General features: G+C 66.5%; 53 protein-coding genes and 3 tRNA genes (2 of these 56 running past the window's edge). 23 read left to right on the forward strand and 33 right to left on the reverse strand.

What is annotated here, in order from left to right:
• On the forward strand, positions 1-532 hold the 3' portion of the coding sequence (locus tag C662_RS09950; protein WP_002928195.1) for a sigma-70 family RNA polymerase sigma factor. 80 nt of this gene lie to the left of the window's left edge; the window shows 532 of its 612 coding nt (coding positions 81-612); its start codon lies off the left edge, out of view; the stop codon is at positions 530-532.
• A complete protein-coding gene (locus C662_RS09955; RefSeq protein WP_002928203.1) occupies positions 529-726 on the forward strand; it encodes a zf-HC2 domain-containing protein in 198 nt (65 codons plus the stop codon). Before C662_RS09950 ends, C662_RS09955 begins: the two co-directional genes overlap by 4 nt.
• Here C662_RS09955 and C662_RS09960 read toward each other — a convergent pair.
• The 8 genes from C662_RS09960 to C662_RS09995 form a co-directional block, all read right to left on the reverse strand.
• Entirely contained in the window at positions 723-1,850 is a 1,128-nt protein-coding gene (locus tag C662_RS09960) for an FAD-dependent oxidoreductase (protein ID WP_002928207.1), read from the reverse strand. The two genes, C662_RS09955 and C662_RS09960, sit on opposite strands and share 4 nt — an antisense overlap.
• The gene (locus C662_RS09965) at positions 1,847-2,503 is read right to left on the reverse strand and encodes a TIGR04282 family arsenosugar biosynthesis glycosyltransferase (RefSeq protein WP_002928211.1); all 657 of its coding nucleotides are present in this window, start codon (positions 2,501-2,503) and stop codon (positions 1,847-1,849) included. The genes C662_RS09960 and C662_RS09965 overlap by 4 nt, the downstream gene beginning before the upstream one ends.
• Positions 2,500-3,201, reverse strand: coding sequence for a TIGR04283 family arsenosugar biosynthesis glycosyltransferase (locus C662_RS09970; RefSeq protein ID WP_232433252.1), 702 nt, complete (start codon positions 3,199-3,201; stop codon positions 2,500-2,502). The genes C662_RS09965 and C662_RS09970 overlap by 4 nt, the downstream gene beginning before the upstream one ends.
• Before the next feature lie 45 nt (positions 3,202-3,246).
• The gene (locus C662_RS09975) at positions 3,247-4,017 is read right to left on the reverse strand and encodes a DUF3047 domain-containing protein (protein ID WP_002928221.1); all 771 of its coding nucleotides are present in this window, start codon (positions 4,015-4,017) and stop codon (positions 3,247-3,249) included.
• A 97-nt stretch (positions 4,018-4,114) separates the two neighbouring features.
• Positions 4,115-6,259: an FAD-dependent oxidoreductase gene (locus tag C662_RS09980; protein WP_002928222.1), complete on the reverse strand. Its 2,145-nt coding sequence runs from the start codon at positions 6,257-6,259 to the stop codon at positions 4,115-4,117.
• Between the two features lie 20 nt (positions 6,260-6,279).
• A complete protein-coding gene (gene arsS / locus C662_RS09985; RefSeq protein ID WP_002928225.1) occupies positions 6,280-7,242 on the reverse strand; it encodes an arsenosugar biosynthesis radical SAM (seleno)protein ArsS in 963 nt (320 codons plus the stop codon).
• 153 nt (positions 7,243-7,395) lie between these two features.
• On the reverse strand, positions 7,396-8,274 hold the full coding sequence (locus tag C662_RS09990) for a universal stress protein (RefSeq protein WP_002928228.1): 879 nt from the start codon (positions 8,272-8,274) through the stop codon (positions 7,396-7,398).
• A 10-nt stretch (positions 8,275-8,284) separates the two neighbouring features.
• The gene (locus C662_RS09995) at positions 8,285-9,760 is read right to left on the reverse strand and encodes a SulP family inorganic anion transporter (protein ID WP_002928236.1); all 1,476 of its coding nucleotides are present in this window, start codon (positions 9,758-9,760) and stop codon (positions 8,285-8,287) included.
• A 512-nt stretch (positions 9,761-10,272) separates the two neighbouring features.
• On the opposite strand from C662_RS09995, the gene C662_RS10000 reads away from it, so the two are divergent.
• A complete protein-coding gene (locus C662_RS10000; RefSeq protein ID WP_002928248.1) occupies positions 10,273-11,628 on the forward strand; it encodes a permease in 1,356 nt (451 codons plus the stop codon).
• Positions 11,629-11,646: 18 nt separating this feature from the next.
• On the opposite strand, the gene C662_RS10005 is transcribed toward C662_RS10000, so the two are convergent.
• Both C662_RS10005 and C662_RS10010 read right to left on the reverse strand, forming a co-directional pair.
• A complete protein-coding gene (locus tag C662_RS10005) occupies positions 11,647-11,877 on the reverse strand; it encodes a thioredoxin family protein (RefSeq protein WP_002928250.1) in 231 nt (76 codons plus the stop codon).
• The gene (locus C662_RS10010) at positions 11,874-13,217 is read right to left on the reverse strand and encodes a hypothetical protein (protein WP_002928251.1); all 1,344 of its coding nucleotides are present in this window, start codon (positions 13,215-13,217) and stop codon (positions 11,874-11,876) included. The genes C662_RS10005 and C662_RS10010 overlap by 4 nt, the downstream gene beginning before the upstream one ends.
• Before the next feature lie 243 nt (positions 13,218-13,460).
• On the opposite strand from C662_RS10010, the gene C662_RS10015 reads away from it, so the two are divergent.
• From C662_RS10015 to C662_RS10060, 10 genes are all read left to right on the forward strand, one after another.
• Positions 13,461-14,504 carry an ArsJ-associated glyceraldehyde-3-phosphate dehydrogenase gene (locus tag C662_RS10015; protein ID WP_002928253.1) on the forward strand — a complete coding sequence of 348 codons (1,044 nt, stop codon included), beginning with the start codon at positions 13,461-13,463 and terminating at the stop codon, positions 14,502-14,504.
• A 5-nt stretch (positions 14,505-14,509) separates the two neighbouring features.
• Complete coding sequence (gene arsJ / locus C662_RS10020; RefSeq protein WP_002928255.1) at positions 14,510-15,769, forward strand: organoarsenical effux MFS transporter ArsJ; 1,260 nt, start codon at positions 14,510-14,512, stop codon at positions 15,767-15,769.
• A 22-nt stretch (positions 15,770-15,791) separates the two neighbouring features.
• The gene (locus C662_RS10025) at positions 15,792-16,124 is read left to right on the forward strand and encodes an ArsR/SmtB family transcription factor (protein ID WP_002928258.1); all 333 of its coding nucleotides are present in this window, start codon (positions 15,792-15,794) and stop codon (positions 16,122-16,124) included.
• A 164-nt stretch (positions 16,125-16,288) separates the two neighbouring features.
• A complete protein-coding gene (arsB, locus tag C662_RS10030) occupies positions 16,289-17,347 on the forward strand; it encodes an ACR3 family arsenite efflux transporter (RefSeq protein ID WP_002928262.1) in 1,059 nt (352 codons plus the stop codon).
• Complete coding sequence (arsC, locus tag C662_RS10035; protein ID WP_002928263.1) at positions 17,347-17,769, forward strand: arsenate reductase (glutaredoxin); 423 nt, start codon at positions 17,347-17,349, stop codon at positions 17,767-17,769. The genes arsB and arsC overlap by 1 nt, the downstream gene beginning before the upstream one ends.
• Complete coding sequence (gene arsH, locus C662_RS10040) at positions 17,747-18,499, forward strand: arsenical resistance protein ArsH (protein ID WP_002928264.1); 753 nt, start codon at positions 17,747-17,749, stop codon at positions 18,497-18,499. The genes arsC and arsH overlap by 23 nt, the downstream gene beginning before the upstream one ends.
• A 115-nt stretch (positions 18,500-18,614) precedes the next feature.
• On the forward strand, positions 18,615-19,931 hold the full coding sequence (locus C662_RS10045; protein ID WP_002928265.1) for an enoyl ACP reductase FabMG family protein: 1,317 nt from the start codon (positions 18,615-18,617) through the stop codon (positions 19,929-19,931).
• On the forward strand, positions 19,931-20,152 hold the full coding sequence (locus C662_RS10050) for a VF530 family DNA-binding protein (protein WP_002928273.1): 222 nt from the start codon (positions 19,931-19,933) through the stop codon (positions 20,150-20,152). The genes C662_RS10045 and C662_RS10050 overlap by 1 nt, the downstream gene beginning before the upstream one ends.
• A 153-nt stretch (positions 20,153-20,305) precedes the next feature.
• Complete coding sequence (locus C662_RS10055) at positions 20,306-21,718, forward strand: YdgA family protein (RefSeq protein ID WP_002928274.1); 1,413 nt, start codon at positions 20,306-20,308, stop codon at positions 21,716-21,718.
• 107 nt (positions 21,719-21,825) lie between these two features.
• Positions 21,826-23,247, forward strand: coding sequence for a hypothetical protein (locus tag C662_RS10060; protein WP_232433253.1), 1,422 nt, complete (start codon positions 21,826-21,828; stop codon positions 23,245-23,247).
• A 91-nt stretch (positions 23,248-23,338) separates the two neighbouring features.
• Here the strand turns inward: C662_RS10060 and C662_RS10065 are convergent, their stop codons facing one another.
• The 7 genes from C662_RS10065 to C662_RS10095 all read right to left on the reverse strand — a co-directional run bounded on the left by C662_RS10065 (position 23,339) and on the right by C662_RS10095 (position 27,642).
• On the reverse strand, positions 23,339-25,015 hold the full coding sequence (locus C662_RS10065; RefSeq protein WP_002928276.1) for a sensor domain-containing diguanylate cyclase: 1,677 nt from the start codon (positions 25,013-25,015) through the stop codon (positions 23,339-23,341).
• Between the two features lie 331 nt (positions 25,016-25,346).
• Positions 25,347-25,422, reverse strand: a tRNA-His gene (locus tag C662_RS10070).
• A gap of 43 nt (positions 25,423-25,465) precedes the next feature.
• Positions 25,466-25,542 (reverse strand) — tRNA-Arg (locus C662_RS10075).
• Between the two features lie 27 nt (positions 25,543-25,569).
• Positions 25,570-25,646: transfer RNA gene (locus C662_RS10080), tRNA-Pro, on the reverse strand.
• 57 nt (positions 25,647-25,703) lie between these two features.
• Positions 25,704-26,975 carry a hypothetical protein gene (locus tag C662_RS10085; protein ID WP_002928278.1) on the reverse strand — a complete coding sequence of 424 codons (1,272 nt, stop codon included), beginning with the start codon at positions 26,973-26,975 and terminating at the stop codon, positions 25,704-25,706.
• Positions 26,972-27,190, reverse strand: a complete 219-nt coding sequence (locus tag C662_RS10090) for a DUF2249 domain-containing protein (protein WP_002928280.1) — start codon at positions 27,188-27,190, stop codon at positions 26,972-26,974. The genes C662_RS10085 and C662_RS10090 overlap by 4 nt, the downstream gene beginning before the upstream one ends.
• Positions 27,187-27,642, reverse strand: a complete 456-nt coding sequence (locus tag C662_RS10095) for a hemerythrin domain-containing protein (RefSeq protein ID WP_002928281.1) — start codon at positions 27,640-27,642, stop codon at positions 27,187-27,189. Before C662_RS10095 ends, C662_RS10090 begins: the two co-directional genes overlap by 4 nt.
• A gap of 172 nt (positions 27,643-27,814) precedes the next feature.
• Between C662_RS10095 and C662_RS10100 the strand changes: the two genes are divergently transcribed.
• The gene (locus C662_RS10100; RefSeq protein ID WP_232433254.1) at positions 27,815-29,035 is read left to right on the forward strand and encodes an MFS transporter; all 1,221 of its coding nucleotides are present in this window, start codon (positions 27,815-27,817) and stop codon (positions 29,033-29,035) included.
• 15 nt (positions 29,036-29,050) lie between these two features.
• On the opposite strand, the gene C662_RS10105 is transcribed toward C662_RS10100, so the two are convergent.
• The gene (locus C662_RS10105) at positions 29,051-30,289 is read right to left on the reverse strand and encodes an NAD(P)/FAD-dependent oxidoreductase (RefSeq protein ID WP_002928284.1); all 1,239 of its coding nucleotides are present in this window, start codon (positions 30,287-30,289) and stop codon (positions 29,051-29,053) included.
• A gap of 149 nt (positions 30,290-30,438) precedes the next feature.
• Here C662_RS10105 and C662_RS10110 point away from each other — a divergent pair, with 149 nt between their 5' ends.
• The 3 genes from C662_RS10110 to C662_RS10120 all read left to right on the forward strand — a co-directional run bounded on the left by C662_RS10110 (position 30,439) and on the right by C662_RS10120 (position 35,832).
• A complete protein-coding gene (locus C662_RS10110; RefSeq protein WP_002928288.1) occupies positions 30,439-32,742 on the forward strand; it encodes a DUF748 domain-containing protein in 2,304 nt (767 codons plus the stop codon).
• A gap of 75 nt (positions 32,743-32,817) precedes the next feature.
• Positions 32,818-34,197 (forward strand): IS1380 family transposase, encoded by a 1,380-nt coding sequence (locus C662_RS10115; protein ID WP_002924814.1) that lies wholly within the window; start codon positions 32,818-32,820, stop codon positions 34,195-34,197.
• A gap of 261 nt (positions 34,198-34,458) precedes the next feature.
• On the forward strand, positions 34,459-35,832 hold the full coding sequence (locus C662_RS10120; RefSeq protein WP_002928292.1) for a DUF748 domain-containing protein: 1,374 nt from the start codon (positions 34,459-34,461) through the stop codon (positions 35,830-35,832).
• 20 nt (positions 35,833-35,852) lie between these two features.
• On the opposite strand, the gene C662_RS10125 is transcribed toward C662_RS10120, so the two are convergent.
• The 8 genes from C662_RS10125 to C662_RS10160 all read right to left on the reverse strand — a co-directional run bounded on the left by C662_RS10125 (position 35,853) and on the right by C662_RS10160 (position 43,068).
• Positions 35,853-36,362, reverse strand: a complete 510-nt coding sequence (locus C662_RS10125; RefSeq protein ID WP_002928295.1) for a DUF3617 domain-containing protein — start codon at positions 36,360-36,362, stop codon at positions 35,853-35,855.
• A gap of 154 nt (positions 36,363-36,516) precedes the next feature.
• Positions 36,517-37,086: a putative Fe-S cluster assembly protein SufT gene (gene sufT / locus C662_RS10130; protein ID WP_002928297.1), complete on the reverse strand. Its 570-nt coding sequence runs from the start codon at positions 37,084-37,086 to the stop codon at positions 36,517-36,519.
• A 40-nt stretch (positions 37,087-37,126) separates the two neighbouring features.
• The gene (sufU, locus tag C662_RS10135; RefSeq protein ID WP_002928300.1) at positions 37,127-37,591 is read right to left on the reverse strand and encodes a Fe-S cluster assembly sulfur transfer protein SufU; all 465 of its coding nucleotides are present in this window, start codon (positions 37,589-37,591) and stop codon (positions 37,127-37,129) included.
• Entirely contained in the window at positions 37,591-38,850 is a 1,260-nt protein-coding gene (locus C662_RS10140) for a cysteine desulfurase (protein ID WP_051018560.1), read from the reverse strand. Before C662_RS10140 ends, sufU begins: the two co-directional genes overlap by 1 nt.
• 2 nt (positions 38,851-38,852) lie before the next feature.
• Entirely contained in the window at positions 38,853-40,163 is a 1,311-nt protein-coding gene (gene sufD / locus C662_RS10145) for a Fe-S cluster assembly protein SufD (RefSeq protein WP_002928305.1), read from the reverse strand.
• On the reverse strand, positions 40,160-40,939 hold the full coding sequence (gene sufC, locus C662_RS10150; protein ID WP_002928306.1) for a Fe-S cluster assembly ATPase SufC: 780 nt from the start codon (positions 40,937-40,939) through the stop codon (positions 40,160-40,162). The genes sufD and sufC overlap by 4 nt, the downstream gene beginning before the upstream one ends.
• A 195-nt stretch (positions 40,940-41,134) precedes the next feature.
• Positions 41,135-42,589, reverse strand: a complete 1,455-nt coding sequence (gene sufB / locus C662_RS10155; RefSeq protein WP_002928307.1) for a Fe-S cluster assembly protein SufB — start codon at positions 42,587-42,589, stop codon at positions 41,135-41,137.
• Positions 42,586-43,068, reverse strand: a complete 483-nt coding sequence (locus C662_RS10160; protein WP_002928308.1) for an SUF system Fe-S cluster assembly regulator — start codon at positions 43,066-43,068, stop codon at positions 42,586-42,588. Before C662_RS10160 ends, sufB begins: the two co-directional genes overlap by 4 nt.
• Before the next feature lie 125 nt (positions 43,069-43,193).
• Between C662_RS10160 and C662_RS10165 the strand changes: the two genes are divergently transcribed.
• Positions 43,194-43,730: a sterol desaturase family protein gene (locus tag C662_RS10165; protein WP_002928309.1), complete on the forward strand. Its 537-nt coding sequence runs from the start codon at positions 43,194-43,196 to the stop codon at positions 43,728-43,730.
• Between the two features lie 38 nt (positions 43,731-43,768).
• Here the strand turns inward: C662_RS10165 and gstA are convergent, their stop codons facing one another.
• Positions 43,769-44,374, reverse strand: coding sequence for a glutathione transferase GstA (gene gstA, locus C662_RS10170; protein WP_002928310.1), 606 nt, complete (start codon positions 44,372-44,374; stop codon positions 43,769-43,771).
• 225 nt (positions 44,375-44,599) lie between these two features.
• On the opposite strand from gstA, the gene C662_RS10175 reads away from it, so the two are divergent.
• Complete coding sequence (locus C662_RS10175) at positions 44,600-46,042, forward strand: MATE family efflux transporter (RefSeq protein ID WP_002928312.1); 1,443 nt, start codon at positions 44,600-44,602, stop codon at positions 46,040-46,042.
• A 214-nt stretch (positions 46,043-46,256) separates the two neighbouring features.
• Positions 46,257-46,664 carry a GNAT family N-acetyltransferase gene (locus tag C662_RS10180; protein ID WP_002928315.1) on the forward strand — a complete coding sequence of 136 codons (408 nt, stop codon included), beginning with the start codon at positions 46,257-46,259 and terminating at the stop codon, positions 46,662-46,664.
• Positions 46,665-46,739: 75 nt separating this feature from the next.
• Here C662_RS10180 and dtd read toward each other — a convergent pair whose 3' ends face one another.
• The 3 genes from dtd to C662_RS10195 all read right to left on the reverse strand — a co-directional run bounded on the left by dtd (position 46,740) and on the right by C662_RS10195 (position 50,584).
• Positions 46,740-47,189, reverse strand: a complete 450-nt coding sequence (gene dtd / locus C662_RS10185) for a D-aminoacyl-tRNA deacylase (protein ID WP_002928317.1) — start codon at positions 47,187-47,189, stop codon at positions 46,740-46,742.
• 77 nt (positions 47,190-47,266) lie between these two features.
• Positions 47,267-48,922 carry a methyl-accepting chemotaxis protein gene (locus C662_RS10190; protein WP_002928321.1) on the reverse strand — a complete coding sequence of 552 codons (1,656 nt, stop codon included), beginning with the start codon at positions 48,920-48,922 and terminating at the stop codon, positions 47,267-47,269.
• A gap of 390 nt (positions 48,923-49,312) precedes the next feature.
• Positions 49,313-50,584, reverse strand: a complete 1,272-nt coding sequence (locus tag C662_RS10195; RefSeq protein WP_002928323.1) for a bifunctional O-acetylhomoserine aminocarboxypropyltransferase/cysteine synthase — start codon at positions 50,582-50,584, stop codon at positions 49,313-49,315.
• Between the two features lie 172 nt (positions 50,585-50,756).
• Between C662_RS10195 and C662_RS10200 the strand changes: the two genes are divergently transcribed.
• Positions 50,757-51,947 carry a class I SAM-dependent rRNA methyltransferase gene (locus tag C662_RS10200; protein WP_002928329.1) on the forward strand — a complete coding sequence of 397 codons (1,191 nt, stop codon included), beginning with the start codon at positions 50,757-50,759 and terminating at the stop codon, positions 51,945-51,947.
• A 138-nt stretch (positions 51,948-52,085) separates the two neighbouring features.
• Entirely contained in the window at positions 52,086-52,574 is a 489-nt protein-coding gene (locus C662_RS10205; RefSeq protein WP_002928332.1) for a hypothetical protein, read from the forward strand.
• A 14-nt stretch (positions 52,575-52,588) separates the two neighbouring features.
• On the opposite strand, the gene C662_RS10210 is transcribed toward C662_RS10205, so the two are convergent.
• Positions 52,589-53,236 (reverse strand): pyridoxamine 5'-phosphate oxidase family protein, encoded by a 648-nt coding sequence (locus C662_RS10210; protein WP_002928334.1) that lies wholly within the window; start codon positions 53,234-53,236, stop codon positions 52,589-52,591.
• Between the two features lie 93 nt (positions 53,237-53,329).
• On the opposite strand from C662_RS10210, the gene pdxR reads away from it, so the two are divergent.
• Positions 53,330-54,817 (forward strand): MocR-like pyridoxine biosynthesis transcription factor PdxR, encoded by a 1,488-nt coding sequence (gene pdxR, locus C662_RS10215; RefSeq protein ID WP_002928337.1) that lies wholly within the window; start codon positions 53,330-53,332, stop codon positions 54,815-54,817.
• Positions 54,818-54,851: 34 nt separating this feature from the next.
• Here the strand turns inward: pdxR and C662_RS10220 are convergent, their stop codons facing one another.
• Both C662_RS10220 and C662_RS10225 read right to left on the reverse strand, forming a co-directional pair.
• Entirely contained in the window at positions 54,852-55,949 is a 1,098-nt protein-coding gene (locus C662_RS10220) for an NADH:flavin oxidoreductase/NADH oxidase (protein WP_002928339.1), read from the reverse strand.
• Positions 55,950-56,003: 54 nt separating this feature from the next.
• Positions 56,004-56,157, reverse strand: partial view of an iron-containing alcohol dehydrogenase gene (locus C662_RS10225; protein WP_002928340.1) — the 3' portion only. It continues 1,004 nt past the right edge of the window; 154 of the gene's 1,158 nt are visible here — the last part of the coding sequence; its start codon lies beyond the right edge, outside the window; its stop codon occupies positions 56,004-56,006.

Raw genomic sequence — 56,157 nt, forward strand, 5'->3', positions numbered from 1 at the left:
CTTCGCACGCATGCAACTGCGCGACAGCGGCGCGGCCGAGGACATGGTGCAGGAGGCGCTGATGGCGGCGATGACCGGCGCCAAGCGCTTCGCCGGGCGGTCGGCCTTCAAGACCTGGATGTTCGCGATCCTGCGCAACAAGATCGTCGATCACATCCGCGCGTCGGCGCGCGAGATCAGCCGAAGCGACCTCGCTGCGCGCGCAGAGGTCGATGCCGGCCTGGAGGACTTCGACGCGCTGTTCGAGCAGCGCGGCCACTGGAACCCCGATGACCGGCCATCGACCTGGTCGGACCCGGAAGCCTCTTTCGAACAGGAGGCGTTCTGGACGGTTTTCGACGTCTGCATGAACAACCTGCCCGAGCACATCGCTCGCGTCTACACGATGCGTGAGCTTCTGGAACTCGAGACCACGGAGATCTGTGCGGAGCTCGGCATCACCAGCAACAACTGCTTCGTGATCCTGCACCGCGCGCGGCTGGGCCTGAGGGAGTGTCTGGAGAATCGCTGGTTCCAGGGAGAGCGTAGATGAAGATGATGACTTGCAAGGACGCGACCCGGCTCATGTCCGAACGCTACGAGCGCACGCTCGACCTGCGCGAGCGCCTGGCGCTGAAGATGCACACCGCGATGTGCAAGGGTTGCTCGAACTATGGCCGCCACCTGGACGTGCTGCGCAAGGCCACGGCCCGCTTGCGCGAGGGCAACACGGGCGGTGAGCCTTAAGTGGGCTGCCCGCGCTGGGACGCGGGCTGATACTGGCGCATGAAACGCCGGTCGATCCAGTCCTTCCATCGCCACGCCAGACGCCCGCTTGCCGCCACCTGCCCCCAGGAGACGATCGCCTCGCGTGGACCGGTGGCCAGCAGGTAGAGGCTGCGGCGTTGCGGTCGATAGGCCTCGATGGGGCGCCCTTCCAGGGCACGCCGCAGGTTCCCGCTCAACACCGGGCCCGCACGCACCGCATAGACGCCCGACTTGGCGTGCGGTGCGTCGATGCGCGAAGCGGCGTCGCCCGCGGCGAACACATTCGCATGCGATACGCTCTGCTGCCCTTGACCCACTGCGATGAAGCCATCCGGCGCGAGCGCCAGCCCCGATTGGGCGAGCCAGCCGGGTGGGCCCACGCCGCTTGCCGCGATCACCCACGCTGCGGCAAGCGGCGTTCCCGCCTCGGTCTCCAGTGCGGATGTGCCGGCACGCACCCGCTGTTCGACGAGTTCGACGCCCTGGCGTGCCAGCGCTGCGCGCGCGCGCTTGACGACCCCGGGCGCGTGCCCCGGCAACAAGCCACCCCCGCATGCAAGTGTCACCCGCTGCACTGCGGCGCCGGTCTCGCGACGCAGTCGGTACGCGACTGCCAACGCGAGTTCGACGCCCGCCGCGCCGCCACCGATTACGGCCACCCGCGCCTGCGCGTCGTCAAGCAGCGTTGCCAGCGCCCGCTCCCATCGCGTCACGAAGGACTCGAGCGGGCGTACCGGCAGCAGCCCAGGGTGGTCCGATAGGCCTTCATCCATGGCGAGGCCGGCACCGGTGTCCAGCGACAGCACGTCAAAGTCGATGCGGCCGCCTTTTGCCAGCGTGACATGGCCCCGCTCCGCATCGACTGCGCACACGGCATCCTGGACGACGCGCACACCCGCGGCAGCCGCCAGCGGCAGGACGGGGGCGACGCAGTCCTCGAGGCGGTAGTGCCCGGCGATCCAGCCCGGCACCATGCCGGAATAGATCTGGCGCGGGTAGGGCGTGACGAGGACGACCTCCACGCCCGGCCAGCGCGCCGCGCCGAGCGTGCGCAGCACGTGCAGGTGGGCGTGCCCGGCGCCGGCGAGGACGAGGCGCTTCATGCCTGCTCCGGCGTGGCGACCAGCGCGCGTAGCGCCGGCATGCCTGCGGTCAGACGCTCGAAGTCGGCCGGGCGGTCGACATCCCACAGGGGCGCGGTTTCGTGCCAGTCGAGACCGAGGGTTTGCAGGCGCAGGCGCGTCTGCGCCATGACGCGATCCGTGCTCCAGTCGATGGCCTCGAACAGGCGCGGATCTGCACGACGCAGCGCGACCAGCACATAGCCGCCATCCTCCGCGGGGACAAGCACCGCGTCGTGGCGGCCGAGGGTGTCGGCCACCTGCCGGATCAAGCCGGGCGTCAGCGCCGGGCAGTCGGTGCCGATGATCAGCGTGCCCGCCGGCGTGCGCGCTGCAGCAACTGCGGCATGCATACGGGCGCCAAGATCGCCCTGTGGCTGGGGCAGCAGGCGGACATCGCCGAAGGCCCGGCAGCGCTGGAAGTCGGGGTGGGTTTCGTCGGGCGCACACCACAGGCTGACCGGCCCGATGTCGGCGTTCACCGCGGTGGCCACCGTGCGCTGCAGCAGCCAGCCTTGCAGCGCCGCCGCGCCGGCCGCGCCGAGGTGCGGAATCAAGCGGGTCTTGCACAGGCCGGGCAGCGGCGCCTTGGCCAGGATTGCCAGTTCCATGCGCGTCGAGGCGTCGTCGTTCATCGCGGGGTGTATCCGTAGGCGCGCGCAAGCGTATCCGGCGAGGCACCGAGCCAGAAGCGCAGGCGCAGCCACCACATGGTCAGCACCGTGCGCACCAGCCCATGACGCGCCCAGCGCCGGCCGGACGTCTCCACCCGCTGGCGCAGGCAGGCCGGACGCGAGATTGCACGCAGGCGCTGCGAGAGCACGATGTCCTCCATCAGCGCGATCTCGGGAAAGCCACCCGCCGCCGCGAAGGCCGCGCGTGTGCAGAACATGGCCTGGTCTCCGGTCGCGATGCCGGTGACGCGCGAGCGCAGGTTCATCGCCCAGGCGACCACCGCAATCCCCGCGGGGCCGTCCACGATGCGAACGTCGAAGCGCCCCCACACGGCACCGCTGGCCAGCCCTTGGCTTGCAGCCGATATCGCAGCGCGCGGCAGGGTGGTGTCGGCATGAAGAAAGAGCAGCACCCCGCCACGCGCGCAGGCCGCACCGGCGTTCATCTGCCGCCCGCGTCCACGGCCCGTGCTCACGACCCGGTCCGCGAGGGGGCCGGCCCGTTCGACGGTGTCATCCCGGCTGCCACCGTCGACCACGATGAGTTCGACCCCCTGCCTGCGCAGCGCCTGCAGCGACTGCAGGCGCGCGACGATGCCGGCGGCCTCATCGAGCACCGGCATCACGATCGACACGTCGTTCTCAGCGCCATCGTGCACGGACCTTGGCGTCCGTTCCGGCGCCTGCATCGGATCACTCAACTTTCAGCCTCCATCCACGGCCCCAGGCTGCGGGGTGTCACAGTCGCCTGCATCGGCGACGAAGCGGAACTGCGCAAAGCCGGCACGCGCCACGCTCGCGGTGTTGTCCGTATCGGAAGCCAGCGCCAGGCCGCTGAGCTTCGCCGGCAGGTCGCCGAACGCGCGCCGGAAGTCCTCGGCGACATTGCGCCGCTCCAGCACCCAGCGCCCGGCATCCTCCGCGCCCGATCGCAGCACGAGCATGCGTGCGCGATCGGTGTAGGCATTGTCGCGCAGCGTGCCGATCGGGTGGCGGTTGTCCCACACGTAATTGAGCGCGGCGTCGGGTACCTGGTTGCCGTAGATCGAGCGCGCAAGGGCCAGCTTGGTGCGGGTGCCGAAGCCGAGCGCCTCGGGTGCCACGTCGAAGCTCAGATACACGCGCGCCGCGTAATCGTCACCCGCCTTGCGCGTCATGTCGGCGTTTGCCACTGGGGCATCGACCCGCCACAGCCAGCACAGGTGCGGCGTTGCCGCGAGGTCCACCTCGAGCGGGCGGCCGAGCAGCGCCATGCTGCGCTCGGCCAGCGCCTCGACGGCAGGCACGCCGTCCCACTCGCGCAGCGTGTAGCGAGTGGGCGGGATGCGCTCGTCGAGCTGCTGGATGCGCCAGGGCTCGGGCAGCGGTCCTGCGCCGTCAAAGCGTCCTACCCAGACGGTGGCGGACAGCGTGCCAGGGGCGACCAGCATGAGCAGCAGGCCTGCGGCCCATGAGACGTGACGGTGCCGATTCATTCGATGGCCTCGAGTTGGGTCTTCATGCCTCGGGTGTTCAAGAGCGGGGTGTTGATGCGCCTGTGTTCGGCGTTGCACCGCATCCGGGTGTCGACACCTATCCGCGGCGCCAGGTGTGGAAGCGCTCCACCCACTGCAGCAGGCGCTCGGGGGCGTGAGCCCGCTTCCAGGTGCCGGCCACGTACTTGTTGGCTTCGGCCAGGGTCGGATAGATGTGGATGGTGCCGAGGATGCGGTTGAGCCCGATGCCCTGCTTCATTGCCAGCACATACTCGGCGATGAGGTCGCCCGCGTGCTCGCCGACGATGGTCACGCCCAGGATGCGGTCCTTGCCGGGCACCGTCAGCACCTTGATGAAACCGTGTGCCTCGCTGTCGGCGATGGCACGATCGAGGTCGTCGATGCCGAAGGTGCTGAGTTCGAAGGCGATGCCCTGTTCGCGTGCTTCCTGCTCGTTGAGTCCGACGCGGGCAACCTCGGGCTCGATGAAGGTGGCCCAGGGTATGACGCGGTAGTCCGCCCTGAAGGTCTTGATCGGGTCGAACAGCGCGTTGACCGCGGCGTACCAGGCCTGATGCGCGGCGGTGTGGGTGAACTGGTAAGGCCCGGCCACGTCGCCCGCGGCGTAGATGCTCGGGTAGTTGGTCTGCAGCAGCGCGTTCGTCTCGATCGTGCGGCCACAGCGCACGCCGAGTTCCTCCAGCCCGTAGCCCCGCAGGTTGGCGCTGCGCCCGAGCGCGATCAGCACGGTGTCGAAGGGGATGCGCACCTCCTTGCCCGCATGCTCGGCGATCAGGATCTTCTGTTCGCCGTCCGTGATGAAGGCCTTGGCCTGGTGCTCGAGGCGCAGGTCGATGCCCTCGGCGCGAAAGCGCTGCATCACCAGTTCTGAGACGTCGGCGTCCTCGCGCGGCAGCAGGCGCGGCCCGCGTTCGACCTGGATGACCTGGGCGCCGAAGCGGACGAAGGCCTGCGCCAGTTCCGAGCCGATCGGCCCGCCGCCCAGCACCAGCAGTCGGCGTGGCAACTTGCGCAGCGACCAGACCGTGTCGGAGGTGAGGTAGTCCATATCCTCGATACCGGGCAGCTCGGGCACCGTCGGGCGGGCGCCTGTGGCGATGACGATGGCGCGTGTGGTAAGGCGTCGGCGCTCGCCGTCGGCGGTATCGATCTCGACTTCCCACGGCGACACGATGCGCGCAGCGCCCTGCACCACGTCGACCCCCAGCCCGGTGTAGCGCTCGGCCGAGTCGTGCGGCTCGACCTGGGCAATGATGCGCTGCACGCGTTCCATCACCTCGGCGAAGTCGAAGCGTGCATCGGCGGCGGCGATGCCGAACTCGGGCGCGCGCGCGACGTGCGAAAGGAACTTCGCCGAGCGGATCAGCGCCTTCGACGGCACGCAGCCGGTGTTGAGGCAGTCGCCGCCAAGCTTGTGGCGCTCGACCAGCGTGACCTTGGCCCTGACCGCCGCGGCGATGTAGGACGTGACCAGGCCCGCGCTGCCACCGCCGATCACCACCAGGTTGCGGTCGAAGCGCGTCGGCCGCGGCCAGCGCGCATTGACCCGGTTGCGGCGGATGCGCTCCACCACGCGCCGCGCAATCAGCGGGAACACGCCCAGGATGGCGAACGAGCCGATCAGGGCGGGCGACAGGATGCCGCCCAGGCTGTCGATGCGTGCGAGCTGGGTGCCGGCATTCACATACACCACGGTGCCCGCGAACATGCCGAGCTGGCTGACCCAGAAGAAGGTCCAGGTGCGCATCGCCGTCAGGCCCAGCAGCAGGTTGACCAGAAAGAAGGGAAACACCGGCACCAGGCGCAGCGTGAACAGGTAGAACGCACCTTCACGCTTGATGCCCTCGTCGATGGCCGCCAGGCGCTGGCCGAAGCGCTGCCCGACCCAGTCGCGCAGCAGGAAGCGCGCGATCACGAAGGCGGCAGTGGCGCCCAGGGTGGACGCGAAGGAGACGATCACCGTCCCCCACAGCAGCCCGAACACGGCGCCGCCGGCCAGCGTCAGCAAGGCCGCCCCGGGCACCGACAAGGCGGTGACGACCACGTAGATGACGAAATACACGGCGATGCTCAGCACCGGATTGTGGTCGCGATAGTCCGCAATGGCGGCCTGCTGCGCCTTGAGCGTGTGCAGGTTGAGGTACTGGCCAAGATCGAACAGGAAGAAGCTGCCGATCGCGGCGGCGAGGATCACGAGGACGGCGAGTTTGCGAGGATTCATCTGGATGTCTGCCAATGCGCTCAATGCTCGAGCGCGCCGCCACAACTGCTGCCCTGGCCGGCGGTACAGCCATAGCAATGCTCGCCAACCCGGATTGTGCCGTCCTCCATGTCATTGCCCAGAAGATCGGACAGATGCGTGGCCTGTGACCGGGCCCCGAGCGGCAGCCCCAGCATCTGATTGAAGTCACAGTCATGAACCTGCCCCTGCCAACTCACTGATACCAGCGCCCGACACATCACCCCGACCAGGTTTTCTGGCCGGTGGGCACCCTTGAGCAGGGCCATGTAGCCGTCGAACTGCCCGCGTGAGATCAGCTGGCTGCCGAAGCGCTGGATCGGCATGTTGGCGAGCGCGAACAACTGGTTGAACACGATGCCGTAGCGTGCCGCCAGCTCGCGCTTGTACGCCTGCTCCAGCCCGTGCTGCTCGGGCGGGAGGCTGGGGCCGAGCGGGTTGTAGACCAGGTTCAGCACGAGCCCGGAGCCGGGCTGGCCGTAGCCGAGCGCGTTGAGCGTGCGCAATCCGTCGATGCTCTGCCGGAACACCCCTTCGCCGCGCTGGGCGTCTACGTTGTCCTCGAGGTAGCACGGCAGCGAGGCGACGACATCGACGCGCTGCGCGGCGAGGAAATCGGCCAGCCATTCGTAGCCCGGCTCGCCCAGGATGGTGAGGTTGCAGCGGTCGATGACATTCAGCCCCATCGCCCGTGCTTCGGCCACGAGCCGGCGGAAGTTGGGGTTCATCTCCGGCGCGCCGCCGGTGAGGTCCAGGGTGCGCACCCGGTGACGGCGCGCCACCTCGAGCAGCAGCGCCATCGTGTCCCAGCTCATTTCTTCCGTGCGGCGCGGGCTGGCGGCCACGTGGCAGTGCAGGCAGGCCTGGTTGCAGCGGTAGCCGAGGTTGGCCTGCAGTACCTCGAGACGGCCGCGCGTGAGCGCGGGGAAGTCGGTCTTGACCAGCAGGGGGAAGGTGTCGCGCATTGGAGTGCTCCGGGTCGGTTTTTACCTTGGTCGGAGGCGCGCGCGAATCCTTACAGGAAATTTCACGAAACGACCGAAGCAAGGGCCGACGGCCGGAGCGGGCCGCGGCTCATGATCCGCTGCGGCCCTGTCCGGCTCGAAGGCCTGCCCAATTTAGCGCAACAGCAGGGTCGGGATGGTGGCGGCGCGCAGCAGGTCGGTGGTCTTGCTCCCGAACAGCAGCGCGCGCAGTGGCGAATGGGCGTAGGCGCCCATGAGCAGCATGTCGATGTCGCGCGCCCTGATCTCGCGTGCAATCACCGCTTCGGGGTCGCCCGACAGGATGTCGGCCACGACCTCGAAGCCCGCGGCGGTGAGCGTATCCTTTGCCCAGGCGACCTGCTTCGGTGCGTCTGCGCTGTCCTTGCCAGCCATCACGATGTGGATTGGCAGGCCCTTGAACAGCGGGCTGCCGGCGATCATGTCCACGCCCTTGCGCGTTACCGCGCTGCCGTCGTAGGCGAGCATCACGCGTTCGGGCTCCTTGAAGCCCTCGGTGACGGTGAGGATGGGCTTGTGGATGGCGCGCACCACACGCTCGACATTACGGCCGAGCGTGTTCGATCCTTCCGGCCGCGTTTTTGCGGCCGAGGCACCGCGCCGACCGAAGACGAAGAGGCGTACGTTGTCCTCCTGTTCGGCCAGGGTGTCGTCGAGCGCGCCGTGGCGCTGGCGCATGTCGGCCGAGGGGGCGCCTGCAGCCAGTGCGCGTTCGCGCAGATGGTTGAGGAAGATGCGCCCCTGCTCGCGCTTGCTGCGGGCGAGGGCGGCGTCCTTGTCGCTGAGGCTGTGCAGCAGATGTTCCTGCGCGTTGAAGCCGATGGCACCGCTGTGGTCGTCGCCCGAGCCTTGCTCGAGGTGGCGGTCGATCACGTGCAGGAGCTCGAGCGGTGCGTCCATGCGGCGCGCGGCCCAGGCTGCGTAGTCGGCGACGGTGTCTGCAAAGTGCGACTGGTCCACGCAGGCCAGCACTTTCCTGTCTTGCTTGTTCATGCTGTTCTCCTCAGTGGCCGGTAAGCAGGTCGGCGCCGTCGCTCTTGTCGTGCGCGCCGAACTTGTCGACCAGCGTCGCGCTCGCTTCGTTGAGGCCGACGATCTCGACATCCGTGCCTTCGCGGCGGAACTTCACGACCACCTTATCCAGTGCGCTGACCGCAGTGATGTCCCAGAAGTGGGCGCGCGAGACGTCGATCACCACCTTGTCGATCACTTCGCGGAAGTCGAAGCTGGCGATGAAGGCGTCGGCCGAGGCGAAGAACACCTGCCCGGTGACGGTGTAGCGGCGCTGACGCCCTTCGTCCTCGGCAATCGAGCGCACCCTCAGGATGCGCCCCACCTTGTGCGCGAAGAAAAAGCCCGAGGCCAGTACGCCGACCAGCACGCCCTGGGCCAGATCGTGGGTGGCGACAGTGACCGCCACCGTGGCCATCATCACGATGCTGGAGCTGGGCGGGTGTTCGCGCAGCTTGCGGATCGAGTTCCAGTCGAAGGTGCCGATCGACACCATGATCATCACCGCCACCAGCGCCGCCATCGGAATCTGCGCCACCCAGTCGCCCACCAGCATCAGCAATGCGAGCAGGAACAGGCCTGCCGACAGCGTCGACAGCCGGCCGCGGCCGCCGGACTTCACGTTGATCACCGACTGGCCGATCATCGCGCAGCCGGCCATGCCACCGATGAAGCCGCTGGCGATGTTGGCCACGCCTTGGCCGACGCATTCGCGGTTCTTGTTGCTGGTGGTGTCGGTGAGATCGTCGACGATGGTCGCGGTCATCAGCGACTCGAGCAAGCCCACCACCATCAGCGTCAGCGAGTAGGGGAAGATGATCGCCAGCGTCTCCAGGTTGAGCGGCACGTCCGGGAGCAGGAACATCGGCAGGCTGTCGGGCAGCTCGCCCATGTCGCCCACGGTGCGGATGTCGAGGTCGAGCACGATGGCCACCGCGGTCAGCGCCACGATAGTGACCAGCGGCGAGGGGATTGCCTTGGTGACATACGGGAACAGGTAGATGATGCCCAGGCCGGCGGCCGTCATCGCGTACACGTGCCAGGTGACGTTGATCAGCTCGGGCAACTGCGCCATGAAGATGAGGATGGCGAGCGCGTTGACGAAGCCGGTCACCACCGAGCGCGACACGAAGCGCATCAGCCGGCCGAGCTGGATCCAGCCGGCGATGATCTGCAGCACGCCGGTGAGGATGGTGGCAGCGAGCAGGTACTGGAGACCGTGATCCTTCACCAGCGTCACCATCACCAGCGCCATGGCGCCGGTGGCCGCCGAGATCATTCCCGGGCGGCCGCCGGTAAAGGCGATGACGACTGCGATGCAGAAGGACGCGTAGAGGCCGACCTTGGGGTCGACACCGGCGATGATGGAAAACGCAATGGCTTCGGGGATGAGGGCGAGCGCGACGACCAGACCCGCGAGCAGATCGTTGCGGATGTTGGACGTCCAGTCCTGGTGGAGAGATTTCATTTGTCGTTATGAGTCCATCGAGTTTGCGCGCGTCCCGGACAGGGGCGCGATGAACTCACGCGAGGTGGATTCGCCTTTAAGCGCGAAGCCCTCGACGACCGGGTACGCAGCCTGGTCGTATGGATTGGGGCAGATGCGCGCCAGCCATGTAACGGGTCGTGTTGCGCAGCCCGTGCACGGATGAGTCAAGCGAACACGTTGCAGCAGCCTCGCGCGAGCGGAAAGGGGTGGAGCAACTCGCAGGCTGGGGCAGGGCTTACATGGGTCGCTTGTGGGGAGGCTTGTTGGGGGGCGCGGTTCGGCGCAAGTACTTGGATCGCGCAAGTGCGGCGGATTCTAGCAATGCTGCTGCGCTGCAGCAAGATCGGGGGCTGAATTGCGACGCCAGATCGGCAGGCTGTATCGAGGCCTGAACGAAGTCATGGCACCCGACCGGGCGTTGTCGCGGCGACGCCCTATTTGCGGCCAAATAGTCGCATCATTGCGGTGAGGCTTCTTGTGTGGGGTGTCCCATGGATGGCAACAGCTTCTGGCGCAACGAGTGGAAACCGCTGGCGCTGATCGTGGGCGTTTTCATCGCCTGCTTCTACCTGCCGGTCGAGGCCCTGCAGGGCTGGGACCGGCTGCACAATGCCTTCTGGGAAGCGCTCTATCTGGTGCGCTGGTATGCCGAAGAGCATGTGCTGCTGTGCCTCATCCCTGCCTTCTTCATCGCCGGTGCGATTGCGGTCTTCGTCAGCCAGGCGGCGGTGATGAAATACCTCGGGCCGACCGCGCACAAAGGCATGGCCTATGGCGTGGCTTCGGTGTCGGGGACGATCCTGGCCGTGTGCTCCTGCACGGTGCTGCCATTGTTCGCCGGCATCTATCGCATGGGCGCCGGACTGGGGCCGGCGATCGCCTTCCTGTATTCCGGGCCGGCGATCAATGTACTGGCGATCATTCTCACCGCCCGCATCCTGGGGCCGGAGCTCGGCATCGCGCGTGGCATCGGTGCCGTGGTGTTCAGCGTGGTCATCGGCCTGATGATGGCTTTCCTGTACCGCAAGGAGGAGCTCGAGAAGCTCAACAGCAAGATCGTGATGCCTGACGAAGGCCCGAGTCGGCCGCTGTGGCAGAACGCGCTGTTCTTCGGTGTGCTGGTCGCCATCCTGGTGTTTGCCAACTGGGCGAAGCCGGCGGTGGAAGAGGGAGCCTGGCACGCGATCTACGCGGCCAAGTGGTGGGTCACGGGGGCGCTCGGCATTGCGCTTGCGGCCATCCTCATTGGCTGGATGAAGATGTCGCACACCCGCGTGCTGCTGGTGGCCGCCGCTGGCGTGGCAGCGGCGGTCGTGTTCGGCGAACAACCACTCGTGCCCTTTGCGCTGCTCATCATCGGTCTGTCGTGGATCACCAGCACCGACAAGGGCGAGGGCGCCGGCTGGTTCGCTTCGTCCTGGGACTACGCCAAGAAGATCCTGCCGCTGCTGCTCGTCGGCGTGCTGATTGCCGGCGCACTGCTCGGCCGACCTGGCGAGGAAGGCCTGATTCCCTCGGAATGGGTGGCCTGGGCGGTGGGGGGGAATTCGCTGGCGGCGAATTTCTTTGCTGCGTTTGCCGGTGCCTTCATGTACTTCGCCACCCTGACCGAGGTGCCGATCGTGCAGGGCCTGATCGGCAATGGCATGGGCGAGGGCCCAGCGCTTGCACTGCTGCTTGCCGGCCCGGCGCTGTCGCTGCCCAACATGCTGGTGATCCGTAGCGTACTGGGCACGAAGAAGACGCTGACGTTCGTCGCCATGGTCGTGGTGATGGCGACGATCAGCGGGATGCTGTTCGGCATGTGGGTAGAGAGGGGGCTGCCGGTTTCCTCGCTACCCGGCTGATCGTCTGGTCCGCTGCGATCAGAACCAGCCCTCAACCTTGCTGCGCGCGGGTACGCCGCCGGAATGAACTACGGTGCCGTCGATTACGACTGCTGGCGTCGCCATCACGCCGTAGCTCATGATCTTCTGTAACTCCTCGACCTTTTCGAGCGCAATCTGCTCACCCATTTCGCCGGCGACCTCTTCGATGAGCTTGACCGTGTTCTTGCAGTTGGCGCAACCGGTACCGAGAACCTTGATGTCCTTCATGATGCTTCTCCTTCGCTGGTCATTGTGTCGGTGAGAAACACGGGCGCAAAGCCTCCACCCGCGGTACGGAAGTTGGTGGTCTGCCCCGTGTAGAGCCTTGCTGCGACTAGCTGAATCTCGCCTGCATAGGCATAGGCGCGAATGTCGAGCTTGAGATCGTTACCGGCGCCGTCGACCCGGACACGCCGTTCGGAGGGCAGGGCAAGGCTCTGGGCAACGTAGCCGCCGTCGAGAATGCTCTTCCACACCCGCTGGGTGAGCTTGTCTCCGCGGTACGCCGCGCGGCTGCCGAAGCCGCTGGCAGGCTTGAAGAACAGGCCGCGGCGTGCGGCCCACAAGGCGTCGGCGCGCTCGGGCATGACCTCGACCGTACGCGGGATGCCCGCCACCAGGCAGTCGATCGTATGCTGCGGAACACCGAGGGCTGCGAGGCGAGCCGCGTCGGTGAGCAGCGCGAGATTGCGTTTGTCCGCGTACAGCGCATGTGCGCGTGGGTGGGGCGTGAGCACGACTGCTCCGGCCTCATGGGCGGCGCGCAAGGCTACTGCAGCGGGCGATTGCAGGTAGAAATCGGTCAGGCGGTTGTAGACGAGGTCGACCGGCCGGCCGTTGTGTGTCAGCGCGCGGCTGTCGAAGGCGAGTTCGCCCGGATCGCAGATGACCGTGTCGATGCCTGCGCTGCGGAACAGGTGCTGAAAAAGCAGGAACTCGGGATGTAGGTATTGCTGTTCGGGTGTTTCGTCGACGATCGCGATGCACTCCGGCTTGCCGTGATGGCCCTGTAGCGCCCATTCGTTGAAGAAGGCCTCCAGCCAGCGCTGATCGAGCGCGTCGAGCCTGGCCGTGGGGCGCAGATGCGGCACGATCTGCGCGCAACAGGCCTGCTGTGCGCACGCAAGTGCTCGGTTTAGCAGGGCGCCGCCCGCGTTGGTGTTGATTTCGATGAGCTGTGGGCCAGTGTCGCAGACATGGAAGTCGAAACCCATGAACACACCCTTCGGGCCGTTATCGAAACGGGCGATTGCCGGCGCGCGCGCGAGCACCTCGGCCTCGTAGCCGGGCAGGGCGATCACGGTTTCGATCGCCGCCACGATGTCGGCCATGGCCTGCAGCGTCTCCGGGGCCATGAACACCGCGGTAGCCGAGAACATGTGCGGGCGGCTGCGCTCGATCTCGGTCGCCAGTCCGAGCAGTGCGGGTTCGGCTTCGAGTTGTTGGCGCAGGCGCAGGGGGTCGAGGCTGCGGCAGTCGCAGCTACGGTTCAGCGCCTGCGCTACCGCCAGCGCACTGCTCGTGGCGCTGGGGCGGTGTTGTTCGGGCGCTATGGCGGTTGGTATCACGAGGGTCTCACTGGGCGGACTAAAAGTGCAGGTCGGCGCGGCTGACGTTGCCGCAATGCAGTTCTTCGCGATGTGGCTAACGCTGCAAGTTTAGTCGAGCACAGGCCGGGGCAGGTGCGTGGGGGATGCGATCAGGGCGTGACCGCTGTACGAAGGGACGGGGTGTTGGTCAGTAACCTGCGTGTCACACATCGTGGCTAAGATTTCAATTATTCTAAAAGTGTTGTGTTATTGGAGATTGACATGAGGATTGGCATCAATGGCATGGGTCGCATCGGCCGTCTGGCGCTGCGCGCCGCGATGGGGGCTGCGGAACGGCAGGTGGACGACCCGCGCGCGGGCAACCGGCTGGAAGTGGTGCACCTCAACGAACTGAAGGGCGGCGCCGCGGCTACCGCACACCTGCTCGCCTTCGACAGCGTGCAGGGCAAGTGGCGTGCGGATATCGCCGCCGAAGGCGAGGGCGCGATCCGCATCGACGATCGCCGGCTGTCCTTCTCCGCGCACGCTACTGCGGCCGAGATCCCCTGGGGCGATCTGGGTGTGGATGTGGTGCTGGAGTGCACCGGCAAGTTCCTTACCCCCGAAACCCTGCAGGGCCACCTCGACCGCGGCGCCAAGCGGGTGATCGTGGCTGCACCGGTCAAGACCGGCGGCGTGCTCAACGTGGTGGTCGGCATCAACCACGAAGCCTATGACCCGGCACGCGACCGCATCGTCACCGCGGCCTCGTGCACCACCAATTGTCTGGCGCCGGTGGTGAAGGTGGTGCATGAGAACCTGGGCATCCGCCACGGGCAGATCACCACCATCCACGACCCCACCAACACCAACCTGGTGGTCGATGCGCCGCACAAGGACCTGCGCCGCGCGCGCAGCTCACTGATGAGCCTGGCGCCTACCACCACCGGCAGCGCCACCGCGATCGCGCTGATCTACCCGGAGTTGAAGGGCAAGCTCAACGGCCACGCGGTGCGCGTGCCGGTGTTGAACGCCTCGCTCACCGACTGCGTGTTCGAACTCGAGCGCGCGACCACGGCGGAAGAGGTCAACGCGCTGTTCAAGGCCGCGGCCGAAGGCGAGCTCGCCGGCATCCTCGGCTACGAGGAGCGCCCGCTGGTGAGCGTCGATTACGCCCGCGATACGCGCAGCTCGATCGTCGATGCACTCTCCACCATGGTTACCGACGGCACGCTGCTCAAGGTGTACGCCTGGTACGACAACGAGATGGGTTACGCCTGCCGCATGGTCGACCTGGCCTGCCATATGGAAACCGTGGGTATCTGAACATCATGCAACACGCTGCGCGCAACTACGCCATCGTCACCGCCGCTTACTGGGGCTTCACGCTCACCGATGGCGCGCTGCGCATGCTGGTGCTGCTGCACTTCTACCGCCTGGGCTATTCGCCGTTCACGCTCGCCTTCCTGTTCCTGCTCTACGAGGCGGCGGGCGTGCTGGCGAACCTGGTCGGGGGCTGGCTGGCGACGCGTTACGGCATCGCGCGCATGCTCAGCGTGGGGCTGGTGACGCAGATCGTCGGCTTCGTGCTGTTGTCGCTGCTCGACCCGGGGTGGACGGCGGCGATGGCGGTGGCGTGGGTGGTGGTGGCGCAGGGCATCTGCGGCGTGGCCAAGGATCTGACCAAGACCGCGAGCAAGTCGGCGATCAAGCTGACCCAGTCCGAGGCTCAGGCCGAGGCGAAGGCTCAGGGCGGGGATCAGGGCCAGCTCTTCAAGTGGGTGGCCTGGTTCACCGGCAGCAAGAACGCGATGAAGGGCTTCGGGTTCTTTCTCGGTGGTCTGCTGCTGGAAACCTTGGGCTTTCGTGGCGCGCTGTGGGCGATGGCGGGTTTGCTGGCACTGGTGCTTGCCGGCGTGCTGCTGTCCTTGCCGCCGATGATGGGCAAGAGGAAGGCCTCGAAGTCGGTGCGCGAACTGTTTGCCAAGAACCCCGGCATCAACGCGCTGGCCGCGGCGCGCGTGGTGCTGTTCGGCGCGCGCGACGTGTGGTTCGTGGTCGGTGTGCCAGTGTTCCTGTACTCGGCAGGGTGGTCCTTCACCATGGTCGGTACCTTCCTCGCCGCGTGGACCATCGGCTACGGCCTGGTGCAGGCAGCCGCGCCGCACATCGTGCGCCGCAGCGCCGACGGCCTGAGCCGTGAGGTGCCGGCGGCGCGCTTGTGGTCGGCGCTGCTGGCGCTGATCCCCGCTGGGCTGGCAGTGGCGGTGTGGCTGCAGCTGCCCAGCCTGGAATGGGTGGTGGTGTGCGGCCTGGGGCTGTTCGGCTTTGCCTTCGCGGTGAACTCCTCGGTGCATTCCTATCTTGTGCTCGCCTACGCGGGCTCGGAGAGGGCGGCTGAGGACGTAGGCTTTTACTACGCCGCCAATGCGCTCGGCCGCTTCATCGGCACGCTGCTGTCGGGGCTGCTGTACCAGTGGGGCGGGCTGCTTTACGCGCTTGCGGGTTCGGCGCTGATGCTGCTGATCTGCTGGCTGGCGACGCTGGCATTGCCGCTGGTGCGTGACGCCGCCGCCCGGGTGGAGACCTGAGCTGACGGTCTGGAGAACAAACATGGAAAAGAACACTGCACTGCCGATCTTCGAGGCGCTGTCCTCCGGCATCCGGCTGGACGTCTTTCGCCTGCTCGTGCGCGTCGGACCGGCCGGCATGGTGGCGGGCGAGCTGTCGGCCGCGCTCGACATCCCGCCCACCAACATGTCCTTCCACCTCAAGACGCTGACCCATGCGGGCCTGGTGTCGGCAGAGCAGGAGGGGCGCTTCCAGCGCTACCGCGCCAACATGGCGCTGATGCGCGAACTGGTGGCCTATCTCACCGAAGAATGCTGTGCCGGCATGCCTGAACTGTGCGGGGTCGATACCTGCGCCGACGGGCTCGATTGCTGAGTCGAATCACATCGCCCGATCCGGGCTCATAACGAAAAAGGGGCCTCCCATGTCCGACAAGATCTACTGCGTACCCTCGCGCGGCCTGACCTCGATCAATCACGACCGCCTGGTCATCAATAACGAGATTGGCCATATTGGCCATCTGCCGACGGAGGCTTGATATGGGGCTGTTCGAGCGTTACCTGACGGTCTGGGTCGGGCTGGGGATTCTCGCTGGCGTGGGGTTGGGGCTGGTCGCACAGGGTGCGTTCCAGCTCATCGCCGGACTGGAGTTCGCGCAGGTGAATATGGTGGTGGCTGTGTTCATCTGGGTGATGATCTACCCGATGATGATCCAGATCGACTGGCACGCCGTGCGCGATGTGGGCAAGAAGCCCCAGGGCCTGATCCTGACCCTGGTGGTGAACTGGCTGATCAAGCCCTTCACGATGGCGGCGCTGGGGGTGCTGTTCTTCCACTACCTGTTTGCACCCTGGGTCGATCCGCAGTCGGCCAGCGAATACATCGCCGGCATGATCCTGCTCGGCGTGGCGCCGTGCACCGCGATGGTCTTCGTATGGAGCCAGCTCGTGAAGGGCGACCCCAACTACACCCTGGTACAGGTGTCGGTGAACGACATCATCATGGTGTTCGCCTTCGCGCCGATCGCCGCCTTCCTGCTCGGCGTCACCAACATCACCGTACCTTGGGAAACACTGGCGCTGTCCACCGTGCTTTACGTCGTGCTGCCGCTGCTTGCCGGTATGGCAACGCGGCATGCGCTGGAGCGGCGTTCGCCGACGGCGGTGGCAGATTTCGTCGCCCGGCTCAAGCCCTGGTCCATTGTCGGCCTGATCGCCACCGTGGTGCTGTTGTTCGGCTTCCAGGCCAACACCATCGTCGACAAGCCGCTGGTCATCGCGATGATCGCGGTGCCGCTGATGGTGCAGACCTACGGCATCTTCCTCATCGCCTACCTTGCCGCCAAGGCGCTCAAGTTGCCGCACAATGTGGCCGGCCCGGCCTGCCTGATCGGTACCTCGAACTTCTTCGAGCTGGCGGTGGCGGTGGCGATCTCGCTGTTCGGGCTCAATTCGGGCGCGGCGCTGGCGACCGTGGTCGGTGTACTGGTCGAGGTGCCGGTGATGCTGTCGCTGGTGGCCATCGTCAATCGCACGCCGCACTGGTTCGCCCCTGCCGCCGTTGCCGCGCGGGCTGTCATGAAAGAGGAAACACGCTGATGAGCGACATCACGATCTACCACAACCCGCGCTGCGGTACTTCGCGCAACACGCTGGCGATGATCCGCAACAGCGGGGTGGAGCCGACCGTCATCGAGTACCTGAAGACCCCGCCCAACCGCGAGCAGCTCGTCGCACTGATCGCGGCCGCCGGCCTCGGGGTGCGCGGCATCATGCGCGCCAAGGAGGCCATGTTCTCCGAACTGGGCCTCGCAGACCCGGCGAAGACCGACGGCGAGCTGATCGAGGCGATGATGACGCACCCCATCCTCATCAATCGGCCGATCGTCGTCACCCCGCTCGGCACGCGGCTGTGCCGGCCGTCCGAGCTTGTGCTCGACATCCTGCCGCAGCCGCAGCGCGGCGCCTTCACCAAGGAGGATGGCGAGAAGGTCGTCGATGCGGAGGGGCGTCGTGTCTGAGCCGCTGCCCGGCCATTCCCTGCCTGACCTGCCGAACGTGGACGCGGCGCTGTTCCGTGAGCCCGATCCCGCGCAGTTGCAGGCTACCCAGCCGTCGACCCATCCGCCGCGCATCGTGCTGCTTTATGGTTCCTTGCGGGCGCGCTCGTTCAGCCGCCTGCTGGCAGAGGAAGCCGCCCGCGTGCTTCGCGCCATGGGCGCCGAGACGCGGGTCTTCAACCCGAGCGGCCTGCCGCTGCCGGACGATGCGCCCGACACCCACCCCAAGGTGGTCGAACTGCGCGAGCTCACCCAGTGGGCCGAGGGCATGGTGTGGTGCTCGCCCGAACGTCATGGCGCGATGACCGGCATCATGAAGACGCAGATCGACTGGATACCGCTGTCGGTCGGCGCGGTGCGCCCGACCCAGGGCAAGACCCTGGCGGTGATGCAGGTGTGCGGCGGCTCGCAGTCGTTCAACGCGGTCAATCAGATGCGCGTGCTCGGGCGCTGGATGCGCATGCTGACGATCCCCAACCAGTCTTCGGTGGCAAAGGCCTTCCTCGAGTTCGACGAGCATGACCGCATGAAGCCTTCGGCCTATTACGACCGCGTGGTGGATGTGATGGAGGAACTGGTGAAGTTCACCCTGCTCACGCGCGACATCGCGCCTTACCTGGTCGATCGCTACAGCGAGCGCAAGGAGAGTGCAGCCGAGCTGTCGGCGCGGGTGAGCCTGCCGGCTATCTGAGTCGGCGCTGCACCCACATCTGCGTTTGCTGCTCGGCAATGAGGGGACGAGCCGCTGCCGATGTAGAATCACGCGATTCCAACCAGACCAGCCCCGGGCCACGCCCCGCAAGACCATGACCAAGCCGACTCCCCTGACTCAACTTCCGCAGTCCGAGCTCTTTCGCAAGGATGACGTGTTCGTGCTCTTCGGCGAGCTCTTCGGGCGCGGATACGCCACCGGCCTCGTCGACCAGGCGCGTGCGGCCGGCATGCAGATCGTCGGCATCACGGTGGGGCGGCGCGACGACAACAACGCCCTGCGTCCGCTCAATGACGAGGAACTGGCAGCGGCCGAGGCCAACCTGGGCGGCAGGATCATCAACGTGCCGCTGATGGCCGGCTTCGATCTCGACGCGCCCGCTGGCGAGCCGACCCCGACCGAACTGCTCAACGCCATGACGCTCAAGACCTGGGAGCAGGACAAGCTCGACTGGGCGCATATCGACAAGTGCCGTGCGATCGGCACCGAGCGCTTCCGCAAGGGGGTGGCCGAGGTCATGGCCGTGCTCGACGGCATGATCGCCGACGGGCGCAATGTCCTCTTCGCGCACACCATGGCGGGCGGCATTCCCAAGGCCAAGGTGTTCATGGTCATCGCCAACCGCATCTACAAGGGCCGCGGCGAGCGCTTCATGTCGTCGCAGACCCTGCTCGACAGTGACCTGGGCAAGCTCATCCTGCAGAACTTCGACGAGGTTTCGGCCAACACCTTCCTGCACTTGATCGAAGGCAGCGCGGCGATCCGCGCCCGCGTCGAGGCCACGGGCGGCCAGGTGCGCTACACCGCGTACGGCTACCACGGCACCGAGATCCTCATCGACGGGCGTTATCAGTGGCAGACCTACACCAACTACACCCAGGGCTACGCCAAGATGCGCCTCGAGCGTATTGCGCGGGCGGCGTGGGAGCAGGGTGTAAAGGCCACGGTCTATAACTGCCCCGAGATCCGCACCAACTCCACCGATGTGTTCGCCGGCGTGGAGCTGCCCCTGATCGCACTGCTCGAGGCGCTCAGGAAGGAAGGCGGCGGCGCCTGGGCCGAGTCGCAGTGGCAGGCATGTCGCGACCTGCTGGTCGACGGCGTCACCCTGGAAGACGTGCTGAAAAAGGTCGCCGATTTCCAGACCAGTGACGTGATGCAGCCCTTCCACGACTTCGACGCCTGGCCGATGCCGAACAACCCGGAGCAGGCCGACCTGCAGATCGGTACCTCGGAGGACATCGTGCAGATGCACAAGGACCGCAAGGCCCTGGTCACCGACCTGCTCAGCACGCTGGTGCTCGAGGCCAGCGGGGCGCTCATCTTCCGTGAGTCCGCGGCGCCCGCCGGCCCGGTGCTGTGGCTCAACCACGACATCGTGGCGCGCCAGCTCAACCAGCTGCACGCCTGATGACACCGGCCCAGCCCAACAACCCACTTCATGGCCTCACCCTTGAGCGCATGCTCACCGAGCTGGTCGCCCGCTACGGCTGGGCGACGCTCGGCAGGCGGGTCAGCATCCGCTGCTTCAATCACGAACCCAGTGTCGCATCGAGCCTGAAGTTCCTCCGCCGAACTCCGTGGGCGCGGGAGCAGGTCGAAGCGCTCTACCTGGAGTCGCTGCGGCGCTAGCAGGGGGCGCCCGCATCGCTTGGTCGTCATCGCGGCTGTCGCCGGATTAGCGCTTTAGCATATACTCGGCCGCGCCAGGGTGCTCGCGGGGCACGGCCACGCACCTGCCTGCCCCTATCCCTGGATTACTTCAAAGACACGGAGTTTCACCACATGAGCCGCCCCACCCGAATCGTCGCCGCGCTGGTCGCGGTCGCGTTGATCTATCCCGCCGCAAGCTGGTATTCCGGCACGCGCATCCAGCAAGTCCTGGACGAGCACTACGCGGACATGAAGTCCCACCCGGCGCTCAAGGTCAGCGAACGCGTCTACGAGCGCGGATTCTTCAGCAGCACGGAAAAGCTGAAGTTCGACATTGCCATGACGGTCACGGCCGAGGATGGCTCACTGCAGTTGGGCGAACCCCTGCGCATGAGCGTGCTCAACCGCATCCAGCACGGCCCCCTGCCTCGACTCGGAACCCTGGCGGCGGCAACGCTCGACAGCGAGCTTGACGTCGAAGGGGAGGCGGGCGCCAAGTTGCGGGAGACGCTTGGTGACAAACCAGCACTGCAGGCGCAGACCGTGGTCCGATTCGACGGCAGCGGCCATTCGCGGATGACGACACCGGCCCTGGAGCTCGAACTCGCGGCGGATACGGAGCGAGCCCTGCGCGTCGCCTTCAGCGCCTTTCAAGCGGACATCGATTTCGGTCCCGGCATGCGCCAGTACACGATGAAGCTCGGTATCGACCGCTTCTCGATGGAGGATCCGAGCCTGCGCATCGTCATGTCGGAGCTCGCGCTCGATGCGGACCAGCGTCGCCTGTTCGACGATGAGGCCTGGCTCTATGTCGGCAAGCAGCGTGCGACGATCGCCTCCCTGCACGCCGAGGGCAAGGATGATGGCGAGATGGCGGGGACCGACCTGCAGCTCGAGCGCCTGAGCTACGAGGTCGATGCCCCGGCCGACGGCGACTACGTGGATGTCATCGCCATGCTGGGAACGGAGGTGCTGCGTGTCGGGGGCAGCGATTACGGCCCCGCGCACTACGACTTCTCGATCAAGCATCTGCATGGGCGGACGCTGATGGAGCTGTATCGCAGCTTGATCGAGCTCAGCAGCGACCCCGCCCAGCTTGCGCTCCAGGCTGAGGATCCGGCGGCAATGTTCGCGCCCCTTGCCGAGCCGGCGCTCACCCTGCTGGCGCACGATCCCGAGTTCAGCATCGACCGCATCAGTTTTACCAGCCCGCATGGGACGGCATCGCTGTCTGCTCACGTCAATCTCAAGGGCATCGAGCCCGACGAGCTCAACAACCCCATGATGCTGCTCGCCAAGATCAACGCCGCCGCGGAAGCCTCTTTGCCGCAGGGCCTCGTCGTCGCCCTCATCGGCGCTCAGGCTCAGTCCCCGCAGGAGGCCGCGGTCGTCGCTGCTCAGTTGCAGCAGCAACTCGACATGCTCGAGGCCCAGGGCTTCATCGTGCGCAAGGGTGGCCAGCTCAGCAGCCGTGCCGCGCTCTCGAAGGGCCAGCTCACCATCAATGGCCAGCCGCTCGATCTGTTCGGGCTGGGCGGGCGCTGAGCGCGGACGCTGTCATCCCCGTGTAACTGCGAGGTCATCTTCCCTGAGTAAGGTGCGCGGTTCGACTTCATGCGAAGTCTCCGTCAACCCACACCCCTCAGGGAACCATGATGAATCGATTGACCGCCGTTTCGGTTGCGCTGCTCTCCGCTTTCGCCTTCAATCCTGCTCATGCGGCACCGACCTGTGCGTCGAGTACCGCCATCGACGGCACCCCTGTGCTGACCTGCGCCGAGCCGGGCTCGGTGCCGGTCAGCGACAGTCGTGACGCGCTGCAGGTGCAGGTCCAGGCCGGCGCGGGGATCACCAGCACCAACCGCAATACTGCCGCGCTCGACCTTCGCGGCGCCGGCCAGCAGGTCTCCAACGCAGGCCGCATCGAGAACACCGACACCCGCAACAACGGCTACGCGATTGCGGTAAACGGTGCCAACGCGAACATCGTCAATAGCGGCGTCATCAGCAGCGGCGACCGCGCCATCGAGGTGCTCGGCGGCACGGGTGGCATGCGGGTCGAGAACACCGGCGAGATCCTGGCGCGCCGTCAGGCCGTGCGCTCGCTGGAGGGCTTCGAGAACGCGGAGGTCATCAATCACGGTCTCATCGAGTCGCGCGACGGACGCGCCCTGCAACTGCGTGGCGATGGCGCCCGTGTGATCAACCACGGCACCCTGATCGGCGGCGAAGAGGTCGTCGAGGCGCGCGGCAACTTCTACATGGAGAACTACGGCACGGTATTGCTGCGCGATGGCATCGATGACGAGGACGGCGTGCAGTTCGCATCTGGCGAGATCCACAACTGGGGGCTGATCCAGGGCAGCGATGACGGCGTGGATATCGACGAAGGCCTGGTGCGCAACTACGCGACGGGGCGCATCATCTCCACCGGCGACACGGGCAGCGGCGTCGACATCGATCCGGAATTCGACAACGGCGTCGATCCGATTCGCCCCAGCGGTCCGCTGACGATCATCAACGAGGGCTACATCGAAGGCCCGCGTGCCATCGGTGCCGACCCCGCCGCGCAGTCGAACGTGGATATCATCAACAGCGGCACACTCGTCGGCCGCAGTGGGGCGGCGATCGAACTCGCGCAGGGCCAGGGCGATAGCACGCTGACCCTCACCGGCGGCAGCGAGATCTTCGGTGACGTCTTCTTCGGCGCCGGCAATGATGGCGTCTTCATCGACAGCCTCGGCGCGGCCGGTGTGCTCAGCTCAGGGGTGATCGACGGCGGCCTGGGCATCAACAGCGTGCGCTTCGTGAGCTATGCCTTGTCTGACCTGCTGTCCTTCGTATACGAAGACGAGCGGGTGGAGCTGTCGTTCATGACTGCCTTCGGCAAGGTCAGCGGCGCCTTCCGCAACTTCAGCCAGTGGGACTTCGGCGTCGATGACGCGCGCTTCGATACGCTCACGCTGGCCAGCCGTTTCGATGGCTCGAACGCGGTCCCGGCGCCGGCCACCCTGCCGCTGCTGCTCGGCGCACTCGGCGGGCTGTGCCTCGTCGGCCGTCGCCGTCGCGGCTGAGCTGGGCGTACAGCTTGTCTTTACACCCGCCGTCCCTCGGGCGGCGGGGGTGCGACTCCTGCAATCAGCCGGCATGGCGGCGCGCGTTGGCTCAGCTCTGCGGCCATGATTCAACCCTGTTCCGTCCGGCTCTCTTGGCACGATATAGCGCTTGGTCAGCGTGCCGAATGACCATCTCTTCGCTGGACTCAGTCCCCACTGAACTTGCCACGCCGATACTTGCGGTGACATGACCCACAGGCGCAATCTCGACCTCATTGAGAATCCGGCGCAGCTTCTCGCCGACCTGCACCGCGCCGCTCAGGTCGGTATCCGGCAGGATGGCGATGAACTCCTCGCCCCCGAAGCGGGCGACGAAATCCGTTTCGCGCATGGAGTGAGCAAGACACGTCGCGACCTGCTGCAGTACTTGGTCACCACCCTCATGACCGTAACGGTCGTTGACCTGCTTGAAGTGGTCGACGTCGATCATCAGTACTGAGAATTGAGAATGACTGCGCCGGCTTCTCAGGTACTCCTCGTGAAGGCGTCCATCGGCTGCTCTCCGATTGCGCAGGCCGGTTAGCGGGTCAGTGTGTGCAAGGCGGTCCAGCCCTTCATTGGCTGTGCGAAGCTGGGCTGTGCGTTCTGCCACGGTTTGCTCAAGGCGGGTGTTGATGTCTTCGACCGTTTGCCTGCGCTCGACCAATGTGCTGGTCATGGCCTGCAGGGAGCTGAACAACTCGTTGAATTCCTTTACCGAGCTTTCACCATGGATATGAGTGCTTTCGTCGCCGGCTGTAATACGCTGCGCCGCCTGGTGCAGTCGTTCAACCGGTGTGCTGAATAGTTTTGCAACACGGTGTCCGACCAGCATGAACAGCGTTGCTGCAAGGATGCTGATCAGCAGCAATGTCCTGTTGAGGTCGTACACGGGTTCGAGCGCTGAGTCCACCGGCTGGCGAACGACGATCCTCCAGCCTAGATCGGTGACCGTGTTGGTGCGAACTTGGCGGGTACTGGTGAGATAGCGTTGGCTTCCACCCCAGTCGACCAAGGCGTGGCCGTCTTGTGGCATTCCGCGCAGCGGGATCTCGAGACCGCCGACTGCTTGATAGGGATAGAGAACCTCGCCAAATGCATTGAGCACAAGGACCTCGATACCTTGGACATCACTGTCGCGGGGAAGCGCGCTGAGAATGGTGTCAGCCACCCACGTCCAGTGAGCGTGGGTAGCCAGTACGCCACGCACTTGGTTGGCCTCGTCGAGAATTGGTGAGGCGAAGTCGACAAAGCGCAAGGGTTCGTTCGGGGCCTGGGGCGGCAGCAACTTGGCAAGCAACACGGCTTCGTGCACGTCGCCAATGAAGGCGCCTTGCAGTCCATTGGCAAACCAGGAGCGTTGCTGGACGTTGGCCCCCTCGAGCAAACCATTTGCGCTGGCTTGGACAATCCCATCGCTACTGACCACGCCAACCCAGGCGTAGTAGGGATGTGTCTGTAGTATGCGATTGAGCGTCTGGCGTACTTCGTGGCGTCCGAGGCTCCCTTCCATCAATAAGGGGGATTCGCTCAGCAGAACCACTTCTCTTTCGCGCTCACGCAGGTCGACTGCCAACGCCCCGGCAATCGCACGCGTTATGCCGTCCAAGATTTCACCGCGCGCCTCGGACAACCTCATGGTGGCCACGTGATTCACGTACGCCGCCAGCCCCAGGCCGAGGAGTAAGGACAGGCCACCAAGCAGTGCCGTTAGCCTGATGCGAAAGGTGCTGAACCAGGAAGTCATAGCCCAATGAAACGGCTCTGCGGAGTATTTACGGAGACCTTAGCACATGTATGGTCTTGCACGTTTCAAGGGTACTTTTGTCTCGGAACCTCGGCTCATGTCGCTGCAGACGAGTCTCCCGCGCCGCGGAGCCATGTCAGCTTCCTGTAGCCCACTTGCGCCAGTATTCAAGCGCGAATGGTTGGAGTGTCATACTGAAGTGCAGGAAGACTGGGCGGACTCAATAGCAAACAGGACTCCCGGAAAAGACAAACCCACCGCGTAGGGTGGGTTTCGTCTATTCCGTGTGACTAGCAGCGATACTTCAATACTTGCTGAGTCCCGGGTTTTGTGGGGCGACATACCGGTTTCGAACCGGTGACCTTTGGAGCCACAATCCAACGCTCTACCAACTGAGCTAATGCCGCCACTACTTGGCCCCGGTAAAACCGAAGCCCAGAAAACTCGTCCTGGCCTGCCCGGCAGGGATCGAACCTGCAACCCCCGGCTTAGAAGGCCGGTGCTCTATCCAATTGAGCTACGGGCAGATCCCGCGGGCATATCGAGGTGTGAGCTGGTCGGGGTGGAGGGATTCGAACCCCCGACATCTTGCTCCCAAAGCAAGCGCGCTACCGGACTGCGCTACACCCCGAGAGCCGCGAACTATACAGAGTCCTTTTTGCCGCGTCAAACCAAATCAGCAGAAAATTTACAGTGTCGATGCGCGATGCCATTCACGTACGACCTGAACCAGGTTAACGAACAGCCACGAGAACTCCGCGACGATGAGTACGCCGGCAAGCGGCGCCAGCGCGGGGATCACCGCGGCAGCGCAAAGGGCGCCGAGGGCGACTGCGTGGAGTTGCAACTGGCGGCGTACCGGTGGGTCGGGCAGCAGCTTCTTGACGTTTGGCGCGCGCACGCCCGACTGGGTCAGGTTGAGCCAGGCGAGGAAGGGGACGATCTTGTAGAGCATGGCGCTGATCGTGCCGACGAAGGTCCCGTGCAGGATCAGCACGCCGGCCAGCACGGGCCACTGCGAGCCGTCATGAAACTGGGCCAGCAGCAGCACGCCAAGGCTCGCCAGGAGGGCGAGCATGGCAAGGCGGAAGGCTCGGAAGGGTGCATCCGGCACACCGCGCCGCGAGCGCATCTGCAACCGCAGCGTCTGCAGGCTGAATGCGGCGGCGGCGATGAGCAGGCCGATTCCGCACAGCAATGCGCCCGTACTCAGTCCGCTGATCATGCAGATCGACCACAGCACCAGTAGCGCCAGCGTGGCCGGGGACCACACGCGGGTGAAATCCGCGGGGTAGGAGGGCGTGATCTGGAACATCGGCACCACGACCCAGCTTGTTGCCGCCAGCAGGATGCCACCCCAGCCCATCCAGGCCCACACCGCATGCATGTCCACAGCGGTAGGGAGGTCGATCGGCAGGGCGAGACCGCGCCCAAGGGCGAACGCCAGCAGCGTGCCCAGCAGGGTGGCCACCGTCAGTCCGGCCAAGGCCAGGCGCAGGTCGCGCGGCGTTCGGCTGGCACCGTGGTTGGGCGCGGCCTTTGCCAAGGCGATGAGGCTCGAGACGAGAAAGGCGATGAGCCCGCCGGCCAACAGCATGGCCCCGGTGACGATCGCGGCCGGGATGCCCGCACCCAGCCCTAGCGAGAGGCTGGCGGCTCCGAGCGCGAGGAGCGCGTGGGTGGTCGCCGCGATGCGGCGCGGCGCTGGGAGCGCGGCGCCCGCTGCCACCGGGAGGATCTGCAGCAGCGCGCCCAGCATGACCTGCAGCATGAAGCCGGCAGCGAACAGGTGGACGACTGCCAGGGCGCCCGGTGTCCACCGTGAACTCAGTAGCTCGGCGTCGAACAGCAGCAGCAGTCCGGCTGCGAGACCGAACAGCGGTGCAGTGAGGAAGAAGCGGAGCGGGGCGGAGAGCGGTGGCGTGTCCTGGTAGGCGAGTCCGGGATTGGCGCTGCTCATGGACGACCGATCAGGATCTCGATCGCGCCGTCGTCACGAAAGTTCGCCTCGTGCCGATAGCCGTCCCGATCGAGCATGCGCAGCAGCGGATGCGGCATGCGATCGATCAGCAGGGTGAAGCTGCTGCCGGGGGCGAGGTCGGCGATGGCCTCCATGGCGCGCTCGAAGGGCTGGGGCGGCTCCAGGCCGCGGGCGTCGACGGTCTTGTTGCTCATGCAGCGTGCTCCCTTGCGAGACGGTGCGACAGGTTGCCCACAACGGCTTCGCTTTGCGCGCCGAGCCGGGTATCGCACATTGGGTAGAGGATGTTCTCTTCTTTCATGTTGTGCTGCTGCATCATGATCAGCAGCGTTTCGGCCTCGCCCGCGAACTCGTCGGCGTCCTGGTTCTCGAGTGCCGAGGCCAGGCGTTCGAGTGTTGCGCGCATCTCGACGTGCTCGCCGCGCATCACCTGGGTCGGCCCCTGAGTCATTCCGGTCGCCGCCTCGAAGCGCGGGAACAGCTCCTGCTCCTCGGCCTGGAAGTGGGTCTCGAGGCTGGAGGTGAAGCGGTTCAGCGCCTTGGTCGCAGCCGGCCAGTCCTTGCGGGCGGCAAGGGTCTCGGCCGCTGCGAACTCATGGTCGCAACTGCGGTGGTCGTGCGTCATCAGTTCGGCGATCGAGGTCATTTTGCGCTCCAACGGTGGATGCGCTCATTCTCCTTACCGCGTGTTCATCAGCATTGATAAGTGTCAATTAGGGCGTGCTGATCGGCCGCGCGCAGGCCCCCGGCGAGGTGGGATGGCCTGCGCGCGGCGCTGCAGGCACAATCCTGCCTCGACCTTCCACGGGATGTTTCAGATGCATGACTCCACGGGGCCGAGCGCCTGGGGCAGGATCTTCCTGCCCTTTGCGCTGGGCTATTTCCTCTCCTACCTGCTGCGCACGGTCAATGCCGTGATTTCGCCGGCGCTCACCGGGGAGCTCGGCCTCTCGGCGGCCAATCTCGGTTTGCTCACGAGCACCTATTTCCTCGCCTTCGGGCTGGCCCAGATCCCGGTCGGCATGGCACTCGATCGTTATGGCCCGCGGCGGGTGGAGGCGATCCTGCTGCTGGTCACCGCGGCGGGCGCGGTGCTGTTCGCACTCGGCGAATCGCTCGCCGTGCTCGGCGCCGGGCGTGCGCTCATCGGGCTGGGGGTTTCGGCCTGCTTGATGGCAGCGCTCAAGGGTTTTGCGCTGTGGTACCCACCCGAGCGCCAGAGCTCGATGACCGGATTCATCATGGCTTCCGGCGCGATGGGCGCGCTGGTGGCGAGCGCACCGCTCGAGGCCGTGCTGCCGATCCTGGGCTGGCGCGGCGCGTTCTGGGTGGTCGCTGCACTTGCAGTGGTGGCCGCACTGACCATCCACCGCTCGCTGCCCGATGCGCGCTCGAGCGGTCCGCGGGGCAGCCTGGGCGACGGCCTGCGCGTGGTCGCGGGGATCTACGTCTCTCCCGCATTCTTGCGCTATGCCGCATCGTCGGCCTTCTTCGTGGGTGGCTTCATGGCGATGCAGAGCCTGTGGGCGGTGCCCTGGCTGATGAACGTCAATGGCTTCGACCTTGCAGGGGCGGCGCGCATGCTGGTCGTGCTCAACCTCGGCAGTCTGGTCGGGCAGTTGTCGATCGGTTTCCTGGGCGTGCGCCTCGCACGCCTCGGTGTCGGGCCCATGGCCTTGCTGCGCTGGGGCTATGCGCTGTTGGTGCTGATCCAGTGCGCGATCCTGTGGTCGGTCGCGCCGCCGGCAGTGCTCTGGTTCGCCTACGGCATGTTCTCCGCGGTGAACTCGCAGACCTATCTTGCGGCGTCGAGGGACTTCCAGCCGGCGCTGTTCGGCCGCGTGAGCACGGCGATCAACCTGATGGCCTTTGCCGGTGCCTTTGCCGTGCAGTGGGGGCTGGGCGGGGCACTCGACCTGTTGCAGGCCAGTGGGCACTCGATCGAGGCGGCGCTGTGGGTCAGCTTTGCAGGGCTGATCGCGCTGCAGGCGGTGGCCTTCCTGCCCCTGCTGCGCAAGGGCGGGCGCCCCGCGGCCTGAGTCGTGCGCGTGGTCTCAGGCGGCTAGCCCGCAGGCCACGCCCGACGACCACGCCCACTGGAAGTTGTAGCCGCCCAGGTGCCCGGTGACGTCGACAACCTCGCCGATGAAGTACAGGCCAGGTACCTCGCGCGCCTCCAGCGTCTTTGACGACAGTGCGCGGGTATCGACCCCGCCCAGCGTGACCTCGGCCTTGGCGTAGCCCTGGGTGCCCGAGGGCGTCAGCTGCCAGCCCGACAAGGCGGCGGCGATCGTGCGCAGCTCGGCGTGGCGGTACTGGTTGAGCGGGCGCTGCCAGTCATGCAGTTCGCACCAGGCGTGGGCGAAACGCCGCGGCAGGCGTTCGGCGAGCAGGTTGGCGAGCAGCGTCTTGTCCTGGGCGTGTGCCAGCAGCCAGTCTTCGGCGTCGATGCCGGGCAGCAGGTCCAGGCTGACCGGGGCCCAGTCACCGGCCTCATAGGCCTGTTGCTGCCAGTAGCTCGACACCTGCAGTATCGACGGGCCGGACAGGCCACGATGGGTGACAAGGGCGGCCTCGCGGAACACCGGGCCGCGGCACTGGGCCTCCACCTCGAGTGAGATCCCCGCAAGCGGTGCGAGCAGTGCGAGCGTTTCCGGCGGCAGGGTCAGCGGCACGAGGGCAGGGCGGGGCGCCACCACCGGCAGGCCGAACTGCTCGGCCACACGGTAGCCGAAGGGGGTAGCGCCGATCTTAGGGATGGCCAGGCCGCCGCTCGCGATGACCAGGCTGTGGGCGGAGAAGCTGCCCTGCGTGGTGGCGACGACAAAGCGCTCCGCTTCGTCGCCGCTGCGTGCGATGCCTTCTACCGTGGCGGGCATGGCCCACTCGACGCCGCCGTCATCGCAGCGCGCGCGCAGCATGTCGATGATGTCCTGTGCGGAGTCGTCGCAGAACAGCTGGCCCCAGTCGCGCTCGTGATAGGCGATGCCATGGTGCTCGACGAGTTCGATGAAGTCGCGCGCACCATAGCGCGACAGTGCCGAGCGCGAGAAATGCGGGTTACGGCTCAGGTAATTGTCGGCACTGACACGGCGGTTGGTGAAGTTGCAGCGCCCACCCCCGGAGATACGGATCTTCTCGGCGAGCCGGGTCGCGTGATCAACCAGCAGCACGCTGCGGCCACGCAGGCCGGCGGTCGCTGCACACATCATGCCTGCAGCACCCGCACCAATGACGATGACGTCGAAACTGCGCCGGCCGGATTGCGGAAATGGCTTGCTGGCGTGCTTCACGGCCTTACCTGTGGCTGCAAAGCGGCGCAGAATACGCCTTGTTCCGCAGTGCGGCAATCAGGAGCGGCCTTGGCCGGTCATCAGCATGACCTGCATGCTTCAAGCTTCTGAAGTCATCCAACAAATTCAGGACCCAGAGGAGTACACACATGCCCGATCCCACGACCGACCCGAATCCGGCCTCTCTCAGCGGTCGCCGGCCTCGTCGGGCGCTGTGGCTCGGCGGCGGCCTGCTCGCACTCGCCGCGCTGCTTTACCTGGTCGTGCCGCCGCTGGCGCGCCAGCAGGCGGAGACGATCCTTAGCGAAAAGCTCGGCCGCGAGGTCCGTGTCGAGCGTGTGCTGATCAATCCCTTCCGCCTCACGGCTGAGGTTGGTGGCTTCAGTGTCAAGGAGGCCGATGGCAGCGCCGATGCGCTGGCGTTCGAGACCCTGCGTGTGAATCTCGAGTTGGAGTCGCTCGTTCGGGGCGGGGTCGTACTGCATGAGCTGGCCCTGATCGGGCCGAGACTGCGCGTGGCGGTCGATGAGCAGGGCGGACACAACTGGGCCGACGTCCTCGAGCGCTTGGCTGCGCTTGGCGGTGAGGACAAGGGCGATGCTGGCCCGACGCTGTTCTCGGTGGGCAACATCCGTATCGCGGGCGGGCTGCTCACGGTGCACGACAAGGCGCGTGGACTCACGCACGAGCTGAGCGAGATCGGGCTGGGTGTGCCATTCCTCTCCAACCTGCCGGTGCGTGTCGATGTGTTCGTACAACCCTCGCTGTCGGCCAAGCTCAACGGTGATCCCCTCCTGCTCAGTGCGCGCACCAAGCCTTTCGCGGATTCGCACGAGACCATTGTGGATGTGGTGCTGCAGCAGTTCGACCTCGCGCCCTGGCTCGCCTACCTGCCGGCGGAAGTGGGGGTGCGCCTGCCGTCTGCACTGCTCACGACCAATGTCGAGATCTCCTTCCGCCAGCCAGCGGGGGCAGCCCCTGAGCTGGCGCTGCGCGGGCCGCTCAAGCTCGAACAGGTCGTGCTGCAGGATCGCGATGGCGCTCCGCTTGCCAAGGTGGCCGAGGCGGAGCTCGAGTTCGCCGATGTGCAGCCGCTGATCGGCCGTTGGCAGTTTACGCGGCTGCGGCTTGCACAGCCCGAGGTGGATGTCATCCGGCGAGCCGATGGTAGCCTCAACCTCGCTGCGTTGATGCCGCCCGCGCACGGGGCGACGACTCGTGGCGCGGCAGCCGTGCCGGCGGAGGGCGGCGGCCAGCCTGCACCCGCTGCCGCATCTCCGGCACCGGCGGTGGATTTCCTGCTTGCGCTGGCGCGCGTCCGCGATGGCGTGATCCGCTTCGAGGACCAAGGCGTGGGTGGCCCGTTCCGCATGCGCATAGAAGCCATCAACCTCGACATGCGTGACCTTGCCAGCAGTGGCGATCTGCCCGCCGAGCTGCGGCTCGACTATCGCACTGACGCGGGTGAGCAGTTCGTGCACGAAGACCGGCTGCGGCTCCAGCCCTTCGAGTTTGCCGGGCAGACTCGATTCGATGCGCTGCAGCTCGCCCGCTATGCACCTTACCTGGCGGCTGCGCTGCCGGGTGGCGAGTTGCGCGCGGGGACGCTGTCGGGGGCGGCGAACTACCGCGTCGTGCTGGGTGAGGATGGGCAGCCGAAGGTGGACCTGAGCCTCGGTACGCTGGCATTGCGCGAATTTGCGTTTGCCCTGAAGGGCGCCAAGGAGCCAGCGGTTCGGGTGCCTGAACTCGATCTGAGCGAAGCGGTGCTCGACCTCGAGGGGCGCAGGCTGCGGCTGGGGGCGCTGGACGTCAAGGGGGCGGCGGTGGCCGCAGTGCGACTGCGCAACGGTGATCTCGATCTGGTGCGGGCGCTGTCGGGCCCGGCTCCCGAGCCCCGCGCCGCTGCAGGCAGACGGAAGCAGCCCCAGCCGCCGCCTCAGCCCGATTGGGTGGTGGAGCTCGACAAGCTCGCGCTCAAGGCAGCGTCGCTGCGCCTGGAGGATCGTAGCGTGGGGCGCCCGGTGCTTACCACGATCGACGACATCGATTTCGAGCTCGAGGGCTTTTCGAGTGCAAAAGGGAACACCAGCCAGTTCAAGCTCGACTCGCGGCTCAACAAGCGTGGCCGGGTGGCGGTCTCGGGGCCGCTCTCACTGACGCCGCTGAAGGCCGAACTCCGCCTCGATCTGCGCAGCGTCGACCTCATGCCCCTGCAGCCCTATGTGCTCGAGCAGACCAAGATCGCGATCTCGCGCGGAAATCTCACCACGCAGGGCCGGCTCAACCTGCAGACCGGGCGGCGGGGACAGTTGCTGGCGAGTTTTCGCGGTGACCTCGGGGTGGCCAACTTTGCCTCGGTCGACCGCCTCAACGCGACCGACTTCGTGCGCTGGCGCACCCTGCGCGTCGGCGGCATCGATGCCCGCCTAGCCCGCATTTCTCACAGATAGGAGGCGCATCGCGGCCGGAAATATGAGAAAGTTGTTTTGCGAGAACGACTTAACCATACTCCGGAGGAATCCGCGATGCCGACACAGTGTACCGGACGAAGCCAAGGTGCGGAGCGTATTGAGGGCCGCCAGGTGGCGGTTGATTTCGACGGAGGGCAGATCAGCTCGGATGCGGGCGCGCTGTTGCTGCGCGAGGTCGATCGCACGTTGCGACTGACCGAGCGGGTGGCGGCCTGCTTCGAGGATGGGCGTGATCCGGAGCTGATCGAACACACCGTGCACACGCTGGTGATGCAACGGATCGTGGGGATCGCGCTCGGCTACGAGGACCTGAACGACCACGACCAGTTGCGCCGTGACCCGGTGCTGGCCACGCTGGCGGGCAAGCTCAGCGCTCGGCGCAAGGGCTGCGAGCCGCTGGCGGGCAAGTCGACCTTGAACCGGCTCGAACATGCCCCCGACACCAAGGACGGTTCGCGCTATCACAAGATCGCTCACGATCCGGCGGCCTTCGAGTCACTGTTTGTCGAGTGCTTCATCGAGGCACATGCGCAGGCGCCTGAAGAGATCATCCTCGATCTGGACGCCACCGACGACCCGCTGCACGGCCAGCAGGAAGGGCGCTTCTTCCATGGCTACTACGGCGGTTACTGCTACTTGCCGCTGTACATCTTCTGCGGCCGACATCTGCTCGCCGCCAAGCTGCGCCGGGCCAACACGGATGCCTCGGCGGGCAGCATCGATGAACTCGAACGCATCATCACCCAGATCCGCCGCCACTGGCCCGAGGTGCGCATCGTGCTGCGCGCCGACTCGGGCTTTGCGCGCGATGCCTTGATGAGCTGGTGCGAAGCAGAGCACATCGACTTCGTGTTCGGGCTGGCCAAAAATGATCGGCTCAAGGCGCAGATCGACACCGAGATGAGCGAGGCGCAGGCCGAATGCACCCAGACCGGCAAGCCCGCGCGGCGGTTTCGCGACTTCACCTACCGCACCCTCGACAGCTGGTCGCGTGTCCGACGGGTCGTCGGCAAGGCCGAACAGTTACCGGGCAAGGCCAATCCGCGCTTCATCGTCACCAGCCTGGACGCCCAGCGCTGGCCGGCACGCGAACTGTATGAGGCGCTGTACTGCGCCCGCGGCGAAATGGAGAACCGGATCAAGGAGTGCCAGCTTCATCTGTTCGCCGATCGCACCTCGACGGCGACGATGCGGGCCAACCAGCTGCGGCTGTGGTTCGCCTCCTTCGCCTACGTCATGCTCGAAGCGCTGCGCCGCATCGGGCTGGCTGGCACCGAACTGGCCGACGCCACCTGCGAGAGCCTGCGCCTGAAACTGCTCAAGATCGGCGCACGGGTCAAGATCAGCGTGCGCCGCATCCACATCAGCATGGCCAGCAGTCATCCATTCCAGACCGCATGGCGCCTGGCCCAGGCCAGACTCGCCCCCGGCTGATCCGCCACGCTACCGTGGCCCTGCTGATCCGATCGCGCTCCCGTTCGCGCGAGGCGGTCTCATGCCCGAACAGCGCCGCTTGCCCCCTCAACGCACCTGACCGCTCGCAGAACCTCACCCGCCTGCCCTCGATTGGCCGCTCGCGGGCCTGAACCCTCGCGGTCACGGCGACGCGTGAAGCAAAAAGCCGCACCACCGGGGGCCGAACCGTGAGGGTGTGAGAAATGCGGGCTAGAGCCTTTCTCACTGGCCATCCGGCGCGTGGCGATCGACGACTTCCATACCCGGCTCATCCTCGACGAGGAGGGGCGCCTGAACCTGCGCGAGATCGGTGGCGGCGGATCGCAAACGGCAGCCACGCAGTCGGCGCCACCGACCTCCAGCGCTGGGGGGGGCTCAGCTGCCGCGTCGTCAGTGCCAGGCCCGGATGCGGTAGCGGCAGACGGGCCGCCTCCGCCGCCCGTGCGTATCGACCGCATCGAGATCAAGCGTGGCAATGTCGCGTTCAGCGACCGCTTCATACGGCCGAACTACGACGCCAACCTGACCGGCCTTGCCGGCGAGATCGTCGGCCTGTCGACCTCGTCGGACACCATTGCCCGGGTCGAACTGAGCGGAGAGGTGGACAAGACCGCGCCGCTGTCCATCAGCGGCGAGCTCAACCCGTTCCGCCAGGACGCCCATCTCGACATCGTCGCCAAGGTCAAGGACTTCGAGCTCACCGGCCTGTCCAGCTACTCGGGCAAGTATGTCGGCTACGGTATCGCACGTGGCAAGCTGTCCGCCGAGCTCAACTACAAGATCGAGGACCGCAGGCTCACCGCCACCAACCAGATCTTTCTCGACCAGCTCACCTTCGGCGACAAGGTCGACAGCCCGGACGCGGTCAACCTGCCGGTCCAGCTCGCCGTGTCGCTGCTCAAGAACAGCCGTGGCGAGATCGATCTGCACCTGCCGGTGAGCGGCACCCTGGATGATCCCGAGTTCAGCGTGTTCGGCCTGGTCGTGAAGATGTTCTTCAACCTGATCGGCAAGGCCATCACCTCGCCCTTCACCCTGCTCGGCGCGGCGTTCGGCGGTGGCGAGGCGTTGTCGCATCTCGAGCTCGCGCCCGGTAGCGGTCGACTGGATGAGGCCCAGCAGGACAAGCTCGCCAAGCTGGCGCAGGCCTTGGCCGAACGTCCTGCGCTGCGGCTCGACGTGATTGGCCGTGCCGACCCCGCCTCCGACCTCGACGGCCTGCGCCAGGCCGGGTTGGACAATGCGCTGCGGGCGCAGAAGCTCAAAGCGCTGATCGCACGTGGCGAGGAGGCGCCGTCTCTCGACGACATCGAGGTTGGCGCAGACGAGTATCCGGCCTTGCTCGAGAAAGCCTACAAGGCGGCCGACATCAAGAAGCCGCGCAACCTCGTCGGCCTGGTGAAGGATCTCCCCGCCGCCGACATGGAGGCGCTGCTGCGCGCCAGCGTGAGCGCGTCGGAGGCGGAGTTGCGCGCACTTGCCCAACGGCGCGCACAGGCTGTACGCGAGTGGATGATTGCGCAGGGGGGCATCCCGGGCGAGCGCATCTTCGTGCTCGAGCCCAAGGTCGAGCCCGTGGCCGAGGGCGGCCAGGTGCAGTTCTCGCTGCGCTGAACGGGCTGCAGTGGTGGCGCTCAGCGCAGCTTCACGACGGGCTCGCCGAGGTTGAGGTTGCCGACGCCGTCCTTGCCCTGAATGAGCATCTTGCCGACCGGATGTTCCGCCTTGCACGGCGACAGGCGGCGTCCGTCCATCTCGAAGCGCGCCAGCTCGACACCGTCGAGCGGCGGGGAATAGGTGGCGGTGAGTTCGCCGTGGTAGTTGTACTCGAAGTCGCCGGTGAAGCGCGCCTCGATCCGGGCCTGGCTCCCCCGCACCGTGCATTCGGCGCGGTAGTAGCGGTAGTGCGCGTCCTTCGACCACGATTCGCCGCTGCAGGCCGGCTCTTCGTGCCCCGGGCGGCGCAGGATCGGCGCGGGCGTCGAGCCCAGGCAGACATGGAAGCTGGCGACCCCGGCCGCCTCCGTGGCCGGCGCCGTGTTGATCAGCCACAAGCCCGGCAGGCGTGCAGGGGCGTCGATCGGGGTTGCCGCGAGGGCTGCGGTGCTGGACAGGGTGGCAATCAGGAGCAGGACTGGGCGCATGGCCGGTCTCCGGGGGGACGGGTTGATGGGGTCGAAACCTAGCGGCGACAGCTTATCAGGCGTGTTCCGGCAGGCGATTTGAGCCAGCGCAAGAAGTGCGCGCCCGTGCAACGAGGGACAGGGACTGGCGTATTCGGAGGCCTTGCCCCACCCCCTACAGCATCCCCATTTCCAGGCGTGCCGCCTCGCTCATCATCTCCCGGCTCCAGGGCGGATCCCACACCAGGCTCACGGTCGCCTCCGCAACGCCGGGGATGGTCAGCAGCTTGTCGCGCGCTTCGTCCGCGATCAGCGTGCCCATGCCGCAGCCCGGCGCGGTGAGGGTCATGTTGACGGCAAGGCGGAAGCGCCCATCTGCCAGCGCTTCGGCCGTGCATGCGTAGACCAGGCCGAGATTGACGATGTCGATCGGTATCTCGGGGTCGTAGCAGGTGCCGAGCTGTTCCCACGCCGCGCGTTCGATGCCTGCAGCGTCGAGTGCGCCGTCGGCAGCGGGCGGGGGTGGCGGGGGCAACTGTGGTTCGAGGCCGAGCGCGTCGGCGTTGCGCTCATCGATACGGTAGAGGTTGCCCCCGCTCATGACCGTGATCGAGCCGCCCAGGCGCTGGGTGACCAGCGCGTAGCTGCCTTCCTCCAGCGTCTGGGGCTGGCCCCAGGGCACGCTCACCGCTGCGCAGTCGCGCTGCAGGATGCGGGTGTCGGTTTCGCCGTAGCGTTCGCCCATGATCTGCTCCTGTGCCGCCTCATCGGTTGGCGGCCTTGGTTCATTCGGTATGTGCCGTGGATGCCTCACCGGTCAAGGCGTTGTGCAGCGTGTGCCAGGCCAGGGTGGCGCACTTGACCCGCGCCGGAAACTCGCGCACACCGGCGAGTGCCGCGAGCTTGCCGAAATCGCGCTGCGGGCCGGGCTCGTCGCGCGCTGCGGTGAGCAGGGCGTGGAAGTCGCGAAACAGCGCTTCCACCTCGGCAAGCGGGCGGCCCTTGATCGCCTCGGTCATCAGCGACGCCGAGGCGGTGGAGATGGCGCAGCCGTGGCCGACGAAGCTGGCGTCATGAACGATGCCATCGGATACCTGCAGGTAGACCGTGAGCTGATCTCCGCACAGGGGGTTGTGGCCGTCGGCGTGGCGGTTGGCGCCGGTCATGGGGCGGTAATTGCGCGGGCTGCGGTTGTGATCGAAGATCACCTCCTGGTAGAGCTCGCGCAGCATGTCGTCCTTGTCGTTCATCACGCGCCCCTGGTGCCGAACATGCGTTGCGCCTTGTGGATGGCGGCGACGAGCGCGTCGATGTCGGCCGGGCTGTTATAGAGGGCGAATGAGGCGCGCGCAGTGCCGGGGATCCCCAGGCGTGTCATCAGCGGCATCGCACAGTGGTGGCCGGCGCGGATCGCCACGCCTTCGCTGTCCAGGATGGTGCCGAGGTCGTGCGGGTGGATGCCATCGACCAGGAAGGACAGGATGCCCGCCTTGTTGGCCGCGGTGCCGACGAGGCGCAGCCCGCGGATGTCGGCGAGCGCGGCGGTGGCTTGTTCGAGCAAGGCGTGCTCGTGGGCTGCGATGCGTTCGAGCCCGATGCCGCGGACGTATTCGATCGCCGCGCCGAGGCCGACCGCACCGGCGATGTTCGGGGTGCCGGCCTCGAAGCGTTGTGGCGAGGGCGCAAAGGTGGTGTGCTCGAAGGCGACGGTGCGGATCATGTCGCCGCCGCCTTGCCAGGGCGGCATGGCGTCGAGCAGCGCGCGACGGCCGTAGAGGGCGCCGATGCCGGTCGGGCCGTAGAGCTTGTGCCCGGAGAAGGCGTAGAAGTCACAGCCGATGGCTTGCACGTCGACCGTGGTGTGGGCGACGGCCTGCGCACCGTCTACCAGGACGACAGCCCCTGCGGCGTGCGCCTTGGCGGTCAGCTCGGCGACCGGTAGCACCGTGCCGAGCGCGTTCGACACATGGGTGATCGCGACCAGGCGGGTGCGCTCGCCGAGCAGGCCGTCGAAGGCGAGCATGTCGAGCTCGCCATTGATCTCCACCGGCACGACCTTGAGCACCGCGCCGGTCTGCTCGCACAGGAGCTGCCAGGGCACGATGTTGGAGTGGTGCTCCATGTGGGTCACCAGGATCTCGTCGCCCACCGTGAGACGTGGCCGCCCCCAGCTCTGTGCGACGAGGTTGATCGCCTCGGTGGTGCCGCGGGTGAACACGATCTCGTCTGCGCTGGCGGCATTGAGCAGCCCTTGCACGCTCGTGCGCGCAGTGTCGTAGAGCTCGGTCGCATGCTGGGACAGCCAATGCACGCCGCGGTGGATGTTGGCGTTCGAGTGGCGGTAGAAGTCGCGCTCGGCCTCGATCACGGCATCGGGCTTCTGCGTGGTTGCGCCGTTGTCCAGGTAGGCCAGGCGCTTGCCGTGCACCGGCCGTGACAGGATCGGAAAGTCGGCCGCGCGCTGCAGCAGGGCAGGGCGGGTGGCCGGTGCGCTTTGAAGGGTGTGCATATTCACTGCAGGGCCTCCATCCGTGCGCCGCCCGGCAGGCTCGACAGCAGCAGGCCACGGCCGCGCTTGCGCACGGCGGCGTGGGCGATGCGTTCGATGACCTCGGCGGCAAAGGCATAGGTCAACAGTTGGCGCGCATGGTCGGTGTCGATGCCGCGCGCGCGCAGGTAGAAGAGGGCGTCCTCGTCGATCTGGCCGACAGTGGCGCCGTGGGCGCATTTGACGTCGTCCGCATAGATCTCGAGCTCCGGGCGGGCGTCGGCCTCGGCCAGCCTGGACAGCAGCAGGTTGTCACAGCGCTGTATGGCATCGGTACGCTGTGCGTCCTGGGCGACGATGATGCGTCCGGCGAACACACCGCGCGCGTTGCCGTCGACCAGGCCACGGTAGTACTCGCGGCTGGTACCCAGCGGCCTGGCATGCTCGATGAGCGTGTGATGGTCGACATGGCGCCTGCCATCGACGTGATACAGGCCGTTGAACAGTGTCTCGCAGCCTTCGCCGGCGAAGCGGGTGCGGATGTCGTTGCGCGCCAGGCGGGCGCCGAAGGACAGCGAGTGTGAGGCGAAGTAGGCGCCGCGTGCCTGTTCGGCTTCGATCTGCGCGAGATGAATGGCTTGCGCGTCCTGCTGCTGCAGTTTCACGTGGGTGATGCGGGCGTCCTGCGCCGCCTGCACCCGGGTGACGACGGTGCCGAGCGTGGCACCGCCGCCGACATGGTGCTCGACAACCGTTGCCTCTGAATTGGCATCGGCCACGATCAGGTTGCGCAGGTGGGTGTCGGCCGCGCCGGTGGCGCCGATGAACACCAGGTGCAGCGGCTGCTCGAGCGCGGTGCCGCGCGCCAGATGCACGAAGGCGCCGTCGCTGCATAGCGCCAGGTTCAGTGCGTAGGGGCTGGCGCTGTCGTCAGCGCTGCCGAAGGCGGCCTCGACCGCATCGGGTGCGCTGTTCAGCGCCTCCGACAGTGCGCCTGCCTTCACGCCGGCCGGCAGCATGCCGGTAACCGACAGGACTGGCGCGAACCGTCCGTCTACGAACACCAGCCAGTGGTCGCCCTCATCGAAGGCCGCGCGCAGCGTGGCCAGCGCGAACGCAGGGTGGGGGGCAAACGCCGGCGCCGCCAGCGCCTGCTGATCGAGGAAGGCGAGCGAGGTGTGGCGCCAGCCTTCCAGCCGGCTCGTCGGCCAGCCGAGATCGGCGAAGCGCGCGATCGCGTCGGCGCGGCGACGCGCCAGCCAGGGCAGGGCAGCGCCGGGCAGCTGGCAGGCGCGCTCGCGCTGGTGCGCGACCCAGGCGTCGATCGTGCTCATGACCGTGCTCCTGATGCAGCCGCGGCGGCCTTGCCGTCGGCGTCGATCCAGCCGTAGCCGTGCGCTTCCAGCTCCAGCGCCAGTTCGCGACCGCCCGAGCGTACGATGCGGCCCTGCGACAGCACGTGCACCTTGTCGGGCACGATGTAGTCGAGCAGGCGCTGGTAATGGGTGATGACGATCATCGAGCGCTCGGGCGAGCGCAGGCGATTGACGCCCTCGGCGACGATCTTCAGCGCGTCGATGTCCAGCCCGGAGTCGGTCTCGTCCAGCACTGCGAGCCGGGGTTCCAGCAACGCCATCTGCAGTACTTCGTTGCGCTTCTTCTCGCCGCCGGAGAAGCCCTCATTGACCGAGCGGTAGAGGAATTCCTCCTTCATGCCGACCGCCTTCATCTCGGCCTTCACCCGCGCGAGGAAGTCCATCGCGTCGTACTCGGGCAGGCCGCGGTGGCGGCGCACCGCGTTGACCGCAGCCTTGAGGAAGTAGGCGTTGGACACGCCGGGAATCTCGACCGGGTACTGGAAGGCGAGGAAGAGCCCGGCGCGGGCGCGTTCCTCGGCAGGCAGGGCGAGCAGGTCGGTACCGTCCCAGTCCACGCTGCCGTCGGTGACGGTGAAACTGTCGCGCCCGGCGAGCACCTGGGCCAGCGTGCTCTTGCCCGAACCGTTGGGGCCCATGATGGCGTGCACCTCGCCGCTGCCCACCTCCAGGTTCAGACCCATGAGGATGGCCTTGCCGTCGACGGCCGCGTGCAGGTTGTTGATCTTCAGCATGTTTTCTCTCCCGATTTCAATTCCATATCTCGCCTGAGGCCCCTGCACGACAAGCGAGCGGTTACCGGCTCCGCCGTAGGAGCGGCGCCAGCCGCGAGCCTTTCCTGCGGATAGGCTGCGCCGCGTCGCCTTGAACCCCTCGCGGCTGGCGCCGCTCCTACGAGGACCTGCGGGGCCGATCTATCCCATTTCGGTTTAGCCGACACTGCCTTCGAGGCTCACGCCCAGTAATTTCTGCGCTTCCACCGCAAATTCCATCGGCAGTTCCTTGAACACCTCGCGGCAGAAGCCATTGACGATCATCGACACTGCGTCCTCTGCGCTGATGCCGCGCTGCATCGCATAAAAGAGCTGGTCCTCGCCGATGCGCGAGGTGGTGGCCTCGTGCTCGACATGCGCTGTGGGGTGGCGTACCTCGATGGTGGGGAAGGTGTGCGCCGCGCAGCGATCGCCGATCAGCAGCGAGTCGCACTGTGTGTAGTTGCGCGCACCTTCCGCCTTGGGCGTGACGCGCACCAGGCCGCGGAACGTGTTGCTGCCGCGCCCGGCCGAGATCCCCTTGCTGAGAATGGTGCTGCGGGTGTTGCGCCCCATGTGGATCATCTTGGTGCCGGTGTCGGCCTGCTGCAGGTTGTTGGTCAGCGCCACCGAGTGGAAGTCGCCCACCGAGTCGTCGCCGCGCAGGATCACGCTCGGGTACTTCCAGGTGATCGCCGAGCCGGTCTCGACCTGCGTCCAGGAGATGTGCGAGCGCGCGCCGCGACAGTCGCCGCGCTTGGTGACGAAGTTGTAGATGCCGCCCTTGCCGTCCTTGTCGCCCGGGTACCAGTTCTGCACGGTCGAGTACTTGATCTTGGCGTCGTCGAGCGCGATCAGCTCCACCACCGCGGCGTGGAGCTGGTTCTCGTCGCGCATCGGCGCGGTACAGCCTTCGAGATAACTGACCGAGGCACCTTCCTCGGCGATGATCAGCGTGCGCTCGAACTGGCCGGTATCGCGGGCGTTGATGCGGAAGTAGGTCGACAGCTCCATCGGGCACTTCACGCCCTTCGGGATGAAGACGAAGGAGCCGTCGGAGAACACTGCGGAGTTGAGCGCAGCGTAGAAGTTGTCGCCCGGCGGCACCACCGTGCCGAGGTACTGGCGCACCAGCGCCGGGTGCTCCTTCACCGCCTCGGAGAACGAACAGAACACGATGCCGTGCTCGCCCAGCTCCTTCTTGAAGGTGGTGGCCACGCTCACCGAGTCGAACACCGCATCCACCGCCACGCCAGCCAGGCGTGCGCGTTCGTGCAGCGGCACGCCGAGCTTCTCGAATGTGCGCAGCAGTTCCGGATCGACCTCGTCCAGGCTCTTGGGGCCGTCCGTCTTCGACTTGGGTGCCGAGTAATAGACGATGTCCTGGAAGTCGACCGGCGGAAACTGCACCGCGGCCCAGAGCGGCGGCGTCATCGTCAGCCAGTGGCGATAGGCCTCGAGCCGCCAGTCGAGCAGCCATTCCGGCTCGCCCTTGCGCGCCGAGATCGTGCGGATGACGTCCTCGGACAGCCCCTTGGGCACGGTGTCGGTCTCGAGCCGGGTTTCGAAGCCGGCAACGTAGTCCTGCTCCAGAAAGGCACCGAGTGCTTCGTTTCTCGTGGGGGCGTTCATGCTCGCTTCTCCTTGTCGGTGGCTACTGCGTGCGGGCCGAGGATGAGGTGTTCGTCCGGACCCTTGCCGCAGCCCTGCGGCTGGATCATGTCGGCGACGCTGACGTCCTGGAGTGCGTGGCGCACCACCTTGTTGATGCGAAGCCAGTTGTCACGGATGCGGCAACCGTCTTCCATATTGCACAGGCCGCTGCTCGCGCTGCACTCGGTGAGCCCGAAAGGGTGCTCCTCGAGTGCGTCGATGATTTCGGCGACGCTGATCTGCTGCGGCGGGCGCGCCAGGCTGTAGCCGCCCTGCGCGCCGCGCTGGCTGGTGACAAGCGCACCGCGTCCAAGCGTCTTGAGGACCTTGCTGACCGTCGGCACTCCCAGCCCAAGCGCGTCGGCCAGCCCCGCGGCGCTGAACACCCTGGCGGGGTCGCGGGCCATGTGGGTGAGGATGAGCGTGCCGTAGTCGGTGAGCTTGCTGATGCGCAGCATGTCTGTGGGTTCCGGGGTCTGTGTTTAAAGAGTACGAAAATGGTTCGATATAGTCAAGCGCTGCAGTCTATAAAGAAAGGAGTGCGATCCAACCTCGTCCTTCTCAAGTGGAGGCCTTGCTGCCGATGCGCCACATCACGCGCTTCGAATGGCCCTATCCCGTCTCACTTGCATTCCCGTTGCTGGGTCTTGCTGGGCTCGTGGCGTGGTGGCCTGTGTCGCTCTGGCGCTGGCCAGCCCTTGTCGGCGCGCTCGCCGGCCTGGCTGGCTGGACCCTGCTTGAGTATGTCCTGCACCGTTTCGTGCTGCATCGCATCGAGCCCTTTCGTACCTGGCATCTGGCCCACCACGCCGACCCATCGGGCCCGATCCGGGTACCGGTAGCCTTCAGCCTGGGGTTGTTGCTGGCGGTCCTGGGCGTGCCTGTGCTGCTGCTCGGGGCGGACGGGATGGCCGGCCCATTGTCCGCGGGGCTACTGTTGGGGCAGGTCGTGCAGGAGAGTGTGCATGTGAGGCTGCATGCACCGGCTGATGCGGGCGCGGGGCTGGCGCGCCTGTGCGCGCATCACGCCTACCACCATCAGTGCGACGCCGAGCGGGCGTTCGGGACGCTGACCTTGTTCTGGGATCGCTGTCTTGGCACCGCACCGCCCGCACGGTGAGGGAGAAGGCGGCGGGGGGGCGGATGCGGTGGAGGGGCTCAGCCGAGGCTTTCGGTCTTCAGTACGGCCTGGACTGCCGGACGCTCGGATACACGTGCCACAAAGGCGCTCAGGTGAGGCCACTGCGCGAGGTCGAGCTGGATATGGCGCGCCCAGCTCAGGACGGTGAACAGATAGGCGTCGGCGACGCTGAAGTCATCGCCCATCAGATACGCCTTGCCGGCCAGTTGGGCGTCGGTGTAGCCCAGCCGGCGTTCGAGGTTGGCGCGTGCCAGCGCCTTCCAGTCGTCCTTTGCGGCCGGGTTGAAGAACGGGCTGAAGGACTTGTGCAGCTCGGTGGCGATGAAGTTGAGCCAGCCCTGCAGCAGATAGCGGGCGATCGTGCCGTTGGCGGGGGCGAGCTTCCAGCCGGGGGCCTGGTCTGCGATGTACTGCAGGATCGCCGGCCCTTCGGTCAGCAGCACGCCATCGTCGAGCAGCAGGGCAGGGACGTAGCCCTTCGGGTTGATGACATTGAAATCGTCGTTCTGGGCCGTGCGCTTGGTCTTGAGGTCGACCGATTCCGTCTCGTAGTCGAGTCCGGACTCTTCAAGGGCGATGTGCGGGCTCAGCGAGCACGCGCCGGGCTTGAAATAGAGCTTCATGGGGGCTGTCTCCACCAGGGGGAAGGAGCTGCCTATTATGCCCTTGCGGGCATTCCCGAGGCACCGGTCGCGGGCTCACCGCCGGTACGTCTGTGCGCTTGAACCTCGAGCCAGTCAGACTGTACCCTGGCCGCCCGCAGTCGCAGTGCCGCGGCTGGCTCAACCCTTGAAAACCTCACACCCCTGGAGTTCCGACATGATCCCTGCGTTACAGCGGGCGGTGGTATGACCTCGCGCGAGACGGCTTCGGAGGCTGAAACGCGTAAGCTCCCTGGTGGAGCACCCACGAGCCTGTGGACCGACCTGCGCGCCGCGCTGCGCGGCACCAACGCCGACTACACGCGCATTCCGCTCAAGCGCGCGGTGTTCCTGCTGGCCGTGCCGATGATGCTGGAGCTGGTGCTCGAGTCGACCTTCGCAGTGGTCGACATCTTCTTCGTCGCCAAGCTCGGCTCGTCCGCGGTGGCGGCCGTCGGCCTGACCGAGACCTATCTGTTCCTGCTCTACTCGATCGCGATGGGGCTGGCGATGGCAGTCACGGCGATCGTCGCGCGGCGGGTCGGCGAGCATCGGGGCGACGAGGCCGCACTGTCGGCAGTGCAGGCCATCGCGGTGGCGGTACTGGTGTCGCTGCCGTTTGCCGTGGTGGGTATTGTCTGGGCGCAGGATCTGCTGCGCTTGATGGGGGCAGACGCCTGGGCCGTCGAGCACGGCTACCGCTACACCCAGTGGATGCTCGGCGGCAACGCGGTGATCATGCTGTTGTTCGTCATCAACGCCATCTTTCGCGGTGCGGGCGATGCAGCGGCGGCGATGCGCGTGCTGTGGGTCGCAAACGCGTTGAACATCGTGCTCGATCCGATCCTGATCTTCGGTCTCGGGCCGATCCCGGCGCTCGGCATAGAGGGCGCGGCGATCGCAACCAACATCGGCCGTGGCGTGGGCGTGCTGATGCAGCTGTGGATCCTTGTGCGCGGCAGCGAACACTTGCGTATCTGCCGAGCCTGCCTGCGCTGGCATGGTGCCACCCTGATGCAGATCGTGCACACCTCACTGGGCGGCATCGGACAGATGATCGTTTCGATGACGGCGTGGATCTTCCTGATGCGCATCCTCGCCAGCGTATCGACCGAAGCGGTTGCCGGGGCGACGATCACGATACGCATCATGATGTTTACGCTGATGCCGGCCTGGGGCATGTCCAACGCTGCGGCCACGCTGGTCGGGCAGAACCTCGGCGCGGGCGAGCCCGAGCGCGCAGAGGCCGCTGTGTGGCGTATCGGCTGGATGAACATGGCCTTCACGCTCGCTGTGTCGGTGGCCTTCTTCTTGCTCCACGACGAACTCGTCGCGCTGTTTTCGGATGACCTGCAGGTCATTGCCATCGGTGGCGAATGGCTGGCCATTCTGGCGTATTCCTACTTCGTCTATGGCTGGTGGATGGTGTCGGTGCAGGCCTTCAACGGTGCGGGCGACACGATGACGCCGACCTGGATCAACCTCGTGTTCTTCTGGCTGATACAGATCCCGCTCGCCTGGGCGCTAGCACTGCCCCTGGGGTGGGCGCACTCGGGTGTGTTCTGGGGGGTGTTCGTGTCGGAGACCGCGGTCGGGCTGTTTACGCTGTGGCTGTTCAGCCGTGGCCGCTGGAAGACGGCAAAGGTCTGATGATGGGGGCCGCGGCGGCGCATCGGCGTTGGGGCGTTCGCCGTCGAGTGCGGCGAAGGTCTGCTGGCCTGTGCGGCGCGCGTTTGCATGCTCCTGTCAAATGACGTTTCGTTCCGAGCGAACGGGGTGAGGATAGAATCCGTGGCCAGAGTCCGCGGCTTTGCGACCCATGCGAAGTGACGGATAACCCCTTCCAGCAGATCGATTCGGACACATGAACATCGCCATCAGTCTCAACGACGACATCGCCTCAGAGGAGGTGGTTGCGCTCTACAAAGCGAATCAATGGTCTTCGGCGGACAAGCCTTCCGAGCTCATGAAGGCCTTGCGCAACTCGCACAGTCTTGTCACCGCACGCGTCGACGGCAAGCTTGTCGGTATCGGCAATGCGATTTCAGATGGCCACCTCGTCGTCTATTACCCTCACATGCTCGTGCACCCTGAGCATCAGGGCCGGGGCATTGGCCGCTCGATGATGCTGGCTCTGGGTGAAAGGTATGCGGGTTTTCATCAGCAGATGCTTACCGCCGATGGTGAGGCAATCGGGTTTTACGAACGGATCGGGTTCGTGCGTGCAGGTCGTACGGTACCGATGTGGGTGTACTCGGGTACCGAGCATTGATGGTCGCAAACGCTGCACACCCGCCCGCAAGCACCTGGGCTGGCGTGTGTTGCGTTGATACTGCGGGCCGGATGATCAGGCGGGCGGCGCAATCCGCAGCGGAATCGTCACCGGCCCGTCGTTGACCAGCTCCACCTTCATGTCGGCGGCGAAGCGCCCGGTCTGGACGACGGGATGCGCCGCCTGCGCCCGGGTGACGAAATGTTCGTACAGCGCCTTGCCGGCGTGAGGGGCAGCGGCGTTGGTGAAGCTCGGGCGGTTGCCGCCCGCGGTGTCGGCAGCGAGGGTGAACTGGCTGACGATCAGCAGGCCGCCTTCCACATCCTGCACCGAGCGGTTCATCTTGCCTGCGGCGTCGGAAAAGATGCGCAGCTTCAGCACCTTGGCGAGCAGTTTGTCGGCCTCGGCGGGGGTGTCGCCGCGCTCGGCGCACACCAGCGTGAGCAGGCCTGGGCCGATCTCGCCGATTGTTTCACCGTCGACGATCACGCGCGCTTCGGAGACGCGTTGCAGCAGAGCCAGCATCCGGGATCCTTAATAAGGGGGTGGCGAGGTGCGCTGCGAGTTCATCCGCTCGCAGCAGTGCATGTGGGCCGGTGGGGTCAAACGCGCACGCGTGACAAGGCCTCGTTCAGTCCGGATGCCACGTCGGCGAGGCGGGCGGACGACTGGGCGATGTGGGTAACCGCTTCAGCGCTCTCCTCGGCCTGGCAGGCGATCTGTTCCACGTTGCGGGCGATCTCGTTTGCCGCGGCCGACTGTTCGCGGGTGGCGAGCTCGATTTCGCCGATCAGCCCCAGTGTTTGCTCGGCCGAGCCTTTGATGTGGCTCAGTGCGCTTGCGGTGGACAGTACCTTCTCCACGCTGATCTCCACCTGTGCCTCGCCGTGTTCCACCGAACTCACTGCGGCGCGGGTTTCTTCGGTCAGCGCGGCAATGATGCCGGTGATCTCGGTGGTGGACTGCCCTGTGCGCTCGGCGAGCTTTCGAACCTCGTCGGCCACGACGGCGAAGCCGCGGCCCGACTCGCCGGCCCTGGCTGCTTCGATTGCGGCATTCAGGGCGAGCAGATTGGTCTGCGCGGCAATTTCGGAGATCACTGCAACAATCTTTCCGATTTCGGTGGAGGATTGCGAGAGCTGCTCCATCGTCCTGGTGGTTTCCTTGACATTCGCGGCCAGCTGCCTGATTTGAGCTGCTGCCTGCTCGGCCGCTGCGATGCCGGCTTGCGCATCCTCTTCGCTCCTGCGGGCAGCAGCAGCGGCATCCTGAACGTTCGAGGCTACGGTGCTGATGGCTACAGTAACCTCCTCGACGGCGGCTGCCGTGGAGGCGGTCGCCTCGCTGCTTGCACTTGCAGTCCGCGAGACCTCGTCTATTGCGCCAGCGACGGTCTCGGATTGGACTTGGGTGCTACGCGCGGCCTCCTGCACGTTGATCAGGATTGCCTGCAGGTTTGCCATCATGGCGTTGTAGGCGTCGGCCACCTTTCCGATCTCATCTCTGCGTTCGCAATAGACCACTCTTCGCAGATCGCCGTCGCGCTGGGAGGCCTCCATGGTTTCGTGCAGCGACCTGAGGTCCCGAAAGGTTCGGGGTATCGAGACGAACGACAGCCAGCCGAGAACCATGCACGCAAGTCCAAAGGCAAGTGTGAGCTGTGTGGTCAGCGGCCCGGCATCTGCCCCATGGCCTCCGGAAGCGCTGTCGAGCCCTTTCAGGAACAGGAACAGGATGAGCATGCCGAGCAAGCCCATGGATAGCTGGAGCCGGGTTCCCATGGCGGTCGCACTCAATCGCCCAAGCAGGCCTTTACGCACGACGCGGCCGCTGTCGACCGTGAGGGCGCTGCCCTCGCGCATGCGCTTGTAGTTGGTCTCGAGCCAGGGTTTGAGATGCGCGGGTACCGTACGGCGGACCGACTCGTAACCCACAACCTTGCCGTTCTCTCTTACCGGTGAGGCGAAGGCATGTACCCAGTAATATCCACCGTCCTTGCGGCGATTCTTGACGTATCCACTCCAGGCCTTGCCTGCCTTGAGTGCCTTCCACAAATCTGCGAAGGCGTCGGTCGGCATGTCGGGGTGTCGCACAAGATTGTGCGGCGCACCAAGCAGTTCGTCCCTCGAGAAGCCGGACAGTTCGACGAAGAGGTCATTCGCGGCAACGATCTTGCCGCTCAGATCGGTCCTGCTGTAGATGAAGCGGCCTTCGGGGACCGTGGTTTCTATACTGGTGACAGGCTGATTGTTTCGCATGCCAATCTCCTACGGAACGCGGCTCGGACCCGGGACAAGATCTTGCCTGGATGTTATCGGTATTTTCCGGCAAACGTTTAGCCTTTTGGGCTATCGGTTTGGGCTATCGGTTTGGGCTATCGGTTTGGGATAGGGGAGGGCACTGTCGCCGATGATGCCGATGGCGCAACTGGCGGAGGGATGTCCTTCTGCCGGTCATTGATCAACCGCAATCTCATGTCGGTGGTGAAGTGCCCGGTCTGGACGATGGTCTTGCAGTCGAGGCCATGCGGGCTTTGGAGACTTGCCACTGGCGCACTGCGATCATTCGGGCCCGGCTACAAGAAAGACGCCACCCGGAGGTGGCGTCGAAAGCGATTGCGGCCGTCGCGCTGGCGACGGCAGGTGGGGTCAGACCGCGGCCAGCGCCTGCTCCAGGTCCGCGATGATGTCGTCGATGTGCTCGATGCCGATCGACAGGCGCACCATGTCGGGCGATACGCCGGCCTTGGCCAGTTCCGCCGGCGACAGCTGGCGGTGGGTGGTCGAGGCCGGGTGGCAGGCGAGTGACTTGGCGTCGCCGATGTTGACCAGGCGAGTGATGAGCTTGAGGGCGTCCTGGAAGCGGCCGCCGGCTTCGAGCCCGCCCTTCACGCCAAACGACAGGATGCCCGAGGCGCGGCCACCCATGTACTTCTGCACCAGGCCGTGGTCGGCGTGGTCGGCCAGGCCTGCATAGTTCACCCAGTCGACCTTGGCGTGCTTCTTCAGGTACTCGGCCACCTTGATGGTGTTGGTGCAGATGCGGTCCATGCGCAGTGCCAGCGTTTCGATGCCCTGCAGGATCAGGAAGCTGTTGAACGGCGAGATCGCCGCGCCGGTATTGCGCAGCGGCACGACGCGCGCACGGCCGATGAAGGCCGCTGCGCCGAGCGCTTCGGTGTAGACCACGCCGTGGTAGGACACGTCGGGCTCGTTCAGGCGCTTGAAGCGCGCCTTGTGCTCGGCCCAGGGGAACTTGCCCGAATCGACGATCACGCCGCCGATCGAGTTGCCGTGGCCGCCGAGGTACTTGGTGAGCGCGTGCACCACGATGTCGGCGCCGTGCTCGAAGGGACGGCACAGATAGGGCGAGGGCACGGTGTTGTCCACGATCAGCGGCACGCCGGCCTTGTGCGCGATCTCGGCCAGGCGGCCGATGTCGGTGACGTTGCCCAGCGGGTTGCCGACCGATTCGCAGAAGATCGCCTTGGTGCGTTCGTCGATCAGCGCAGCGAAGCTGTCCGGGTCGCGGTAGTCGGCGAAGCGCACCTGGATGCCGAACTGCGGCAGGGTGTGGGCGAACAGGTTGTAGGTGCCGCCGTACAGCGTCGACGCCGAGATGATGTTGTCGCCGGCTTCGGCGATGGTCTGGATCGCGTAGGTGATCGCCGACATGCCCGAGGCCACGGCTAGCGCGCCGATGCCGCCTTCCAGTTCGGCGACGCGCTGCTCGAGCACCGCGGTGGTCGGGTTCATGATGCGGGTGTAGATGTTGCCCTGCACCTTGAGGTCGAACAGGTCCGCGCCGTGCTGGGTGTCGTCGAAGGCGTAGGAGGTGGTCTGGTAGATCGGCACCGCGACGGCCTTGGTGGTCGGATCGGGCGAATAGCCGCCGTGCACGGCGATGGTTTCGAGCTTCATGTGTCAAGTCTCCCCTTCGGTGAAAGTGCCGGGGAGTATAGCCAGCGCGCGGGGGATATCGAAATAACGGAACAATCCAAGGCGCTGCCTCAAGAGTGTGCTCGCTATGGGCCAACGCGGCATGACCCGGTACACTCCGCGGCCTGACTCACGCGATATCACTCGGAACCTCATGGCCCAACTCATCCTCAACCCCGGCAAGGAACGCTCGCTGTTCCGCCGCCACCCCTGGATCTTCGCCGGTTCGGTCGACCGCCTCGACGGCCGCGCGCGGCCGGGCGACACGGTGACGGTGGTGACGGCCGAGGGCAAGGCGCTGGCGCGCGCGGCCTGGTCGCCCGAATCGCAGATCCGCGCACGGGTGTGGAGCTTCGAGGCCGAGGCGGCGATCGACCATGCCTTCTTCAAGCGTGCGGTAGCGGCTTCGGTCGCGCGCCGCTCCGCGATTCCCGCGCTGAAGGGGCAGGAAGGCGTGCGCCTGATCCATGGCGAATCCGACGGCCTGCCCGGGGTGATCGCCGACCGCTACGGCAATGTCGTGGTGCTGCAGCTCACCAGCGCAGGCGCGGACAAATGGCGCGAGGCCATTGTCGCCGGGCTGGTGCAGGCCACCGGCTGTGCGGCGATCTACGAGCGCTCGGACTCCGAAGTGCGCGGCCTGGAGGGCCTCGAACCGCGTACCGGCTGCGTGCATGGCGAACTGCCGGCGGGCGGGCTGACCATCGTCGAGAACGGGGTGCGCATGGAGGTGGACGTGGAAGGCGGCCACAAGACCGGCTTCTACCTCGACCAGCGCGACAACCGCCTGCTGACCGGCCAGCTCGCCGCCGGGCGCGAGGTGCTCAACTGCTTCTGCTACACCGGCGGCTTCTCGCTGCAGGCGCTGGCCGGCGGGGCGAAGTCGGTGCTGTCGATCGACTCCTCGGGGCCGGCGCTGGCGTCGGCGCAACGCAACTTCGCGCTCAACCCGCAGCTCGATGCCAGCCGTGCCGAATGGCACGAGGCCGACGTGTTCAAGGCGCTGCGCGCGCTCAAGGACGAAGGCCGCAGGTTCGACCTGATCGTGCTCGATCCGCCCAAGTTCGCGCCTTCGGCCGCACACGCCGAGCGTGCTGCGCGTGCCTACAAGGACATCAACCTGTTCGGTTTCCGCCTGCTCAACCCGGGCGGCATCCTGATGACCTACTCCTGCTCGGGCGGTATCGGCCAGGAGCTGTTCCAGAAGATCGTCGCAGGCGCGGCCAACGATGCCGGTGTCGATGCGCGCATCATCTACCGCCTGGCGGCCGCACCCGACCATCCAATCGGGCTGGCCGTGCCCGAAGGCGAGTACCTGAAGGGGCTCGCCTGCCAGGTCGGCTGAGCCGGCGCTTTGGCGCAAAGGTTGAGGCGGCATCAGGCGGCAAGGACGTCGGCGCGCATTGACTTGGTCGTGTCCGATCGTCCGCCCTCAGGCATCATGGCGCCCCTCACTCCCCGATAACCGGAAACAAGGCTCCGCATGTACCCCATTCACGATACCGACGCCCAGCTGCTGCTGGCCACCTTCATGGCTTCGAAGAGGCGGCCCGCGGCGCTGGCGGAGATCGTGGCTGCCGCCGAGTTCATGGGCTGCCCCGTGACCGCACCCAGAGCATGGGCGAGTGCATTCGAGCAACTCTCCACGCATGGCCTGCTGGTGGCTGCGGGCGACGGCTACGCCCTTGCGCCGGCCGCTCAGGAGATGGCATCCGGTCTGCCGAAGAAGGCGGAGAGCGATGAGCGTGTCTTTCTCGTGCGCGAGAGACTGTCTGCCTACAAGGCACCTGCCGCGAGCGCGGCCGTCGTCGTCAGCGAGGCGCAGTTCGAGGCCGCCCTTGCGGCGCATGCCGCGCTCGCACAGCAGGGTGGCAAGAACCTGCTGATGCCCAAGCCCAAGCGCGATGACGACGACCGCCCGCGCCGTCCGCAAGGCCGTCGTCCCTTTGGTGGCCCCCGCCGTCGCGCCTGACACCGCGCCTGCATTCAGCCGAAGCGGGTCGCCGGCACGCGCTCGCCGACGCTGTCGGCCTCCGTCAGCGGCTCGCCAGTTGCCGTGCGGAGCGGGATCACGCCTGCCCACACCGGCCAGTCGAGATCTTCCGCATCGTCCTTGACGCCCCAGTCGCGCACCTTGGCCGAGGCCTCGGCTAGCGCGATCCGCAGCAGGCCGGTGGCGTTGAGCTCCTTGTCGGAGATCGGGCGCAGCGTGTCCCAGCGGCCGGGGTAGAAGCCTTCGATGAAGGCGCGCAGGCTGCCGAGTTTGTGTGCGGGGTCGGTCACCAGTTCGAAACGGCCATAGATGACCACCGAGCGGTAGTTCATCGAGTGATGCATCGCCGAACGCGCCAGTACCAGCCCGTCGGCCAGTGCGATCGTCACACAGGCCTCGCCTGCGGTCAGCGCCTTCAGCATGCGCGAGGCCTTGGCGCCGTGGATGTAGAGATGATCGCCCTCGCGCCAGTGGATTGTGGGGATCGCATGCACGACGCCGTCGATCTGGAAGGCGACGGTACAGATCATGGCCGCGTCGACGATGGCGGCGACCGTGCTCGCATCGTAGTGCGCGCGCTCGGGCAGGCGGCGGATGCGGGCACGGGAGGATGGGGCGGCGGCTGAGGCGGATTGGGGCATGGCAAGGTGCTCGCAGTGGTTTCGATGGCGCCATCCTAGGGTATCGGTGGTACCTTGCGTGGTGCCACAACGACCACTCTCAATGGAGCCACGATGGAGTTCGACTGGCTGCTGGCCCTGCTCTCGCCCGAGACCGTGCCTGGGACCACGCCCGGTGAGGGAGGTGGCGCGGGCGCCGAGGCCATCCCGCGCCAGCGCATGCTCTATCTGCGTTTGCGCGAGGCTGTGCTGGCGGGGCGGCTTCCCGCCGGGACGCGCCTGCCAGCCAGCCGAAGCCTGGCGGCGACGCTGGGTATTGCGCGCAACACGGTGCTGTTTGCCTACGAGCAGCTGGTTGCCGAGGGCTGTCTGGTCGCCGACCGTCAGGGCACCCGCGTGGCGCCGCTGCCGGCGCCGTGCGCGGCGCGACCGGTTGCAGTGGCGGCCACGAACGCGCCAGGGCTTGCCGAACGGGCCGCGCTGGCGGTGCGGCGCGAACCCGCGCGTGATGCCGAGGCGTTACCGTTCTCGCCCGGAGTGCCGGATTTCGGCGCCTTCCCGTTCCGCAGCTGGCGCGCCTGCCTGGAGCGTGCGTGGCGCGATGCCGGCTGGCGCCAGCTGGGCTATGCCGCACATGGCGGTGATGCGCTGCTGCGAGAGGCACTGGCGGGCCATCTCACCAGCGTACGAGGCTTGGCCGTGGCAGCCGGTCAGATCGTCGTCACCAGCGGCACGCAGGCTGCGCTCGATCTCTGCGCGCGCTTGCTGGCCGATCATGGCGACACGGCGTGGGCCGAAAACCCGGGCTATCTCGCTGCCCGCGTAGCCTTCGGGCTGGCCGGGCTGCGGGTGCATGACGTTCCCGTCGATGCGCAGGGAATGGCCCCGGACGAGGACGACTGGGGCCGCCATCGGCCGCGTCTGATCATGGTGACGCCCTCGCACCAGTATCCCAGCGGCCGCGTAATGCCGTTGTCGCGCCGCCTGGCATTGATCGAGCGTGCCCGCGAAGCCGGGGCGTGGATCATCGAGGACGACTACGACAGCGAGTTCCGCCGCGCCGGCCCGGCGCCGCCCGCGCTGTTCGGCCTGCAGCCCGATGCACCGGTCGTCTACGCCGGCACCTTCAGCAAGACGCTGTATCCCGGCCTTCGCCTGGGCTACCTGGTGCTGCCGCAAACCATCGCGGCCGACTTCGTTCATGCCGCAGCGCTGGCCACGCGCGCGGGGCAGGGCATCGAGCAGCGTGCGCTGGCCGACTTCATCCAGCGCGGCCACTATACAACCCACCTGCGCCGTATGCGTGCGCGCTACAACGGCCGGCAGGCGGCGCTGCGCTCGGCCATGCAGCAAGTCTTCGGACAGGACGTTGAGCTGTCCGGAGGAGAAGCCGGGCTGCATCTGGTGATGCGCCTGCCCGACGCTGTTGCCGACGGGGCGGTGGCGCAACGCGCCGCCGTGCTGGGCCTGGGCGTGAGGGCGCTGTCCGCCTACGCCAGGCCACCCGTGCGCTGCAACGGGCTGGTGCTGGGCTACGGCAACCTGGATGAGGACAACGTCGCCGAGGCCGTACGCCGCCTGGCGCTGGCGGTCGGCGGCTGAGCGCCTCGCCGCCGACCGTGGGCTATCCCGTGGCTCAGCGGGTGCCGTAACGCTCCAGCCAATGCGCGTACGGTGCAGGCAGCACCCAGGTGGGGCGGTCGATCTTCAATGCGCGCGCGGCCTGCATCGGCCAGTGCGGATTGGCGAGATGGGCACGGCCGACCATGACGAGGTCGAGCTGGCCCCTGGAGACCGTACCATCGGCGATCTGCGGATCGTCGATGCCCCATGCCGCGGCGACGGGCAGACCGGCCTCGGCGCGAACACGGCCGGCGATGGGGGCGAGGAAGGCCGGGCCCCAGGGGATGTTGGCCTGCAGGGTCGAGAAGCCGACGCTGACGCTCAGCAGGTCGAGCCCGCCCTGCCTGAAATTGCGTGCGAGCTCGATCGACTCCGCCAGCGTTTCCTCGTCGCGGCCGTCGTATTCGATGACGCCGAAGCGCGCGGTCAGCGGCAGGTGCTCGGGCCACACCTCGCGCACGGCGGCAAGCGTCTCGAGCAGGAAGCGGCCGCGGTTAACCGCGTTGCCGCCGTAGGCGTCGTCGCGCTGGTTCGCATGTACCGAGAAGAAGCTCTGGCCGAGGTAGCCGTGGGCGAAGTGCAGTTCCAGCCATTCGAAGCCGGCGTCGCGTGCGCGGCGGGCGGCAGCGACAAAGTCGGCGCGCACGCGGGCGATGTCGTCCAGCGTCATCGCCTTGGGCGCCTTCGGCAGGTGGGCGCCGAAGGCAAGGGCCGAGGGCGAGATTGTCGCCCAGCCGCGCGGGTCGCCCTCGGCAATGTGGTCGTCGCCCTCCCACGGGCGGTTGGCGCTGGCCTTGCGGCCGGCGTGGCCGATCTGGATGCCGGCTACGGCGCCGGCCGCCTTGATGGACGCGGCGATGGGGGCGAGCGCCGCGGCCTGGGTGTCGTTCCACAGACCCAGGCAGCCAGGCGTGATCCGTCCCTCCGGCGAGACGGCGGTGGCCTCGACGATGACGAGACCGGCGCCGCCACGTGCGAGCGCCGGGTAATGCACCGCATGCCAATCATTGACGACGCCATCTGTGGCCATGTACTGGCACATCGGCGGAATGGCGATGCGGTTGCGCAGGGTGACGTCCTTGAGCCTGAAGGGCTGGAACAGTGCGGTCATGCGTGATCCTCTCCTGGGGTTCTTGTGTGAGTCGTATGGGGCTGGGGGCAGTGCTTAGAAGCAGGCCTCGAGGATGCGGCGGCTGGCGGCGAGGTCGATGTCGCGATGTTCGCCGAGTGCGGTCATGCCGTGGGCTTCGAGCTGGGCGACGATGCGGTCGACCGCGTCGGCGCCGATGCCGTAGGCGGACAGGCGGGTGTTGACGCCG

Source organism: Thauera sp. 28, from assembly GCF_000310145.2.
Classification (GTDB): domain Bacteria; phylum Pseudomonadota; class Gammaproteobacteria; order Burkholderiales; family Rhodocyclaceae; genus Thauera; species Thauera mechernichensis.

Coding starts and splice junctions, on each gene's coding strand:
- pdxR (WP_002928337.1), top strand. CDS start 53,330: ATGGAGTTCGACTGGCTGCTGGCCCTGCTCTCGCCCGAGACCGTGCCT.
- arsH (WP_002928264.1), top strand. CDS start 17,747: ATGCGGAGGGGCGTCGTGTCTGAGCCGCTGCCCGGCCATTCCCTGCCT.
- C662_RS10140 (WP_051018560.1), bottom strand. CDS start 38,850: ATGCACACCCTTCAAAGCGCACCGGCCACCCGCCCTGCCCTGCTGCAG.
- C662_RS09980 (WP_002928222.1), bottom strand. CDS start 6,259: ATGAATCCTCGCAAACTCGCCGTCCTCGTGATCCTCGCCGCCGCGATC.
- C662_RS10165 (WP_002928309.1), top strand. CDS start 43,194: ATGCGCCACATCACGCGCTTCGAATGGCCCTATCCCGTCTCACTTGCA.
- C662_RS10210 (WP_002928334.1), bottom strand. CDS start 53,236: ATGCCCCAATCCGCCTCAGCCGCCGCCCCATCCTCCCGTGCCCGCATC.
- C662_RS10005 (WP_002928250.1), bottom strand. CDS start 11,877: ATGAAGGACATCAAGGTTCTCGGTACCGGTTGCGCCAACTGCAAGAAC.
- C662_RS09995 (WP_002928236.1), bottom strand. CDS start 9,760: ATGAAATCTCTCCACCAGGACTGGACGTCCAACATCCGCAACGATCTG.
- sufT (WP_002928297.1), bottom strand. CDS start 37,086: ATGGGCGAACGCTACGGCGAAACCGACACCCGCATCCTGCAGCGCGAC.
- C662_RS10205 (WP_002928332.1), top strand. CDS start 52,086: ATGTACCCCATTCACGATACCGACGCCCAGCTGCTGCTGGCCACCTTC.
- gstA (WP_002928310.1), bottom strand. CDS start 44,374: ATGAAGCTCTATTTCAAGCCCGGCGCGTGCTCGCTGAGCCCGCACATC.
- C662_RS10045 (WP_002928265.1), top strand. CDS start 18,615: ATGACCAAGCCGACTCCCCTGACTCAACTTCCGCAGTCCGAGCTCTTT.
- C662_RS09975 (WP_002928221.1), bottom strand. CDS start 4,017: ATGAATCGGCACCGTCACGTCTCATGGGCCGCAGGCCTGCTGCTCATG.
- arsB (WP_002928262.1), top strand. CDS start 16,289: ATGGGGCTGTTCGAGCGTTACCTGACGGTCTGGGTCGGGCTGGGGATT.
- C662_RS10125 (WP_002928295.1), bottom strand. CDS start 36,362: ATGCGCCCAGTCCTGCTCCTGATTGCCACCCTGTCCAGCACCGCAGCC.
- C662_RS10090 (WP_002928280.1), bottom strand. CDS start 27,190: ATGAGCAACAAGACCGTCGACGCCCGCGGCCTGGAGCCGCCCCAGCCC.
- C662_RS10200 (WP_002928329.1), top strand. CDS start 50,757: ATGGCCCAACTCATCCTCAACCCCGGCAAGGAACGCTCGCTGTTCCGC.
- C662_RS10025 (WP_002928258.1), top strand. CDS start 15,792: ATGGAAAAGAACACTGCACTGCCGATCTTCGAGGCGCTGTCCTCCGGC.
- C662_RS10115 (WP_002924814.1), top strand. CDS start 32,818: ATGCCGACACAGTGTACCGGACGAAGCCAAGGTGCGGAGCGTATTGAG.
- C662_RS10220 (WP_002928339.1), bottom strand. CDS start 55,949: ATGACCGCACTGTTCCAGCCCTTCAGGCTCAAGGACGTCACCCTGCGC.
- C662_RS09965 (WP_002928211.1), bottom strand. CDS start 2,503: ATGAACGACGACGCCTCGACGCGCATGGAACTGGCAATCCTGGCCAAG.
- C662_RS10065 (WP_002928276.1), bottom strand. CDS start 25,015: ATGACTTCCTGGTTCAGCACCTTTCGCATCAGGCTAACGGCACTGCTT.
- arsS (WP_002928225.1), bottom strand. CDS start 7,242: ATGCGCGACACCTTCCCCCTGCTGGTCAAGACCGACTTCCCCGCGCTC.
- C662_RS09990 (WP_002928228.1), bottom strand. CDS start 8,274: ATGAACAAGCAAGACAGGAAAGTGCTGGCCTGCGTGGACCAGTCGCAC.
- dtd (WP_002928317.1), bottom strand. CDS start 47,189: ATGCTGGCTCTGCTGCAACGCGTCTCCGAAGCGCGCGTGATCGTCGAC.
- sufU (WP_002928300.1), bottom strand. CDS start 37,591: ATGAACGACAAGGACGACATGCTGCGCGAGCTCTACCAGGAGGTGATC.
- sufD (WP_002928305.1), bottom strand. CDS start 40,163: ATGAGCACGATCGACGCCTGGGTCGCGCACCAGCGCGAGCGCGCCTGC.
- C662_RS10180 (WP_002928315.1), top strand. CDS start 46,257: ATGAACATCGCCATCAGTCTCAACGACGACATCGCCTCAGAGGAGGTG.
- C662_RS10100 (WP_232433254.1), top strand. CDS start 27,815: ATGCATGACTCCACGGGGCCGAGCGCCTGGGGCAGGATCTTCCTGCCC.
- C662_RS10190 (WP_002928321.1), bottom strand. CDS start 48,922: ATGCGAAACAATCAGCCTGTCACCAGTATAGAAACCACGGTCCCCGAA.
- arsC (WP_002928263.1), top strand. CDS start 17,347: ATGAGCGACATCACGATCTACCACAACCCGCGCTGCGGTACTTCGCGC.
- C662_RS09960 (WP_002928207.1), bottom strand. CDS start 1,850: ATGAAGCGCCTCGTCCTCGCCGGCGCCGGGCACGCCCACCTGCACGTG.
- C662_RS10015 (WP_002928253.1), top strand. CDS start 13,461: ATGAGGATTGGCATCAATGGCATGGGTCGCATCGGCCGTCTGGCGCTG.
- sufB (WP_002928307.1), bottom strand. CDS start 42,589: ATGAACGCCCCCACGAGAAACGAAGCACTCGGTGCCTTTCTGGAGCAG.
- C662_RS10060 (WP_232433253.1), top strand. CDS start 21,826: ATGATGAATCGATTGACCGCCGTTTCGGTTGCGCTGCTCTCCGCTTTC.
- arsJ (WP_002928255.1), top strand. CDS start 14,510: ATGCAACACGCTGCGCGCAACTACGCCATCGTCACCGCCGCTTACTGG.
- sufC (WP_002928306.1), bottom strand. CDS start 40,939: ATGCTGAAGATCAACAACCTGCACGCGGCCGTCGACGGCAAGGCCATC.
- C662_RS10195 (WP_002928323.1), bottom strand. CDS start 50,584: ATGAAGCTCGAAACCATCGCCGTGCACGGCGGCTATTCGCCCGATCCG.
- C662_RS10055 (WP_002928274.1), top strand. CDS start 20,306: ATGAGCCGCCCCACCCGAATCGTCGCCGCGCTGGTCGCGGTCGCGTTG.
- C662_RS10095 (WP_002928281.1), bottom strand. CDS start 27,642: ATGACCTCGATCGCCGAACTGATGACGCACGACCACCGCAGTTGCGAC.
- C662_RS10085 (WP_002928278.1), bottom strand. CDS start 26,975: ATGAGCAGCGCCAATCCCGGACTCGCCTACCAGGACACGCCACCGCTC.
- C662_RS10000 (WP_002928248.1), top strand. CDS start 10,273: ATGGATGGCAACAGCTTCTGGCGCAACGAGTGGAAACCGCTGGCGCTG.
- C662_RS10160 (WP_002928308.1), bottom strand. CDS start 43,068: ATGCTGCGCATCAGCAAGCTCACCGACTACGGCACGCTCATCCTCACC.
- C662_RS10175 (WP_002928312.1), top strand. CDS start 44,600: ATGACCTCGCGCGAGACGGCTTCGGAGGCTGAAACGCGTAAGCTCCCT.
- C662_RS10050 (WP_002928273.1), top strand. CDS start 19,931: ATGACACCGGCCCAGCCCAACAACCCACTTCATGGCCTCACCCTTGAG.
- C662_RS10110 (WP_002928288.1), top strand. CDS start 30,439: ATGCCCGATCCCACGACCGACCCGAATCCGGCCTCTCTCAGCGGTCGC.
- C662_RS09955 (WP_002928203.1), top strand. CDS start 529: ATGAAGATGATGACTTGCAAGGACGCGACCCGGCTCATGTCCGAACGC.